This is a genomic window from Neisseria chenwenguii (assembly GCF_002216145.1).
In the GTDB taxonomy this organism is placed as follows: Bacteria; Pseudomonadota; Gammaproteobacteria; order Burkholderiales; family Neisseriaceae; genus Neisseria; species Neisseria chenwenguii.
This window is the reverse complement of sequence record NZ_CP022278.1, coordinates 675959-731165: the sequence shown is the minus strand read 5'-3', so window position 1 is coordinate 731165 and position 55207 is coordinate 675959. Positions and strand designations below refer to the sequence as shown.

Genomic DNA, 55207 nt, shown 5'->3' with positions numbered 1-55207 from the left:
GGCGCTGTCTGCTGCTCGACGGCGGTAACAGCCAGCTCAAATGGGCGTGGGTGGAAAACGGCAGTTTTACCGAAGTCAGCCGTGCGCCTTACCGCGATTTGAGCAGTTTGGGCGACGACTGGGTGGCGCGCGGGAACGGCGATGTGCGCATCGTCGGCTGCGCGGTGTGCGGCGAAGCAAAAAAAGCGATGGTGGAAATGCAGATCGGGCGCGATGTGGAATGGCTGCCGTCGATGACCGAAGCGTTGGGCGTGCGCAACCATTACCGCCATCCTGAAGAACACGGCGCCGACCGCTGGTTTAACGCGCTGGGCAGCCGCCGTTTCAGCAAAAACGCCTGCGTGGTCGTGAGCTGCGGCACCGCCGTGACCACCGACGCGCTGACCGACGACGACCATTATCTCGGCGGCACCATTATGCCCGGTTTCCACCTGATGAAAGAGGCGATGGCTTTGAAAACCGCCAACCTCAACCGCGTCATCGGCAAAGTGTATCCTTTTCCCACCACCACTTCCAACGCGCTCGCCAGCGGCATGATGGACGCGGTATGCGGCGCGCTGATGCTGATGCACGGCCGTCTGAAAGCCAAAGTCGGCGTCGGAAAACCGGTTGACGTCATCATTACGGGAGGCGGTGCGGCTAAGGTTGTGCAGGCCTTGCCGGAGTCATTTGTTTTGGACAATACAGTTAAAATTGTAGATAATCTCGTTATTTACGGCTTACTCAACTGGATAGAACAAGAATGAAATGGCTCTTCGCCGTGCTGGTTGCGCTCAACATCATTGTTTTCGGTGGCATGGTGGCGCACCGTATGACAGACAAACATCAAACCGCCGCTGTTTCGCCTTCAGACGGCGGCAAACAAGAATTAGCGCGCCCGCAATCGCTGGGCACTTCGTCCGCTAACAATTCCCCCGCTACGCCCGACTGGATTGCCGCATCGGAAACCGCTGCTGCTTCCGAACCCGCGCCTGAAGCGGTTTTGACTGCGCCTGCGGCTTCTGCTGCAAACACCGAGCAGGTGCAGAAAGCGCAACTGCAAAAAGAGCAGGAAGCCAAGCTGGCACAGGAAAAGGAAAAACGCGAGCGCGAGGAAAAAGCCCGCCGCGAAAAAGAAGCGCGTGAAAAAGCGTTGGCAAAAAACAACATGCCGTCTGAAAAAACACCGGCCGGCAACTGCGCCAGCGCCGCGCATATTTCGATGGACGAAGACGATTACCATCGCATCAAAGGCTTGCTGACCCGCTGGCCGCATGCCGCCAGCCGCAGCGTGGAAAAACGCGGTGCGCAAACCGCCGCCAAAACGGCGAAAACCTTCCGCGTTATGCTGCCGTCTGACGGCGATGCGATTGCCAAACTGGCCAGTCTCAACGACAAAGGCTTTTCCGCTTCGATTTACGAGGGCGGAATCAGCGTCGGCGTCGTGCGCAGCCGCTCGTTTGCACAGGTTTTGATTTCCCGCTTGTCCGGCGCAGGTTTCGGTGGTGCGCGGATTGTCGAGCAGGAAGAAAAAGGCGCGTCAGACAGCGGCCAAAGCGTTTCGCGCATGAACGTGACGTTTATGGCGGTGGACGCAAAAACCTTGCAGGACATCCGAGATGTGGTCGGCCGCTACGGCAACCTGAGCGTGAAAGGCTGCAAATAAACTGTTGTTTGAATGGAAAAACAGAGGCCGTCTGAAAACTTCTGCCGAGTGCGGCGGCGGTTTTCAGACGGCCTCAAACACAAAACCCGCTTGGCGATTCAAGCGGGTTTTGTGTTTCGGTTTTGAGTATCTGATAAAGGGAACAGAATGTTTCGTATACGCGCGCTCCGTTAAAAAAGGTCGGGAAAAAAAAGAGGGGGATAATCAATCGTTTAATGGCCCGGCGCTTAGGAAGGCGACCGAGTGAAAGTCATTATACGCTAATAGAAATTATTATCAATAGTAAAACAGAAAAATAAGCCGATGATTTGATAACTTTTTGAAAAAACGGAAAATTCAGTTTGTAATCATGATTTTGTAATGAAAAACCTTGCCGCTTCCGTGCCAAACTTCCGCCAAATCCCGTATAATCCTTGCCTCTTTTCCCTTAGAAACAAGGCCGTCTGAAAGTATGTCTTCCGTTTACCAAACCGTGCAGCGCGATTTGCTTGAAGCCAACCGCCTCTCTCCCGAAATGCTGGTAAAAAGCCTCGCGCTCATCGGCAGCCGCGATGTCGATTATGCCGATATTTACTGCCAGTATACGGCTTATGAGAGCTGGCATTTGGAAGAGGGGATGGTGAAATCGGGCAGCTTTCAGATTGAGCAGGGCGTGGGTGTGCGCGCGGTTTCGGGGGATAAAACGGCGTTTGCTTATGCCGATAGTTTGTGTATCGATTCGATAAACCGTTCTGCCGAAGCCGTACGCGTGATTAGCGCTGCGGGACAGTCGAAAACGGCGCAAGTGCCCTCGGTGGCGCACGGCAAGGCGGTGCACGCAACGCTCAATCCGATCAACAGTTTGGATTCGGCGGCAAAAGTGGCGCTTTTAAACAAAGTCGAAACGCTGGCCAAAGCCGCCGATCCGCGCATTGTGCAGGTGATGGCGGGGCTGACGTGCGAGTATGACTTGATTTACATCGCCCGCCTCGACGGCAAACACGCTGCCGACATCCGCCCGATGGTGCGGTTTACTGTAACCGTTATCGCCAAGCAGGGCGAATGCCGCGAGCAGGGCAGTGCGGGCGGCGGCGGACGTTACGATTTGGCTTATTTCAGCGAACATCTGGTGCGGCAGTTTGTCGAATCTGCGGTTAATCAGGCGCTGACCAATCTCGAATCCCTCCCCGCGCCCGCCGGCGAAATGACCGTCGTACTCGGCAACGGCTGGCCGGGCGTGTTGCTGCATGAAGCGGTGGGGCACGGTTTAGAAGGCGATTTCAACCGCAAAGAAACCAGCGTCTTTACCGGCCGTATCGGCGAGCGCGTGGCGGCAAAAGGCGTGACCGTCGTCGATCAGGGTGATATTGTCGACCGCCGCGGCTCGCTCAATATCGACGACGAGGGTAACGAAACCCGGCGTAATGTATTGATTGAAGACGGTATTCTTGTCGGTTATATGCAGGATGAAACCAACGCCCGCCTGATGGGCGTCCCCGTTACCGGCAACGGCCGCCGCGAAAACTACGCCGCCGCGCCCATGCCGCGCATGACCAATACCTTTATGGAAAACGGCGCCTACGACCCGGACGAAATCATCGCCTCCATTGATAAAGGCATTTACGCTGTCAACTTCGGTGGCGGGCAGGTTGACATTACCAGCGGCAAATTCGTCTTTTCCGCCTCCGAAGCCTGGTGGGTGGAAGGCGGCAAACTTCAATATCCCGTCAAAGGCGCGACCCTCATCGGCAACGGCCCCGAAGTGTTGAAACACGTTTCTATGATCGGCAACGACACCGCGCTCGACACCGGCGTCGGCGTGTGCGGCAAAGAAGGGCAGAGCGTTCCCGTCGGCGTCGGCCAGCCGACCTTGCGGATTGATGCGGGGTTGACGGTGGGCGGAAGTGAAGTGTCTTGATGGAAAACGAGGCCGTCTGAAAAACGGGTCAGACTGTCAGATTCAAGAATCCGACTTACCCGCTTACCGTAATTAAACCAAAGGCCGTCTGAAACTTTTCAGACGGCCTCATTATTCAAAAACTTTATCCCTTATTCAAACCCTGTTTCCCCTCGCCCTCGCGGCGCAGTTCCTTAGGCAAAACAAACACAATACTTTCTTCCACGCCTTCGCCCTCGCGGACGGTATCGTGTCCCCAGCTTTGAATGGTTTCCAAAACCTCTCTGACCAACACTTCCGGCGCCGATGCGCCTGCGGTTACGCCGACTTTGTTTTTGCCTTCAAACCAAGCGCGCTCCAAATAGCCCGCATTATCAACCATATACGCATCCACACCGCGTTGCGCCGCCACTTCGCGCAAGCGGTTGCTGTTGGAAGAATTGGGCGAGCCGACCACAATCACGATGTCGCATTCCTCCGCCAGCTCTTTGACTGCTTTTTGGCGGTTGGTCGTCGCGTAGCAGATGTCTTCCTTGTGCGGATTGCGGATATTGGGGAAACGCGCGTTGAGCGCTTCGATGATGTCTTTGGTTTCATCGACCGAAAGCGTTGTCTGGCTCACATAGGCCAGTTTGTCGGGATTAGCGATTTCCAGCTTGGACACATCCTCCGGCGTTTCCACCAGCAGCATCCGCCCGGGCGCAAGCTGTCCCATCGTGCCTTCCACTTCCACATGGCCTTTGTGGCCGATCATCACAATCTGATAATCCTGCGCATCCAGCCGCGCCACTTCCTTATGCACTTTCGTCACCAGCGGACAGGTCGCGTCAAACACGCGGAACCCGCGCACCGCCGCCTCTGCCTGAACCGCCTTAGACACCCCGTGTGCCGAATAAACCAGCGTTGCGCCCGGCGGCACATCAGCCAAATCCTCAATAAAAACCGCGCCCTTATCGCGCAGATTATCGACCACAAATTTATTGTGAACCACTTCGTGACGCACATAAACCGGCGCGCCAAACTCCTCCAGTGCGCGCTCGACGATGCTGATGGCCCTGTCCACACCCGCGCAGAAACCGCGCGGATTGGCAAGCATAATGGTTTTTTCGGTCATAATCGGTGGTCTTTCGGGAAAATGTTCAGACGGCCTTTAAGCCTGAGGCCGGACTTCATGTTTGACAGCCTGCACGATCAGCTCATTGAGCGACGTATTCCGTTTCGCCGCCATTACCGCCGCTTCACGGTGCAAATCAGCGCCCAAGCGCACGTTCAGACTGCCTTTGTAAGGTTTTTCGGGTTCGATGCCTTGCTCTGCGCACAGAGACAGATAACCGTCCACCGCCTCACGGAACATCGTCTTGATTTCCGCCACCGTATCACCGCCGTAACTCAAAACGCTGCGGATATGCAGCACGCGCCCGTGCAGACAGTCATCTTCTTCACTGTATTCGATCGTACCCTGATAGCCTTTATAACTTAACAGATTATTCATTGCTGATTATTCCTGTGGTGCGCAAAACATCAGACAGCCTTGGCGGAAAAACAAGCAATAGTATCTTCAGACGGCCGCTTTCTTCTTCTGCCCAAAGCCGTCAATCACCAGCAGCACCGCGCCCACGCAGATGAAGCTATCGGCAATATTAAACGCAGGGTAATACCAATCTTTCCAATAAAACAGCAGAAAATCAATGACATGCCCGTAAGCCAAACGGTCGATGACATTCCCGACGGCCCCGCCGATAATCATCGCCGCCCCGAGCCTGCCCCAGCGGCCGAACTCCTCGCGCCAAATCCCGCGCGCCAGATAGCCCGAAATCAAAACCGCCAATCCCAGAAAGAAATACTTCTGCCAGCCGCCCGCATCCGCCAAAAAGCTGAATGCCGCGCCCGGATTGTAAACCAGCGTCAAATCAAAAAAGCCGGGAACCACATTCAGCCGTTCGGCGTAAGAAAACGCCGACAAAGCCGCCAGCTTCGTGAGTTGGTCAAACGCAATTGCCGCTACAGCCAGCAGCAGATAAGGAATTTTAGAACGTGCAGACATCGTTTCAGACGGCCTCAAAACAAAAAAACGTATTCTACATCAAAGCACAGGCTGCGTCTTTGCCGTCTGAAAAGCGGGCTGGCTGACGGTGCCGTTTGGATTGAAGCGGTTTTTCAGACGGCCTTATATACCCTTTGACACCCGCTTAAATGCAAATGAACCGTCAAGACCTGTTGCATAGAATGCAACAAAAAACGGGGAAAGGATTTAAAAAAGTACATTTTAATGTAAAGAAATGTGTGTATTTTTTTGAAATTTTAAGTTTTGTATTTTTATTATGCTAATATTCTTGTTTGGCGGTTGATAATCACTGCCGAACGGTATTTTGTTGCTCGCACAAATTACGCCGTTTTGACAGACGCACAGAAAACCTAGGTTGATGCTGATTCTGCCAAATCATTGGCCGTAGCAGAATCCACTATCGAAGCCAATATGGCAAAAGCAGAAGCCATTAAGGCGGAAGTCGCCGCTTTGTCGTCTGAAATTTCTAAAACCGATGCAGCAAAAGTAACAGCTGCTCACAGTAATTTTGATGCGCTGACCGATTTGCAGGAAACTTGGGTGGAAAGTGAATCTGTAAAAGCCTTGACGGGAGCTGAGAATACAATCAAGACTAATCAGGAAAAGGCAGATGAAGCCGCCCGCGAAATTTGAAGCGGTTTTTTGAGAAAAACTGACTTTTATCCTATTGCACCATGTGCAATAAAGTTTCAAATCCTGCCGAACAAAGGCAGGATTTTTTATTGGTTGTCGAACACAGCACTCGGATTGCTCGCTATGTGTCCGGAGGTACGGCAACATGTGTCTCACTTAAACAGGAGACCACCATGCATACCGAAATTAAAATGACCAAAACCTTATTTGCCCTGCTTAAAAAAATCGCGTACGCTCGAAACCAGAAAATGGGATGACTACGACTTTAAGGAAGTGGCGGTTTGGAGTGTCGAGGCCGCTTTGAAAGCTGCGTATGATGCAGGCTCCCGGGAAGCAGAAAGAAAGGCGCAAAAAGACAAGTCTAAGTAAACAAAGCGACGCTGCCGTCTCTTTTGTTTTACCAGTTGCAGATGACCAGCTCGCCGCTGGTCTTTTGCGTTTTATCGCATCCGACGGAGTAAGCCAGTTCCAGCCGCTGAATACGGAAGTCTTTGAACAACGTCCGAATATCGGGGTGGTCGTTGATGGAAAGCATAACCTTGCCTTTGCTCTCGGTCATCATCTTGGCCAGCAGCTCATACTGCGCCCAATCGAAGGCTCTGTCGTAGCCTGCCGTCTGCCAGTAAGGAGGGTCGGCGTGGAAGAAGGTGTGTTCGTGGTCGTAACGTTTGAAGCAGCGTTCCCACGGTTCGTTTTCGATGTACACGCCGTTGAGCCGTTGCTGCGCGGCTTTCAGACGGCCTGCAATGTCGGCGGCGGTAAAGCCGCGTCTGGTGGTGGCCGTGCCGAAGTGTTGGTCTGCTGTCTTGCCGCCGAAGGCGGTGTGTTGCAGGTAGAAGAAACGAGCGGCGCGTTGGATGTCGGTCATCACATCGGGCGGTGTGGACTGCAAAGGGCAAACACTTCGCGGCTGGTCAGCGCCCATTCAAACTGGCGCACAATCAGAGCACCAGCAACGATCCGTATTACGAATACCGGAAAAACAGGGCGTTTGTGGAGTTTGGCAAGACGTTTTGATGGGTTTGAAGAAGGCCGTCCGAATTTCGGTTACTGAACGTAGACTGAAGTATCAGACGGCCTTTGTTCGGATTGTCTGAGATTTAAGGCATCAGCGGTGCGGCTTGCAGGCCGGCGCTTTCTTCAAAACCAAACATAATGTTCATATTTTGAACGGCTTGGCCGGCTGCGCCTTTGACCAGGTTGTCGATAACGGACAGGGCAATCCATGTATTACTTTGCGGTGCGCGCTGGATGCTGATGCGGCAGATGTTTGCACCGCGGACGCTGCGGGTTTCGGGTGTGGAACCTGCGGGCATGATATCGACAAACGGGCTGCCGGCATAAAAATCACGGAGTATTTCATGCGGATTGCAGCCGTCTTCCAGTTGGAGATACAGCGTTGCGTGCATACCGCGGATCATGGGGGTCAGGTGGGGAACGAAAACAAACTGTTCGGCAATATTGCTTTGCAGGCCGTTGATGGTTTGTTTGATTTCGGGCAGGTGGCGGTGCCCGCCGATGCCGTAGGCTTTGAAGTTGTCGCCGGCTTCGCAGAGGAGCGAGCCGATGTTCGCTTTCCGTCCCGCGCCGGAAACGCCTGATTTGCAGTCGGCAATCAGCGGCAGGCCGTTTTTCAGACGGCCTGTTTGCAGCAGCGGCAGCAAAGGCAGGGAAACGCAGGTCGGGTAGCAGCCCGGATTGGCGACGATTTGGGCGGTTTTGATGCTGTCGCGGTTCATTTCGCACAGTCCGTAAACGGCTTGGGAAACGGTTTCGGGGCAGGCATGGGTCATTCCGTACCATTTTTCCCAAGTAGGAATGTCTTGGATGCGGAAGTCGGCAGACAAATCGACAATGCGCACGCCTTTTGCCAAGAGCGCGGGCGCTTCTTTCATGGCGATGCCGTTTGGCGTGGCAAAAAAGACGACGTCGCATTGATCTAATGCGGCTTCATCGGGCGTTTGAAACGTCAGATCGTAAATGCCGCGCAGGCTGGGGAAGTAGTCGGCAATGGCGACGCCGGCTTCGCTGCGGCTGGTGATGGCACTGACTTCGACGTTTGGGTGGATGGTTAGCAGGCGCAGCAGTTCGACGCCTGTGTAGCCCGTGGCGCCGACGATGCCTGCTTTGATTTTTTCGCTCATGATTGTCTCCGATGAAGATGGAAGCTGACAGTTTAAGTGTTGGCAGGCCGTCTGAAAAGTAGGGGCTGTGATTTCGTCCGGCTGTTGCGGCCGGTTGGGATGGACTGCCGCTTTTGTCGGATAGAAGGTTGGTTTGGAACTTTTACGGTGGCGTGTTGTCATATGATAAAGGCCGTCTGAAACGGGCTGTCGGGGTGTTTCCCTTTAGCGCTTTTTCAGACGGCCTTTAGGTTTGAACGGTAAAGACGGTTAGAACAGCAAATCGGTCGGTTCGTCGTAGGCCGGTGTGGCTTTGGGCTTCGGATTTGCAGCCGGGCTTTTCGGCGCGGATGCTGCCGCGGGTGTCGAAGCGGGCTTGGCAGCGGGGATTGCTGCGGCAGAGGCCGGAGTGCTGTCCCCTGCGTCAACTTCGATTTCCGAACCTGCCGGCAATACCTGATTTTTAACCGGTGCCGGTTTGGGGATGTATTTGGGTTTGCTGTATGCGGCGGTGCCGTCGTTCCATGTCAATGATTTCAGGGGGGCTTTCAGCTTTACGCCTTTGGTGCAGGTCAGGCAGTTGGCGGCGCCTGTGCGTGCTTTCAGGATGGCATCGACGCGTTTGCTGCTGATGGTTTTGCCGTTTGCTTTTGCCCATGCGGCGATGCTTTTACGCAATGCGGCGGTATCGAGATTTTTTTTGCTGTATGGGTCGCGGAATGCGGCGAGCCAGAGGTTTTTGTTGGCATCTTCGTTTAACGAGGCCATCTGATAGATGACGTAAGCGGGCGAACCTGTGGTAATGGATTTGGCAAATTCCAGCGCGTCGGGCGATTTCATGCGCACACAGCCGTGGCTGCGGACGCCGGGAACGCTGGAGGGGGCGTTGGTGCCGTGGATGCCCAGGCCGAGTTTGGGGTCGCCAAGTCGTACAAATACGGGGCCGAGTGGATTTTTCGGGCCGGGCGGAATGGTTTTGACGCCGTCTTTGAGTTCTTTTTGAATGGATTTCGGGATGTGCCAAGTCGGGTTGAATGCTTTGACGCCGATGTGGTGTTCGCCCAAATTGGTTTGCGTCAGGGCTTTGCCTACGGCAACGGGGTAAACTTTGGTCAGCTTGCCGTCGGTATAGACAAACAGGCGCAGCTGGGGGATATTGATGAAAACATGCTGGCCGGATGATGCGGGGGAAACATCCGGCAGCAGTGTGTTGGAAAAGGCGGTATTTGCGAGTAAAAGCGCGGTCAGACCGAGGTAGAGTTTTTTCATGTTATTTGCGGGATTAACAAAGAGTTAAAAGGGAATTTCGGCGCAATCATACCTCAATCTCGGGTGTTTTGTGAGAGAATAAATCAGGCAGTAGAAAAATTTCGGTAAGCAGTTGTGTGGAAATGTTATTCGGATGTGATTCTGATGGGTAAAACGGAAGTTTCAGGTGTTGTGGCCGATGTGTCTTCTTTGGATTTCGAGGGGCGCGGTGTGGCGAAAATCGGCGGCAAAACGGTTTTTGTTAAAGGCGCTATGCCGTCTGAAAAAGTGGTTTGCCGGATTGTGAAATCGAAGAAGCAGTTTGATGAGGCGGAGACGGTAGAGGTTTTACGCGCTTCCGGCGAGCGGGTGGAACCTGAGTGTCGCTATTTTGATACATGTGGCGGCTGTGCGTTGCAGCATATTGCGCCGCAGTCTCAGGTTGCGTTTAAACAGCGTATTGTGGAAGAGCAGTTGGCACGCATCGGTAAGGTTGTGCCGCAAAGGGTTTTGCCGCCGATTTACGGGGCGGCGTGGCATTACCGTAGTCGTGCCAGATTGAGCGTGGAGGTGGATAAGGCAGGCCGTCTGAAAATGGGATTTCATGAGAAGAAGACGAATGATGTAGTCGATATCCGGTCGTGTAAGCTTTTGCCTGTTCATATTTCGGGCTGCCTGCCGCAGGTGGGCGATCTGCTTCGGCGTTTGGTTGGCGCTGCGCAGCAAGTAGGGTTTGTCGAGTTTTATTTTGGGCAAGAACTAACTGTACTTAATATCAAACTCAATAATAGTCCGTCTGAAACTGTTCGGAATATTATTAAAGAGTGGTTTGACAGTACGCTGGCAGGTGTTGCGGAAAAGTGGCAGATTTGGCTGCAATGCGGAAAGGAAAAATCCTGCGTTTTTTATCCTGACGGCAATATGGTTTTGAAGTATGTTTTGCCTGAGTTTGATGTGGAAATGCCCTACCGGCCTGGTGATTTTACGCAGGTCAATGCTGAGATGAATGCGGTAATGGTCAGCCGCGCTTTGGGAATGTTGGATATCAGGCCCGGGGAGCGGGTGGCCGATTTGTTTTGCGGGCTAGGGAATTTCAGCCTGCCTATGGCAAAATGTGGGGCTGAAGTACTCGGGATTGAGGGTTCGGAAACTTTAGTTGCCCAGGCGGCTCAGAATGCTGTTGTGAACAAATGCAGGCAGTCGGCGGCTTTTTTGGCTGCGGATTTGTTTGAAATCGGGGAAACCGACGCTGCGGCTTGGGGGAAGTTTGACAAAATGCTGCTCGATCCGCCGAGAAGCGGTGCTTATGCTGTCGTAAAGTCTCTGCACGCGCCGTATCTGCCAAAAAAGATAGTGTATGTTTCCTGCAATCCGGCAACGCTAGCAAGGGATGCGGCGGTTTTGGTTGAAAAGGGTTATATATTCAAAGAAGTAGGTGTGATGAATATGTTTTCGCAAACGGCTCATGCGGAGGCTGTTGCGCTGTTTGAGTTGTAAAACCGCAAAACAGTTTTTATGTAAAATGGTTTTTCATGTAATTATCGGGGGAATCATGTTATTATCATCTCATCATTTGGGAATAACGTGATTCGGCAGGATTCAGGCGCTGCTTTTCAGCCTGAAATGTTGGATGTTTAGTATTTATATAAAGATGGAAGTTTGCTCCGGCACATCATTCGGGAGGTATTCTTGGACTACACGCTTTTAATCATCTTGCTGGCGTTATTGCTGCTGGTCTTGTTGTTCGTCCGCTATAAGCAAGGCGGTTCGGCAACAGGCAAGTCGGCAAAGGCAACGGTGCAGAATCATCAACAAAACCATACGGACGGTCAGGCCGGGGGTGCAGACTGGATGGATAAAGTCAGCCAGTCTGTTTCCAGCGCCGAAAGTCAGGACTGGGAATGGGGTGGCGATACCGGAGGTGTGGGGGATTCTACCGCGTCCGTGTCGGCGCAGGAGGTTGACCCTCTGACAGAGTATCAGGTCTATAAACAGTTCGGTTATGAAAGTAAGGCTGCCGAGTCGTTGGCGGGGTATTTGAACCGTCTGAATGATAGTGCGCCTGAGAAACTGGTGCATGAATTAATCGGTCTTAATCTGCGCGTCGGCAACATCGATATGTTGGCTGAGACGTTGGGACGACACGGTTCGGTTCTGTCTGACGAAAGTTTTGCCGAATACGTCAAAGTCGGCCTGATGTCTGAGACTACCCATTTGGGGTTGCGCGTTTTGGCGGAAAAACGGCTTGGCTGGAATATGCAGGAAGTCGACCGGCAGATAGGCGAAGGCGGAAGTTTGGAGGAAAATGCCGGACAGGGTTCGGTTATGACTGTCGAATCTCCGCAGCACACCGAGCCAAATGAGGTAAAACGTATGCCGATCGTATTGGGTAAAAAAGAATTTGAAGATGTCAGTCCTGAGGAAATAGGTGCGGTTATTGGTTTTGTAAAACCTGAGCAGAGCGCCAAAATCTTGAAGGATAAGGCTGATTACGGAACGGTGTTGCAGCAGTATAACCGCGCCATTCAAAATTCCCCCAAACCTGCAAGTCTGATCATCGATGCATTGAAATTAGATTATCAGAACCACGAGATCGGTCAGTTTGCAGGCCATTTATGGAAACTGTACTATTCGCTGGGTCAGTATGGCCGCCAAGTCAAAGAACGTATGCTGGGCTGGGGATACAGCTTGGGCTATCACGAAATTTTTGATGATTTGGAAAAGGGGCCGACCGAGAAGAAAGTTCGCGAAATTGGTTTGGAACGAGGTTATATCCAGCCTACATCGTTGCAGATGAAGGCAAAATACCGCGATTTGGTACAAAAGGATTCTTCGGTCATTAGTGTCAATTCATCTCCTGCAGAGGATGCGCTTAAAGAGGTTGAGTCTTTGCTGATGTACGGCCAGTTAGATCAGGCTATCGGCGTTTTGGAGCAGGCAGTTTTGCAATATCCGGATGAGTCTCAGCTTTATATCATGCTGTTCGATCTGTACGAACGTGCGGAAGATTGGACGCGCTTGGAGCAATTCCTGCGTCTGTTGCGTGAACGTGTCGTCAGTCTGCCGGAAGAGGTGGTATTGGCAATGAGCCGTTTACTGCAACGTGTGAATCAAAATTCGAAGAAATAAATAAAAATAAGTTAAGAAAATAACTAAGAGAGTACCGCGAATGGACAATCTATTACCTAAAATTAAAACCATACACATCATGCTGCAGGAAATGGGCGAACAGCAGGAAGCTGTGTTCCGTATGGCTTTTAAAATGCACAATACGACGAATTATGAAATTGTTACTCCTGACTCAGCAGTAAAGCCTGACTTGGTTTTGGTCGATACCGATACCGAACAGGGGATGAGAACATGGGGGGCTTCAAAAGCCGCTTATCCTGATGTTCCTGTCGCCATGTTTTCCTCTTCTGAGCCGTCTGTAACTACTCCGTATCTGCCTAAGCCGATTAAATTTGATTCCTTATTTCCCGTTTTGCGCAGTTTAAGTCAGGGCGGTAACGTTTTTGACGCATCTGCGTCCAGGGAAAGAAGTGCGGTTGTGGATGCTTCCTCAAATCTGGACGGAGCCAGAAAAGCGACCATTCACCGTTTTAACCCCCAAAAAGGTGTGTTGGGTGCATTGAAATTTGCCAGCCAGGGACATCAGGATATTGCTATTTTGCATGAGGGAAAACCGGTTCTGATTGTTTTTCCGAATATCCAGCGGGTTCTTTTAACCGTCAGCGCTACGGAATTGGAAAAACTGTGCAAAGACGACAATCTTGCAGTTGTCTGCAAAGTTGTACCGGATAATCCTCAGTGGAAAGAAAAGGCTAAAGTAACCATTATGTCGTGTCTTTGGCAAATGGCTATTTGGACAGCCCAAGGCCGTCTGATTTATCCGATGACGCCGCAAACAGTATTTACATTAAAACGCTGGCCGAATCTGACCCGCTTGGCTCATGTGCCCGAATCTATGAGATTGTCGGCATTCTTAACTAAAACATCGGTTAATTTGAACATCCTGTATAAGGTCATGCCTTTGGAAATGCCGGATATTTTGAACTACCTGGCTGCTACTTCGGTAACGGGATTTTTGGCAACAGATGCCGAGTATGCAGTTGACCAAAAGGCAGCGGACGTAAGTGAAAAAGTAAAAGTTGACGGTACGGTAGATACGCCGATGGCCAAAGAGGCTGAGAAGATTGCCGGCCCGTCAGCAGAACAGCCGCGCGGTCTGCTGCAACGACTGATGCGTAAATTGATTGGTAAAAAATAATAAAAAGGACGAGTAATGAAAGAAAATAAAATTATCTTTACCGGTCCGGTCGGGGTAGGTAAAACAACAGCTATTTCCGCCTTATCAGACGAACCGCCGGTTCAGACAGATGCATCTGCCTCCGATATGACTTTGGTTCGCAAAGGTTATACAACGGTTGCCATGGACTACGGTGTCATTCATTTGGATGAAGAAACCAAAGTGCATCTGTATGGGACACCCGGACAGGAGCGTTTTAACTTTATGTGGGAAATTTTAAGCCAAGGCAGTATGGGCTTGGTGTTGCTGTTGGATAACACGCGCACTAATCCGTTGAAAGACCTCCAGTTTTTCTTGGAGGCATTCCGTGAGCTGCTGAAAAAAGCGCCTTTGGTTGTCGGCGTTACAAAGATGGACATCCGTTCGTTGCCGGGAATTGACGTGTATCAGAAATATTTGGCTCAGAATAATTTCAATGTACCGGTTTTTGAGATTGACGCTCGTCGCGAAGATGATGTGAAACAACTGGTTAGCGCGATGTTATTCTCAATTGATCCTGGTCTAGAGGTATAAAATGGAATCAACATTATCTTTACAGTCGAATCTATATCCTAAGATTACACCGGCAGGTGCTTATTACGCCATTTCCAGCGATTCTCCCAGTGCCAGCAGAACGCTGCTTTACGGCCTGCTGAGAGCCGAGTCGAGCGAAGCCATCAGTAGCGAAAAAATTCTGGCATGGGCGGATACCAGCGACATCAATACCGCATTGAATCTTTTATACAGATTGCAGCGTTTGGAATTTTTATACGGTGATGAAAACGTCAGCACAGAAGATGTTCGTCTTTCAGACGAGCAGCTTTCCGGCCTGTTGGCACAATTATCAGGTTCGGGCAAAGCGCTGCTGGCAGATGAGGCTGGTCTGTATTTTGCCAACGTCGGTTTCCATCATGAGGCTGCTGAAGAATTGGGTCTGTTGGCCAGCGAAGTTGCCCGCATGGAAAGCAACCACCGTTTGCTGATACAGAACAACCTCTATATCAACAACAGCGCATGGGGCATTTGTGACCCGTCAGGACAAAGCGAGCTGACCTTTTTCCCGCTTTATATCGGTACAACCAAATTGATTTTGGTCATCGGCGGAATGCCTGATTTAAACAAAGAGGCTTTTGTAACATTGGTTAAAGCCCTATATCACCGATACGGCAGCCGCTAAACGTAACCCGATAAATTAACCATTTTGGAATAGAACAGATATGCAACAATTATTAATTTCCGTATTGAGCGATTTGAACAATACCTCGGCCGATATTACCGCATCAGCCGTTATTTCCCCTGACGGTCTGCCGATTGCGACCCTTTTGCCCAACCATCTGAATGCCGACCGTGTCGGTGCGATGTCGGCCACGTTGCTGGCACTGGGCAACCGCTCCGTGCACGAGCTGGCTTGCGGCGAACTCGACCAAGTCATGGTAAAAGGCAAAAACGGCTATATTCTGCTGAGCCAGGCAGGCGAAAATGCCGTATTGGCCTTGATTGCTAAAGAAAGCGGCAAACTCGGCTTGATTTTGCTTGATGCTAAACGCGCAGCCAAGCATATCGCCGAAATTTTGTAAAAAGTTTTTTGAAAACAGAAAACCAACTTGAAATCCGCATGGCAAAGTCAATACGGGTTTTGATGATATACTGAAGGCCGTCTGAATTTTTTCAGACGGCCTTCAGTGCGCCGGTTGAACATGCTGAGTTGGAGACGGTTTTCGGATCTTTTCCTTTGTTTTATCCCGCCCAACGTTTGAATATCAGTGAAGTATTGATCCCACCAAAAGCAAAATTGTTGCTCATCACATAATCCGTTTTGATTTCGCGTCCCGAGTCTCGGATATAGTCCACATTGCCGCATTGTGGGTCGGGATCATTCAAATTGATGGTAGGGGCAAACCAGCCGCTGTTCATCATTTCAATGGAGAACCATGCTTCCAGAGCGCCGCATGCACCGAGGGTGTGGCCGAGGTAGCTTTTTTGCGAACTCATGGGGACGTAGCCGAATACGGCTTCGGTGGCCAGCGTTTCAGCGATGTCGCCTTTGTCGGTAGCCGTGCCGTGTCCGCTGACATAACCGATTTTTTCAGACGGCAATGCGGCATCTTTCAAGGCCAACTCCATACATTTCTGCATGGTGGCTTTTTGTGGTTGGGTAACGTGGCTGCCGTCGCTGTTTGCGCCGTAGCCGATGATTTCGGCGTAAATTTTTGCGCCCCGTGCCAGCGCGTGTTGCAATTCTTCGATAACGAATATTCCGGCGCCTTCGCCGATGACCAAACCGTCCCGGCCTTTGTCGTAAGGGCGGGGTGTTAATTCGGGCTCATTGTTACGGCGGCTGGCGGCATAGAGTGAGTCGAATACATAAACTTCGGACGGGCAGAATTCTTCTGCACCGCCGGCCAACATCATGTCGATCATGCCGTATTTTATAGACTCGTAGGCATAGCCGATGGCTTGGCTGCCTGAGGAGCATGCGCTGGATGTGGGGATAATCCGACCGGTCAAGCCGAAAAAGATGCCGATGTTGGCAGCGGTGGTGTGCGGCATCATGCGGATATAGGTGTTGGCACTGAAATTGCGTGAAGCCCCTGTCATCAGAAGTTCGCCCAAATCGCGGATGTCTTTAGTGCTGCCGGAGGAAGAGCCGCAGGCGACGCCCATGCTCCCGTCTTTAATGCGTTCATCGCCGAGCAGCCCTGAATCTGTCAGCGCCTGTTCGGCGGCATCGACTGCCAAATGGGAAACGCGCCCCATGCTGCGTAACTGTTTGCGCGTCCAATGGGCGGGAGGGGCATAATTTTCAATCGGTGCGCCGAGTTGCGCTTCCAAATCAGGAAACCGTTCTGTCCAGCCTTCCATTTTTTTCACGGCGTTGCGCCCTTGCTTAAAGGCCGTCTGAATGCTGTCCCAGTCGCGGCCTAAAGCGGTGATGCCGCCGATTCCTGTTACCACTACTCTTCTTTTGTTCAACATAATCCACCGTTTACCGAAATGACTTGGCGCGTGATGTACGCTGCTTTTTCGTCCATTAAGAAACATACTGCGTGCGCTACTTCCTCAGGCGTACCCATGCGGTTTGCCGGTATTGCCTTCAGGATTTCTGCCACGGGGACATTTTCATCGACGATTTCGGTATCAATCAAGCCCGGAGCCACGCAGTTAACCGTAATTTTACGCTTCGCCAATTCTACCGCCAACGCCTTTGCTGCGCCGATGATGCCTGCTTTTGAGGCACTGTAGTTGACTTGTCCGCGATTGCCCGTGATGCCCGAAACCGAAGTCATGCAGATGATTCTGCCTGCCCGGCGGTGGCGTATCATCGGCATGATGGCGGGGTGGAGGATATTGTAGAAACCGTCCAGGTTAGTACGCAGCACATTATCCCAATCGTCGTCTTCCAGCGCAGGAAACGCATTATCGCGGGTCAACCCTGCGTTTAAGACGATGCCGTAATACGCGCCGTTTTCCTCTATGTCGGCGGTCAGGATTTCCCGGCAAGCCGGCCGGTCGGAAACGTCAAACTGCAATACGCGGGCGTTGGCGCCTGTTTGGCGGATTTCGGCGGCAACAGCCTCCGCTTCCTCCCTGCGGCTGCGGCAATGGATGACGATGTCGAATCCGTCTGCGGCCAGGGCAAGCGCAACGGCTTTTCCGATGCCTCGGTTGGAGCCGGTAATTAAAACGGTTTGTCGGGACATGGGTTTCCTTATCTTTATGTCGAGGCCGTCTGAAACTTTTCAGACGGCCTGAGGGATTATTCGGATGATGCAGACGGCGGCTCTTTCGGGCTGTACACGTTCAGTGCAGCTTGAATCAGCAGGCCGTCTGAAGGGAGTTGCGGGCGGGCTTTGTCGGGTGCGTCCGTCCAGCGAAGTTCGCAGTCGAAAATGCCGAAACCTGATGCGTCTTGGGTGGAGACGGCGGCTTTCACTTCCAGCTGGGTACCAATCGGAATGGTATCGGCAAACAGGTTGAGTTTGCGTGTGCCGAGCAAAAAACCGAGTTTGACAGGTTTGCCTGCATTGTGCGCCATGCAGCCTGCAAAAGCGCCTATGCCCTGCGCCATGATTTCCATGCCCGACATGCAGGGAACCGCACCGTCCCGCAGCAGGATATGGTCTGCGCCGATATGGGCTGTGGCGGTCAGATGCGTATTGCTGTATTCGGTCACGGCGTCAAGCAGAACCATTTTCCCGCTATGGGGCAATAGTGGGGCAACGGCGGTAATCGGACAGGTCAGCGGGGCGGGAGTGTTCGGCATAAGGGTTTTCAGACGGCATCAAAATCGGGTTTTTATTAAGCGGCTATTATATGCGATTAGTAGTTTTCGAGAAATCTATCGGTTAGAATACGCCTAATGTAAATTTTTGAAAGCGGATGGGATGGACTCCTGCTGTTTTTCGTTTAATATCAAGGCTTGGAACGCTGCAAGCAGTCGGATTGCCGATAAGGAACAATGGCGGCTTTGGGCGGAAGGCGGCTTGGCTGCCGACGCGCAGCCCGAGCATAAACCCGCCGTCGCCTTTCTGCCCGCGATGCAGCGGCGGCGGCTGGGTTTGGCCGCCCGGCTGATGTTTGAGGCAGCTTGGCCGTTGGCAGAGGAATTTTCCGGTGCGCCGTTGGTGTTTGTTTCGCACGACGGCGAGCTCAACCGCAGTTTCGAGCTTTGGCCGGCGTTGATTTGCGGAGAGGGCGTTTCGCCGACCTCGTTCGGTCTGTCGGTGCATAATGCGCTGGCGGGGCAATGGTCTGTCCAGCGCGGCGATATGTCGGAAAACACGGCGCTGGCGGTGGGTGCGGACGGTTTTGAGAACGCGCTGGCCGAGTGTTACGCCATGCTTTGCGAAGGCGCGGAACGTGTGTTGCTGGTGGCGGCGGAAGACCCGTTGAAATCCGAATATGCGCTCGAAGCTGGGCGTGCGCCGTTTCCTTATGCCGCGGCATTTTTATTGGAAAAAGGCAGCGGGTACAGCATGGCGCTGGCAGAGAGGCCGTCTGAAAAACGTTTTTCAGGATTGCGCTGCGAACCTTATTGGGGCGCGATCGACTGGCTGAAGTTTATGCTCGACGACAAGATTCAGACGGCCTCGCACACGCGCGCAGGGCGGCATTGGCAATGGCGGAAACCATGAAAGCGAAACTCGATTATCTGCGCCGTTTCCTTGCCACACTTTTAGGATTTGTTTTGTTCGGCGTGGCGGGCGTATTGTTCAAACTCGCGCTACTGCCTTATACGTTCAAGTCCACCAAAGGAGATTTGCCGCGCCAGCTCAAGGCGCGGCGTATGGTCGGGCGGGTTTGGAAAGTGTTTGTGCGGTATTTGGAATGGTCGGACGTTTTGAAAGTCGAGTTTGACGGATTGGAAAAACTCGGCCGGCCGGCGCAGTTGGTTTTGTCCAACCACCCCTCGCTTTTGGATGTTGTGCTGCTGATCAGCCATTGCCCCGACTTGAACTGCGTCGTCAAAAAAGACTTGGTTCACAACCCCGCTATGCAAAGCCAGATTCTTGCCACAGGCTACATTCCCAACGACGAATCAATGGAAATGCTTGACGAAATCAGCGAAGTGTTTCAAAGTGGACAGAGCCTGCTGATTTTCCCCGAAGGCACGCGCACCGGTTGGGACGGTCAGGTCAAACTCCACCGCGGCGCCGTTTCCATCGGGCTGAGAAGCGCCGCCGTCATCACGCCTGTTTATATTAAAATGGATCCGCCCAACTTTAAAAAAGGGCAACCTTGGTATCAAATTCCGCCCAAACGGATACACTACCGCATTACCGTCGGCGACGACATCCTTCCGCAGGACTGGCTGGCCGACAAACCTCTGCCGATTGCCGCAAGGCGGTTAAACGAGCATCTTCAAAACGACTTTATACGGAAAACCACATGAATCTGGAAACCCGAATCAAACAACTGATTATCGACAGCTTAGGCTTGGAAGACATGACCGTTGACGACATCGAAACTGATGCCCCGCTTTTCGGCGACGAAGGGCTGGGATTGGATTCCGTCGATGCCCTCGAGCTGGGTTTGGCCGTGCAGAAAGCCTTTGATTTCCAGCTGGAAGACGGCAGCCAAAACCTGCGCGAACATTTCGCCAGCGTCAAAACCCTCGCCGAATTTGTGAAAAGCCGCCAAGCATAAGGAAACCGCCATGACCGAACAGGAAATCCGCCAAATCCTCACCGACGCGCTGGTCAACCTTTTTGAAATCGAACCCGAGCGCATCAAACCCGAAACCAATCTCTACGAAGACCTCGAAATCGACAGCATCGACGCCATCGACCTCATCGACCACATCAAACGCGAAACCGGCCGCAAACTCCAGGCCGAAGATTTCCGCAGCGTGCGCACGGTTGAAGACATCGTTCAAGCCGTTGCCCGCAAAGAAGCCGACGCGTAAGACTTTGCAGACGGCCTGTCAGGCCGTCTGCAAACAGCGGTGCGGGCGAATGACGTCCGGCAGCCGTTTTGCAAAATTTCCCACCCATGAAAACCGTCGGACAAATTTTTCTTACCGTTCTCAGCCTTGCCTACCCGTTTCTCTGGTATTACGGCCGTGAAAACGGCGCATTTTTCTGGCTTGCCACCCTGATGTGTGTCCTTTGGATTACCCGCGCCGTCACGCAGCAAACAAGCGCCCAACGGCTGGTTTCATGGGCCGTTGCCGCCTTTTTCGCCGCCGTTCTGTTTTTCGGACGGCCTGACAGCATGTATTGGTATCCCGTCGCCGTCAGCGCCCTGATGTTGGCCGCATTCGGCGGCAGCCTGTTTGCCAAACAAACCCTCGTCGAACGCCTCGCCCGCCTGCAACACCCCGACCTGCCGCCCGAGGGCGTGCGCTATACCCGAAAGGTCACGCAAATCTGGTGCGCCTTTTTTATTTTCAACGGCACAACCGCCGCGCTTTTGGCCCATACGGCGCATTACGACTGGTGGGCGGTTTACACGGGCATAGTGTCATATGTGTTGATGGGGCTGCTGGGCGGCGGAGAGTGGCTGTATCGGAAAACGGTGTTGAAACTTTGAGGCCGTCTGAAATTGCAGGACAGCATCCGATTGCTGTTTTATAGTGAAATAAAATAATAAAGATACAAGGCGGCAAGGCGCAGACAGTACGGGTAGTACGGGACAGATGAACTTGGGGCTTCAGCGCCTTAGTGAATCGTCCTCTTTTAGCTCAGCCGCAGCCAACGAAGTAGATGTTGTATTTTAATTCACTATAAACGTTCAACCGAAAGACAGTCCGCCTGAATAAATGACTATGCAGAAACTCACCCAAATCTTTTCTCCAACCCTCAATTCCGACGACCTTATCGCCGTTTCGCCGGACTGGACGCGTGCGGATTTCAACCGTACGGTGTTTGCCCTGTCAGGCCGTCTGAAAGCGGCGGGCGTGCGCTCGGCGGCGCTGTGGTTTGAAGATGCAGCGCTGTTTGCCTGTGCGGTTTTGGCGGCTTGGCATGCGGGCGCAGAGGTTTGGCTGCTGCCGAATCTCGCGGCGGAAAATACGGAGTGGGGCGGCGGTGCGGATGTTTGGCTGACGGATGTGCCGTCTGAAATTGCTGCAAAAAATGTTTCAGACGGCCTGAATATTTGGAGTGCGGCAGATGTTGCGCGGATGCCGTCTGAAAATATTGGAAACAGCCTGAATCATGAGGATTTCCGGATTCCTGCGGCTGCGCGGGCGTTGTTGAAAACGTCGGGTTCGAGCGGCGCGTCGCAGATTGTGGTGAAAACGGCGGCACAAATGGAAGCGGAAGCGTGGATGCTGGCGCAGACGCTGCCGTTTCAGGAAGATGTTGCAACGGTTGCCGGTAGCGTGTCGCCGCAGCATATGTATGGATTTACCTTCCGTTTTGCGCTGGTGCTGACGATGGGGTGGCCTATGGTTCGGGCGCAATGCGTTTATCCGGAAACCTTGCTGGCGGCTGCGGCGGCGCAGGAAAAAAGCGTGTGGATTGCCAGCCCCGCGCTGCTCAACCGTTTGGGCGCAAACCGCAACTGGAATGCGCTTGAGGGCAGGGTGGCGGGCATTGTGTCGGCGGGCGGCGCGCTGCCTGACGATACGGCAGATTTGCTGGCGCAATATGCGGTGCGCCCGTTTGAGATTTACGGCAGTACCGAAACGGGCGTGGCGGCATGGCGGTCGGGATCGGCGTTGTGGCAGCCCTTGCCTGAAGTGGTTTTGGCACAGAACGATGCGGGCGCATTGAGCGTGGCGTCGCCGTGGAGCGGCGGGCGTTTTCAGACGGCCGATTTGGTGGAAATGCAAAACGGCGGCTTTACGCTTTTGGGGCGGCAGGACCGCATTATCAAATTTGAGGACAAACGGGTGTCGCTGACCGAAATCGAACACAAACTGCTGGCGCACGACTGGATTGCCGATGCGCATTGCGGCGTTCATCCGCAGCACGGCCGTATTGCGGTATGGGCGGCGCTGAATGCCGAGGGCATCGAAGCCTTGCGCGGACAGGGCAGGGCGGCGGTGGCGGCGGTTTTAAAACGTCATCTGGCCGGTTCGCTCGACAAAGTAGTGCTGCCGCGTTACTGGCGTTTTGCCGATGCGCTGCCGCGCAATACGCAGTCGAAAATCGCCGCGGCGGATTTTCAGACGGCCTTTACGGAAGCGCAGACATCGCCTGTATGGATGCCGTCTGAAAATCCGGCGGCGCAGGAAAACGGTTTTGAGTTTGTCGGTAAAGTGCCTTTGGATTTGGCATACTTCGGCGGACATTTTGCCGGGTTTCCGCTGGTGCCGGGGGTGGTCGAACTGCAATGGGTTCGCGATTTGGCGGCGCAATTTGAATGGGGGCGGCAAAGTGTCGTGCGCGTGGAAAACCTGAAATATCAGCAGTTTGTCCGCCCAAACGATACCGTTGCCGTCCGCTTGGATTATGATGCCGGGAAAAACAGACTGACCTTTAAAATGACCAACAGTGACGCGGTATGCGCGGGCGGACGGCTGGTGTTCGGTACGTTTGGCGGCAACGGATAACGGGCGTTTGGTTTTTCAGACGGCTTATAAGATTATTAAAGAAACGGAACGCATGATGAGAATTTTCCCCAATCTGGAAAAACGCTACGGCGAGGAGCAGCTCTCCGCAGGCGCAGCGCAGCGCCTGGCTCAGGAAATCGCTTTCGGGCCGGTTGTTTTCCAAGTATCGCGCCTGATGGTCAAACTCGGCATCCTTGATTTGCTCAACAGCCGTTCAGACGGCCTGACCTTGGATGAAACCGCCGAAAAAGCAGGCATCAGCCGCTATGCCGCGCAGGTTCTGTTGGAGGCATCGCTTTCCATCGGCACGGTTTTGCTGCGCGACGAACGCTATTCCATCAGTAAGGCGGGCTGGTTTCTGCTGAAAGACAAAATGGCGCGGGTCAATATGGATTTTGTGCAGGACGTCTGCTATCAGGGAATGTTTGATTTGGAGGCGACGCTGCAAACGGGCAAACCCGAGGGTTTGAAAGTCTTCGGCGAATGGCCGACTGTTTATGAAGGTTTGTCGCAACTGCCTGAAAACGTGCGCCAAAGCTGGCTGGCGTTTGACCACCATTATTCCGACAGCTCGTTTCCCGAAGCGCTGCAAACCGTATTTGCCCGCCCCGTGAAAAAACTGCTCGATGTCGGCGGCAATACCGGTCGCTGGGCGCAGCAATGCGTTGCGTTCAATCCCGAGGTGGAAGTTACCGTTATGGATCTGCCCCAACAAATCGGCCTGATGCGCGAGGCGGTAAAGGGGAAAACGGGCGAAGAGCGGATTCACGGCCATCCAGCCGATTTGTTGGATAACAGCGTGCCGTTTCCCGGGGGGTTCGATGCGGTTTGGATGAGCCAGTTTCTCGACTGTTTTTCCGAAGAAGAAGTGACCGCGATTCTGACCCGCGCCGCGCGTTCGATGAGTGCGGATACCGTACTTTATATTATGGAGCCTTTCTGGGACAGGCAGCGCTACGAAACCGCCGCCTACTGCCTGACCCAAACCAGCCTCTACTTTACCGCCGTCGCCAACGGCAACAGCAAAATCTACCGCGCCGAAGACATGGTGCGTTGTGTGGAAACCGCCGGTTTGAAAGTGGAAAAAATTTCAGACGGCCTTGGCTTGGGACACAGCATTCTGCATTGCCGTTTGGCCTAATGCCGTCTGAAAAATCCTGAATCATGAAAACACTCGCCCTGATTCCCCACTACAACCATCCCGATACCGTTGCCGCCGTCGTCAGCGCCGTGCGCGGTTTCGGGCCGGACGTATTGGTGGTGGATGATGGTTCGGATGCCGTCTGCAAACCTGTTTTGGCGGCGTTGGAACAAACAGACGGTGTGCGCGTCATTTACCGTCCGGCCAACGGCGGCAAAGGGGCGGCCATGAAAACGGGTTGGAACGATGCCGCGCAGCGCGGCTATACCCATGTTTTGCAGGTCGATGCCGACGCGCAGCATTGTCTGGACGATACCGCCAAGCTGCTTGCCGAAGCGGAAAAACACCCCGAAGCGGTCATTTGCGGTTGGCCGCAATACGGCGGCGATGCGCCGAAAGCGCGGCTGTACGGGCGGAAAATTACCGATTTTTGGAACATGGTCAACACCTGTTCCACCGACATCAAAGACGGAATGTGCGGCTTCCGCCTTTACCCGCTTACCCCCGTTTTGGCGCTGGTGCGCGAAGAACATATCGGCAACGGCATGGATTTCGATACCGAAATTTTGGTGCGCCTCTACTGGCGCGGCGTGAAACCCGTCTGGGTGAAAACGCCCGTCAGCTATGCGCCCGACGGCGTTTCGCATTTTCGGGCGTTTGAAGACAACGTTTTAATCAGCAAAATGCACGCGCGGCTGTTTTGCGGCATGGTCTGGCGCAGGCTGACGGGACGGTGGAAAAAGGCCGTCTGAAATCCTGTTATCTGTAACCGGATTTCAGGCGGCCTTGTTTTGTTTGGAATGTCGGGCGTTACGCGATATATACCGTCCAAAAATGCGAAAGCGGCATCACCAAAACCAGCGCAGGCAGCATATTGGCGACGGGAAACGGCTTGATGCCCATAATCCGCAAGCCTGTTGCCAGCATAATCAGCCCGCCGCAAGCAGCGAAATCGGCGCGCATTTCGGGTGTGGCAAGCGGAATAACCAGCGAAGCCAGGAAAAACAGCGTGCATTGCACCAGCATCTGCGGCACGGCAATAAAAGCGACCATCACGCCCAAGCTGATGGCGAAAATGGCGGCGGTAAAGACGTCCAAAATCGCTTTGATATAGAGGATGGACGGCTCGCCCGTCATGCCCTCGTGCATCGCGCCGAAAATGCCCATGCCGCTGAAGCCGAACAGAATGACCAGCGAAACATAGTTTTCGATGAATGTTTCGGCGGGCATGCCGTCTTTGGCGGGAATGAGTTTGTCGGCAAACGTCCGCGCCGCGGCGGCCAGTTTGGCAAAGCCATTTTCGATGCCGATCCATTCGCCCAAAGCCGTGCCGATGACGGCGGCCAGCGAAACGGGGGCGTAATTGGCGACTTTGGGGATGGTGATGAACGCCAATCCGACCGAGAGTAGGCCGAACAGCGTCGGCAGATTGGCGCGCACGCGTTCGGGCAGTTTGCCGCCCAGCGTTGCGCCGGCGACGGCGCCGCCGATAATGGCGGCGGCATTGATGAACGGGCCTGTAGGCAGGTGCACGGCAGTTTCCTTTAAAAGATGTTTGGATTTGGATTTTTGGTTTTTCAGACGGCCTGTCGCCGCTTTGACGGCTTAAGCGCCGCTTACCCCGTTCCAGCGCGGCAGTTCGGGAAGGTCGATGCCGAACAGATCCAGCGCGCGGGCAACGCTGTGGGTAATCAGTTCGTCCACACTCTGCGGGCGGTTGTAAAGCGCGGGAACGGGCGGGAACACGATGCCGCCCATTTCGGTGACGTTGCGCATATTGTTGATGTGGGCAAGGTTGAGCGGGGCTTCGCGCACCATCAAAACCAAGCGGCGGCGCTCTTTCAGGGTGACGTCGGCGGCGCGGGTCAGCAGGTTGTCGGACAAACCGTTGGCCACAGCCGCCAGCGTGCGCATCGAACAGGGCGCGATAATCATGCCGTCGGTTTTAAACGAGCCGCTGGAAACGGCGGCGGCCAGGTTGCCGACGGTGTAGGTCTGGTCGGCCAGCGCGGCAATGTCTTCTTTGCTGTACGCCGTTTCCAGCGATCGGGTCAGTTCGGCGCCTTTGGAAACAATCAGGTGGGTTTCGACGCCGTCAACCTGCCGCAGCAGTTCCAACACGCGGCTGCCGTAAATAAAGCCGCTGGCGCCGCTGATGCCGACGACAATCCGCCGTTTGTTCATGATGTTCTGCCTTTGATTGGGAATTTGAACGGGCGGGAAGCATAACACAAAGCAGTTTTGTCGGGCAGCGTTTTTCAGACGGCCCGAGCGTGGAAATGCTTGATTGCCGTCTGAAAAATAGGAATGTGTGGCGGCTGCGGATAGGCTGGCGTTTTACAGAAACGGGAGCAGGGAGTTTTCCGGAAAGCGTTCCAAGCGCGCTTTCGGCGTGAAATGTCGTCTGAAAAAGCGGTGCGGGCAAGCGGGATTTTCAGACGGCATCAGTGTTTCGGCAAAGGCCGCAAACGCTCTTAAATAAAGCGGAAATATCCGTTAAAATGGTGCGGTTTGGTTTATATGGCCGTCTGAAAAGGATAAAGCATGGCAAAAGCAAAAGGCGGTTTGGGCCGCGGTTTGGATTCTTTGATTTCCAGCGGCGTGGACGGCGGCGGCAGCGACCGGCTGACAACGGTTGCGGTCAGCGATATTCAGCCCGGCCGCTATCAGGCGCGGGTGCAGATTGATGATGAGGCGCTGCACGAGCTGGCGGAGTCGATTAAGGCGCAGGGTGTGATCCAGCCTGTGATCGTGCGCGAACACGGTTTGTCGCAATACGAGCTGATTGCGGGCGAACGCCGCTGGCGCGCCACGCAGCTTGCAGGGTTGACCGAAATTCCCGTGGTCATCAAAACCATCAGCGACGAAACCGCGCTGGCGATGGGTTTGATTGAAAACCTTCAGCGCGAAAACTTAAACCCGATTGAGGAAGCGCAGGGTTTGAAGCGCTTGGCGGACGAGTTCGGCCTGACCCACGAAACCATCGCCAAAGCCGTCGGCAAAAGCCGCAGCGCAATTTCCAACAGCCTGCGCCTGCTGAGCCTGCCCGAACCTGTTCAAGATATGCTTTACCAGCGCCGTTTGGAAATGGGTCACGCGCGTGCGCTGCTGACGCTGCCTGTGGTCGAACAGCTCCAGCTGGCGCAGAAGGCGGTGAAAAACGGCTGGTCGGTGCGCGAAGTCGAGCGCCGCAGCCAGATGGCGCATCAAGCCAAGCAGGGTGCGAAAAAAACCATCAGCCCCGATATACGCCGTCTGAACGATTTGCTGACCGACAAACTGGGCGTGAACGCGGAAGTGGTGACGACCAATCAGAAGCGCGGCAAAATCGTTTTACATTTCGATACGCCGGAAACATTCGACTACTTATTAAAGCAGCTCGGCGTGGAAGAGGATGTTTGAATGGGCGGGTAGTGCAGGCCGTCTGAAAATTTTGTTTGGATTTGTCGGAATTGCCGGTTTTCAGACGGCCTGTTTGGTAGATATTAAGATTACCCGGGGCGTATAGAACGGTGTGTGGTTTGTGTTAAAAATTTTAAACGCACGGGGAATGAATGTTTTGGAAGTCAGATTGGGTAAGGGTTTTTCGCTTGTCTGCTTTCACAAAGATTAACATTCGTCTTGACGCTTTCGGGCTTCTTCATTATAGTTGCCCATGCCTTAGCATGGAGCTCGGATTCTTAGGATTTTATGAACCGGATTTTGGTTTTTCAGGTCGGTGTTTTGACTGTAATTTCCGTGTTGGGCGCGGTTTTTAGCGGTGTGGCCGGATTTTGGTCGGCTGTTGCGGGCGGGGCATGTTATCTGGTTCCGTCGGCTGTTGCGGTTTTACTTTTAAAACTTTTCAAAAACAACCCGCAAATGCAGGTTCGGGCATTTGCGTGGGGAGAAGCGTTAAAAGTAATGCTGTCGTTGCTGTTGATGCTGCTGGTGTTTGCTTTTTGGCATAAACAGTTGGTTTTTCTTCCGTTTCTTTTCGGGCTGTTCTGTGTCAGCCATCTGGTTTTTTTAGTATTGTTGAGAGTTAGAGACTATGGCAGGTGAAACTATGACCGCTGCCGACTACATCAAGCACCATTTGCAGAGCTTGACCAGTCTGTCGGACGTTACCAAAGGCCAAGGCCTGAAAAATATCGCGGATTTTTCATTTATCAATATTGATGCGGTTTTCTTTGCTGTGTTGCTGGGCGTTATCGGCAGCTTTGTGCTGTGGTGCGGCGCTAAAAAGGCAACCGCCGGTGTGCCGGGGCGCTTTCAGGCGGCAGTGGAAATCCTGTTTGAATTTGTGGACGATATGTGTAAAAGCATTATCCACAACGAACAGTCGCGCAAGGCGGTTGCGCCGTTGGGTCTGACGCTGTTTGTCTGGATTTTCCTGATGAACGCGATGGACTTATTGCCTGTTGATCTGCTTCCGTGGGCTTGGCAGCATATAACCGGTGAGCATCATGCGCTGTTGCGTGTGGTGCCGACTGCCGACTTGAATACATCATTGGCGTTGGCTATCGGCGTGTTGCTGGTGTGCTTCTATTACAGCCTGAAAATCAAAGGTGTTAAGGGTTGGGTGCATGAGTTGTTCAGCGCTCCGTTTGGTCCGATGATGGCGCCGTTCAACCTGATTATGAATATTTTGGAATACCTCTCTAAAACCGTATCACACGGTATGCGGTTGTTCGGCAATATGTATGCCGGCGAATTGGTATTCCTGCTGATTGCCCTTTTGGGTGGCGCTTGGGCTGCATCCGGCAGCGTAGGTATTTTGGATCCGATTCTGTTTTTGGTTCATATTGTTGCAGGTTCTGCCTGGGCGATTTTCCATATTTTGATTATTACTCTGCAAGCCTTTATCTTTATGGCTTTGGCGTTTGTTTATATCGGTCAGGCACATGACCATCACTAAGCAGTAATCTTATTATTCTAATCTGCAGTAAATTTGTAGTTGTTAACCTTGTATCTTTATATTTAAGGAGTTTTGAAATGGGTGGTTTAATTGCTATCGCTTGTGGTCTGATCGTTGCTTTCGGTGCGATGGGCGCGGCTATCGGTATCGGTATGGTCGGTTCCAAATACTTGGAATCTTCTGCACGTCAGCCCGAGCTGATCGGCCCGCTGCAAACCAAATTGTTCCTGATTGCCGGTCTGATCGATGCGGCGTTCCTGATTGGTGTGGCCATCGCTCTGCTGTTTGCATTTGTTAACCCGTTTGCAGGCTAATCCGGACGGAAACTGTTTCGATACAGGCGAAACCCCGTTTGTTTGATTAACCCTAATACGAAGGTTAAGTAAAGTGAATATTAATGCGACATTGATTGCGCAGTTAATTGTCTTTCTGATTTTGGTATGGTTTACCATGAAATATGTGTGGCCGCCGATTGCGAAAGTTCTTGACGAGCGCGCCGCCAAAATCGCTGAAAGCTTGGCTGCAGCCGAGCGCAGTAAGAATGATTTTGAGCAGGCAGAGAAAAAAGTTGCAGAGCTCTTAGCCGATGGACGCAATCAAGTTGCCGATATGGTGGCTAATGCGGAAAAGCGTGCGGCAAAAATCGTAGAAGATGCGAAAAGCCAGGCTTCTACCGAAGCTGCCCGTATTACGGCACAAGCCAAAGCCGATGCAGAACAGGAAATGAACCGTGCGCGTGAAGCATTGCGCGAGCAGGTTGCTGTATTGGCGGTAAAAGGTGCAGAGTCTATTCTGCGTAGCGAAGTGGATGTTTCCAAGCACGCCGCGCTGCTCAGCACTTTAAAACAGGAGCTGTGATCTTATGGCAGAGTTCGCAACGATTGCTAGACCTTATGCAAAAGCATTGTTTGGTTTGGCTGAAGAAAAAAACCAGATAGAGTCTTGGTTGGGCGGACTGAAAACTTTGGCGGCTGTGGCGCGTGACCGTAAGGTTGCTGCATTGGTTGAGCAGCCGGAAACAAAAGCTTCCGAGAAGGCAAAAGTGCTGATTGATTTGGCTGGTCTGCAACAAGGCGGACTGGCAAATTTTGTGGCAGTGTTGGCCGAGCAGAAACGCCTTCAGCTACTGCCGGAAGTTTGTGCGCAATATCAAGACTTAGCCTTGGCGCTCAATAATACAAAATCAGCGGTCATTTACAGTGCGTATGAGCTGACAGCTGCTCAATTGGCTGAATTGACACAAATGCTGGAAAAGCGCTTTAACACGGATTTGGTGGTAACGGCCAAAGTCGATCCCCATCTGATCGGTGGCGTTAAAGTAGAAGTTGGCGACCAAGTCTTGGATTTGTCGGTGCAGGCTAAATTGCAGGCTCTGTACACGACTATGACGAATTAGGAGATTTTTCATGCAGCTTAATCCTGCTGAAATTAGCGATTTGATTAAAGCCAAAATCGAAAATCTGTCTGTAAACACTGAAGTGCGTACCCGTGGTACCGTTATTTCCGTTACAGACGGCATTGTGCGTATCCACGGCTTGTCAGACGCAATGCAAGGTGAGATGCTCGAATTCCCGGGAAATACCTTCGGCTTGGCGATGAACTTGGAGCGTGACTCCGTCGGTGCCGTGGTGTTGGGTGAATACGAACACATTAAAGAAGGCGACAGCGTAACTTGTACCGGCCGCATCTTGGAAGTGCCGATTGGTCGCGAATTGGTGGGTCGAGTTGTCGATGCGCTGGGTCGTCCGATTGACGGCAAGGGTCCGATTAATGCGACTCAAACTGCGCCGATTGAAAAAATCGCACCAGGCGTGATTGCGCGTAAATCAGTTGACCAGCCTATGCAGACAGGCTTGAAAGCTATTGATTCTATGGTGCCGATCGGCCGCGGGCAGCGTGAGCTGATTATTGGCGACCGTCAAACCGGTAAAACTGCTGTTGCTTTGGACGCAATCGTCAATCAAAAAGGTACCGGCGTTATCTGCATCTATGTAGCGATTGGTCAGAAAGCCTCTTCTATTGCCAACGTTGTGCGTAAATTGGAAGAATATGGTGCGATGGAGCATACCATTGTTGTTGCTGCGACTGCTTCTGAAGCTGCCGCGCTGCAATACATCGCGCCTTATGCCGGCTGTACAATGGGTGAGTTTTTCCGCGATCGCGGCGAAGATGCGCTGATTGTTTACGATGATTTGTCCAAACAGGCTGTTGCTTACCGTCAGATTTCGCTGTTGCTTCGCCGTCCTCCCGGCCGCGAAGCTTATCCGGGCGATGTGTTCTATCTGCACTCCCGTCTGCTGGAACGTGCCGCACGCGTCAATGAAGTTGAGGTTGAAAAGCTGACCAATGGCGAAGTGAAGGGTCAAACGGGCTCTCTGACTGCGTTGCCGATTATTGAGACTCAAGCGGGTGACGTATCTGCATTCGTTCCGACCAACGTGATTTCGATTACAGACGGCCAGATTTTCTTGGAAACCGACCTGTTTAATGCCGGTATCCGCCCTGCGATTAATGCCGGTATTTCCGTATCGCGCGTAGGTGGTGCCGCACAGACCAAAGTCATCAAAAAATTGGGTGGCGGTATCCGTTTGGCGTTGGCTCAATACCGTGAATTGGCTGCGTTCTCGCAATTTGCTTCCGATTTGGATGAAGCAACCCGCAAGCAACTTCAGCATGGTGAAGTGGTGACTGAATTGATGAAACAGAAACAGTTCAGTACATTGAATACCGCTGAAATGGCTTTAACGCTTTGGGCAATCAACAACGGCTCGTATGCAGATGTTCCGGTGAACAAAGCATTGGCTTTTGAATCAGAGTTTTTGGATTTCGTCCGTACGCAGAATCCGGACGTATTGGAGGCTATTAATACTTCCGGCACAATGTCTGATGAAAGCGAACAAGCATTGACCGAAGCCATGAAATCTTTCAAATCTTCTTACGCTTACCAAGCTTAAGACTTGAGATGAAAGGAGTCTGAAATGGCAGTAGGAAAAGAGATTCTTACCAAAATCCGCAGTGTTCAAAATACCCAAAAGATCACTAAAGCGATGCAGATGGTGTCCACCTCTAAAATGCGGAAGACTCAGGAGCGGATGCGCTTGGCGCGTCCGTACGCCGAAAAAGTGCGTGTTGTGATGGGCCACTTGGCGCAAACCCATACCGATCACGGTATTAAACTGCTCGAGCCGCACCGAGAGGTGCGTCGCGCAGGTTTTATCTTGATTACCTCCGATAAGGGTTTATGCGGTGGTTTGAACGCCAACGTGCTGAAAAAGTTTTTGGCGCAAGTTCAAGCGTATCAAGAACAGGGTGTCGGTGTTGATGTAGTGTGCTTGGGTAGCAAAGGTTTGGCAGCGTGCCAAAGTATCGGTCTGAATGTGATTGCCAGTGCAACCAGTCTGGGCGATTCCCCGAAAATGGAAATGCTGCTTGGCCCGCTGACTGAAATCTTCCAGCGCTATGAGAAACATGAGCTGGATACGATTCATTTGGTGTATTCCGGCTTTGTCAATACCATGCGCCAAGAGCCGCGTATTGAAGTGCTTCTTCCTATCGGTCAGAATGAGATCGAAGATGTGAACGGAGATTCCACTTTAAACTGGGAATACCGTTATGAGCCGAGTCCTGTCGCAGTTTTAGAGTATTTGGTTCGCCGTTATTTGGAATCTGTGGTTTATCAAGCGTTAAGCGATAATATGGCATCTGAGCAGGCTGCGCGTATGGTGGCGATGAAAGCTGCTACCGACAACGCAGGCAATGCCATTAAAGAATTGCGTTTGGTGTACAACAAATCGCGTCAAGCTGCGATTACCACGGAATTGTCAGAAATTGTTGCAGGTGCAGCGGCTGTTTAGGCCGTCTGAAAACTGCAAGGAAAATAGGATACGATAATGAGCCAAGGCAAAATCGTACAAGTTATTGGTGCGGTCGTTGACGTGGAATTTCCGCGCGATGCCATCCCGCACGTTTACGACGCCCTGAAATTGGACGAAAACGGTCTGACCCTGGAAGTACAACAGCTTCTGGGCGACGGTGTGGTCCGTACCATTGCGATGGGTAGTTCGGACGGCCTCAAACGTGGCATGCCTGTCAGCAATACAGGCGCGCCGATTACGGTTCCCGTGGGGAAAGAGACCCTGGGTCGTATTATGGACGTATTGGGTAATCCGGTTGATGAAGCCGGTCCGGTTGGTGCGGCTCAAAGTCGTGCAATCCACCAAAGCGCGCCGAAATTTGATGAATTGTCATCTGCTACCGAGCTTTTGGAAACCGGTATCAAAGTAATCGACTTACTTTGCCCGTTTGCCAAAGGCGGCAAAGTAGGTTTGTTCGGCGGTGCGGGTGTCGGTAAAACCGTGAATATGATGGAATTGATCAACAATATCGCTAAAGCGCACAGCGGCTTGTCCGTGTTTGCCGGCGTGGGCGAGCGTACCCGCGAAGGTAACGACTTCTATCACGAGATGAAAGACTCCAACGTATTGGACAAAGTGGCCATGGTTTACGGTCAGATGAACGAACCGCCGGGTAACCGTCTGCGCGTTGCGTTGACCGGCCTGACTATGGCTGAGTATTTCCGTGACGAAAAAGACGAAAACGGCAAAGGCCGCGACGTATTGTTCTTCGTGGACAACATCTACCGCTATACACTGGCCGGTACCGAAGTATCCGCTCTGCTCGGTAGAATGCCGTCTGCAGTAGGTTACCAACCGACTTTGGCCGAAGAAATGGGTCGTTTGCAGGAGCGCATTACCTCTACGCAAACCGGCTCGATTACTTCCATCCAAGCCGTTTACGTTCCTGCGGATGACTTGACCGACCCGTCTCCGGCAACTACTTTTGCCCACTTGGATGCGACCGTGGTATTGAGCCGCGACATCGCTTCTTTGGGTATTTACCCTGCCGTTGACCCGCTGGATTCGACTTCGCGCCAGCTTGATCCGATGGTTTTGGGTCAGGAACACTACGATGTGGCCCGCGGTGTACAGTCAACACTTCAGAAATACAAAGAATTGCGCGACATCATCGCTATTTTGGGTATGGACGAGCTGTCTGATGAAGACAAATTGACCGTGATGCGCGCCCGTAAAATTCAGCGCTTCCTGTCCCAGCCGTTCCACGTTGCCGAAGTATTTACCGGTTCGCCGGGCAAATACGTCGCTTTGCGCGATACCATCGCAGGTTTCAAAGCGATTTTGAACGGCGAATACGACCATCTGCCGGAGCAGGCGTTCTACATGGTCGGCGGTATCGAAGAAGCGGCCGAGAAAGCGAAAACCTTAAACTAAGGAGGCCGGCATGAGCGTCATGCAAGTTGAAGTGGTAAGTAACGAAGAAAGCATCTTTTCAGGCGAAGCCGGTTTTGTTGTGGTTCCGACTGTTCAGGGCGAACTCGGTATTTACCCGCGACACGAGCCGATTATGAGTTTGGTGCGTCCGGGGGCATTGCGTTTGACCGTGCCCGGTCAGGCAGAAGAAATTCTGGTGGCTGTTTCAGGCGGTTTACTGGAGGTTCAGCCTCATAAGATTACCGTTTTGGCCGATGTCGCTGTCCGTAGTGCCGAGATGGATCAGTCTCGTGCAGAGGAAGCCAAAAAAGCAGCGGAAGCCCGAATTTCCCAAGCCCAAGACGATGACTCGCTGGTTAAAGCGCAAGCTGCTTTGGCTGCCGCCATCGCCCAGCTCAAAACCTTGGATTACATTCGTTCGCATAAAAACAAATAAACATTTGTTGAGACAGAAAAGCACGGAAACATTCCGTGCTTTTCTATTTTTTGAAGTTAGGGCGTGGTTTGCAAAAAGTTTTCAGACGGTCTAAAAACTGCAAAGGCTGAGACCTTTGCAAAAAGCTAAAAATCTCAAGAAATGGTTGTAGGGGCGGATTTTTCACCCGCTCGTAAATCTTTAACCTTCTGAAAATATTTAATATTTGAGAAAATCCAACATTCGGGCGGATGTAAACCCGCTCCTACAAACAGGTGTTTCCCATTTTTGCAGAGGTCTTAGGCCGTCTGAAATTTTGACTGCTGTTATTTGTATCCGTACAAGAACAGTCATGCCATTAATCCGCTTACCCAAAACCCCCGCAAAGGTTTAGGTTTTCCCGGCCATATCCGTCTCAACCGCCGGTCAGCGCCATTACGCGGATAATCTTTTTCGGATTTTCCACAAACTCATGTTTTTCAGGTTTGCGTGCAATCGCATCGCGAACGGCCTGGTCAAGTTTGGCATCGGAACAGCCGCTGCGCATCAAATCGCGCAAGGGCGCTTTGTCTTCCTGCCCTAGGCAAAGATGGATATTGCCGGTAGCTGAAAGGCGGACGCGGTTGCAGGTAGCGCAGAAATGCTGGCTCATCGGCGTAATCAGGCCGAGCGTGAAGCCGCTGTTGCTGCTATGCCAATAGCGCGCGGGGCCGCCGCCGATTTTTCCCTCAAACGGCGATAGATCGAATTTTTGCTGCAATTCCGCCAACACCGGCTGCAAATTGACTTTTGCATGCGCCTGCCCCGTTGCGCCCATCGGCATCGCTTCAATCAGATTCAGGATAAAACCGTGTTCGATGCAGAACGCGATCATATCGTCCAAATCCATGTCGTTCAGACCTTTTAGCGGCACCATGTTGATTTTGATACGCTCAAATCCCGCTTCTTTCGCCGCCTTAATGCCGTCCAACACCTGCGGCAGACAATCGTTGCCAGTAATGCTGGTCACGCAGTCGCGGCGCAGGCTGTCGAGGCTGATATTCAGACGGCCTACCCCCGCCACCCGCAGCGCTCGGGCGTGTTTCTCAAGCTGCGTGCCGTTGGTGGTCAAAGAAATATCTTCAACACCCGGTTGGCGGGCAATTTCCGCAACCAAATCAGCCAAACCTTTGCGCAACAGCGGTTCGCCGCCCGTCAGGCGGAAGCGTTTCGTACCCAGCCGCGCAAACGAAGCCGCCACCCGCGCCAGCTCTTCAATCGTCAGCCAGTCTTTAGGAATGGCGAAGCCTTTGAAGCCTTTGGGCAGGCAGTAGGTACAGCGCAAATCGCAGCGATCGGTAACGGAAATGCGCAAATAATCAACGGTACGTCCGAACGGATCAGTCAGCATGATATTTTTTACCGTATTTCTGATTAGTCATTTGGTAGGGTTTGGGAAAAAATTTCCATTTAAAAATAGCAGCTTAATCTTACCTGCCGTCTGAAAAAACCGCAAATTTTAAAAACCGTTTGAAACGCGGGTTTCTAATAATGCGGCAGATTCTCATCTGTTTGGCGGAACGGTTTTCAGACGGCCTGAGATCTTTGCAAAAATCAAAAAGGCCGTCTGAAACGTCAAATCTGTCATTTCCGCGCAGGCGCACTGCTGTCCGGAATAAATTCATGAGGCCGTCTGAAATCCTGGAATACTGATGATTCCAGCGTTTTCAGCTCAAGCCGAACTCAAAATCGGCAACGGCTGAGTTTCTGCAATCTGCTCCCTCTCCCGCACTTTATGCGGGGGAGGGCTGGGGAGGGCGGTTTTCTTCCTGAAATGGTAAATTTTTCAGAAAACCAAGCAGAACGTGCTTCTGCGAAGCACCCCCTTCCCCTAACCCTCTACACCCCCTGTGAGGGCAAGCGCGTAAGGCGCAGGAGAGGGAACAGATTGTAGGAACTCTAAAAATTGGCGTCGAAAATCAGCCGTTTTGACAGATTTTAGTTCAGCCAACTTTTTGATATTTTTAAATTTTCATTCTTTCTGGAATGTCAATCTTGTAATGTATTGATATTTTAGAGAAATTTATTCCGATCGGTAGTGCACGCAGGCGGGAATGGCATTCACACATTTGCGGATTTTTGTAAAAGTCCCGGCCTTTGAACGGAGTAGTGGGCTTTAGTGGCTGTTTCCAAAAAGCTTCAGGCCGTCTGAATATTTTGGCTGTTTCGACAACCAACTTCAGACGGCCTGCCTTTATTTTCTAAACCGCACCGGCCTCAATAACGTGCCATTTCAGGCTCGATTTTGGCTGCCCAATCGTCGATTCCGCCTTGCAGATTGTAGAGATTGTCAAAACCGGCGTCGGCCAGATACATCGCCGTATGCAGGCTGCGGATGCCGTGGTGGCAGTAAACGACAAGCGGCAGATCGTCGTCGGGCAGATCGTTGTGGCGCAGAGGGATGAGGTTCATCGGAATGTGGATGGCGTGGGGAAGGGCGCAGATGGCGGTTTCTTCGCCGGTGCGCACGTCTAAAAGATGAAATTGGCGCCCTTCGTTTTGCCATTTTGCCAGTTCGGTAACGGGAAGTTGGTGGATGTTCATGTGTGTCAGATGCTTTTATGGAACAAAAATTCAGACGGCCAATGCAGCAGATGCCGTCTGAAAACTGTTTAACGGCTGTTTAAACAGTTTAGTTGTGTTTTAACGATATGTTGATTTTTGCGTAGGGTAGCTGCAAGCACCCACCAACTTTTATCATATCAACGTATTATTGAAGCGCAGCCACAGTTTTTAAACCAATGATGTAAAAAACAAGATTTAAAAATCAAAGCCGCCGAACGGTTTTTCCGATTCGCCGTCCAGCAGCGCGATTTGGGTGTCGAACAAAACGGTTTCGGTAAATTCGCTGCCTTTGCGGGTAATCAGCAGCGCGCGTTGCACGGGCGAACCGCCGACGGCAACGACCATGCGGCCGCCGTCTTTTAATTGGTTTTTCAAAACCTCAGGCACTTCGCCGACCGCGCCGCCGACGTAAATGGCGTCAAAAGGCGCGCCCTCGGCGGTTTCGGTCAGGCCGTCGTTTTGCACAAACCGGATGTTGGTCAGATTCAGCGCGGCCAAAACGGCTTTGGCGCGGTTTTGCTGCGCGTCGTCAATGTCGTCGGAAACTACTTCGCCTGCAAGTTTGGCCAACACGGCGGTGGCATAGCCCGAGCCTGTGCCGATTTCCAAAACTTTGTCTTCGCGGGTCAGTTTCAAGCCCTGAATCAGACGGGCGACGATTTTCGGCTCGAGCATTTTCGCGCCGTTGGGCAGCGGCAGCTCGGTATCACTGTATGCCACGCCCTGCAAATCCGCGTCGACAAAGCGTTCGCGCGGGATTTCTTCGATGGCGTCGAGCAGGTCGAAATCCAATACGTCCCACGGACGGATTTGTTGCTCAACCATATTGAAACGTGCTTTTTCAAAGTTCATTTTGTGCTCCGTTGATTGTTTTTTATTGGGAGTCAAGGCTTTTCAGACGGCCTAAGATTCCTGCGAGGCGGTTGAGATGGTGTGCGTCGGTTTCGTCAAACTGCGCGGGTTTGTCGTCGTCGATGTCCAAAACGCCGTAACACAGGCCGTCTGAATCAAACAGCGGAACGACGATTTCCGACTGCGACAACGCCGAGCAGGCGATGTGGTCGGGATGTTTGTTGACATCTTCGACAACAATGGTTTCGCCTTTCGCCCAAGCCTGCCCGCAAACTCCTCGCCCAAACGCAATTCGCGTGCAGGCTACGGGGCCTTGAAACGGCGCGAGTACCAATTCTTCGGATTCGCGTTCGACCAAATAAAAACCCACCCAAAACCAGCCGAACGCCTCTTTCAACACCGCCGCGGTGTTTGCCAGATTCGCGGTCAGATTGGATTCGCCCGCAATGATGCTTTCGATTTGAGGCAGAATTTCCTGATAACGTGCCGCTTTGTCGGCGGCGGAAAAGTGCAAGGTGTGCATGGCGGGCGGTTTGAAAAGGTTGGAAAGATGGTTCGGATTATAAAGCAAACCCTCGTTCTGTTGATATTTCCTTTATCCGATGCCGTCTGAAAAGGTTTCAGACGGCATCGGAAAGCGCGCGGTGGAACGCTTGAATATTGCTAATCATGTCTATATGAACTACACTTTGTTACAGATAAATCGCTATCACGGAGCAAAAATGCAACACCAAGTCGGCATTTGGGAACAAAAATGGGTCATCGGTAACTGGAAAATGAACGGCCGTCTGCAAGACAATAACTCATTAATGCACCGCTTCCGCATTATGCCAACCGCCGAGCGCGTCTTAATCGGCCTCGCCGCGCCTACAGTTTACCTTCTGCAACTGCACAACGCCATGCAGATTGTGCTCAACAACCGCATCCTGACCTGCGCCCAAGACGTCAGCCGCTTCCCCAATAACGGCGCATTTACAGGCGAGGTTTCTGCTGAAATGCTCGCCGACATCGGCACCGACATCGTCCTTATCGGCCACTCCGAGCGCAGCCTTTATTTCGGTGAAAAAAACGAAATCCAGCGCCGCAAAATGGAAAACGTCTTAAACGTCGGCCTGATTCCTCTGCTTTGCGTCGGCGAAAGCCTCGAAGAACGCGAAGCGGGCAAAGAGCAGGAAGTCATCGCCCACCAGCTCTCGATTCTAAAGGGCTTGGACACCAAAAACATCGCTGTCGCCTACGAGCCTGTATGGGCAATCGGCACCGGAAAAGTCGCTACCGTCGAACAGATTGCCGCCATGCACGAATTTATTCACCAAGAAATCTTGTCTTTGTGCGGAAGCGATGTTAAAATCCGCATTCTTTATGGCGGAAGCGTGAAAGCGGAAAACGCAGCAGACATCTTCGCCGTGCCTTATGTAGACGGCGCATTGGTCGGTGGCGCATCATTATCATATGATTCCTTTGCCGCCATCATCGATGCCGCGCAAGCCTCGTAGAGAATTATGGAAGCCTTCAAAACCGTTATCTGGATTGTCAATATCATGTCCTCATTGGCCGTGATTGTGCTCGTGCTCTTGCAGCACGGCAAAGGCGCGGATGCAGGCGCGACATTCGGTTCGGGAAGCGGTAGTGCGCAAGGCGTATTCGGTTCCGGCGGTAATGCAAACTTCCTCAGCCGTTCTACCGCCATTGCTGCAACCATATTTTTTGCAACCTGCATCGCCATGGGTTACATCTACTCCAATACAACCAGACATGGGTTGGATTTCAGCGACGTAAAACAAAGCCAGCCTGCCAAGCAGACTGTACCTGCAAACACAAATGCCGCTCCTGCTGCACCGACTCCTCAACCGCAGCAGAGCAAATAAGTTAAAATTTAAAGTTTCAAGCCGACATGGTGGAATTGGTAGACACGCTATCTTGAGGGGGTAGTGGCCCCAGGCTGTGCGAGTTCGAGTCTCGCTGTCGGCACCAACAGAAAAAGCCCGCTTAGTATGCGGGCTTTTTTATTTTCAGGCTATTTTATTAATAGTAATAACAGAAATTTTACGGCAAAAATTTATTAGCAAAAAATAGATTTATTTTTCTTCTGGATCCCACCTCTGAAAACCGAAGGCCGTCTGAAATCCGACTACGCCCGGTAGCGAATTTCAGACGGCCTCTGCTTTGTCCTCAATCCTGTTCAAACATGATGCACCACCAGTTTTTTCCCCTGATAATCCAACACGCTCACATCCATTTCAAACAGCGTTTTGATGTTTTCCTCGGTAAAAATTTCGTCCGGCGTGCCGGCCATTGCCACTTCGCCGTTTTTCATCGCGACCACATAATCCGCGTAGGCGGCGGCTTGGTTTATATCGTGGAGGACGACGACGGTGGTGCGGCGGTGTTCGTCGGTAAGGTGGCGCAGGAGCTGCATCAGGGCGCGGGCGTGGTACATGTCGAGGTTGTTGAGCGGCTCGTCGAGGAGGACGTATTCGGTTTGCTGGCAGAACACCATCGCAATCATGGCGCGTTGGCGTTGGCCGCCTGAAAGTTCGGTCAGGTAGCGGTCGGTGAAAGTTTGCAGTTGGAACTCGGCGAGTGCGTTTTCAACGATGGTTTTATCGTTTTCAGACGGCCTGCCCTGATGGTAGGGGTAACGGCCGAACATCAGCAAATCGCGCACGGTGATGCGGCTGATGATGCTGTTTTCCTGCGTCAGGATGGAGAGGATTTTGGCCAGCTCGGCGGTCGGGGTGGCGGAAACGTCTTTGCCGTTGTAGCTGATACGGCCGTGGTGCAGCGGTTGGAGGCGCGCCATAAAGGCGAGCAGGGTGGATTTTCCTGCGCCGTTGGGGCCGATGAGCGCGGTAATGCCGCCCTGCGGGATTTGCAGGGAAACGTCGTTGAGGATGGTTTGGCTGCCGATGGTGTGGCGGACGTTTTGGATGTTTATCATAGCAACAGGCCGTCTGAAAAAAGAAAGTGGGTGGTTTTATTAAGGATTTTAGAATTTCGGAGTGTGTGCTTCATGGCCGCACGGCCACCTACTTTTTTTTGTTCCGCCAAAGAAAAAGTAGGCAAAAGAAAGGCGGCCTGCGGTTGCAGGTTTGGCCTTCGGCCAAACTTCCCTCATTCCGCGCCATTGGTGCGGCGGGTAAAAACTCGCAGCCTTCGGGCTGCTCAAACATTTTACCCTTTGCCCCGTACCAATGGCGGGCGCTACGTTCGGCTGCGCCGGCGGATGGTGCGTGCTCCGTCAAATTTTTCAGACGGCCTGAACGGTGACCAAACGCGGATCGTCAACCAAATCAACGAGAAACGCTTTTACGCGCGCCTGCCAGAGTTCGCCGAAGCGTTTCAATTCTTCGGGTGTGGCGCTGCCGGCGACGGCTTTGGGCATGATGTCGCGCATTTCGGCGGCAAACGGGGCAATGCCGCCGTTGAGGGAAACGGCGACGGTTTGGCCGGTGTCTTGCCGGGTCAACGCCAGCGTGCCGTCGATTTGGCCGGCGCCGAAACTGAGCAGGTCGCGGCGGGAGAACAGGCCGCGCGGGCCGATGCCGCCGAAGCCGGTTTCGGGCGCGGCGCCGGTCAGCAGTTGGGCGACGGTGGCGGTAACGCCGGTTGTGCCTTCGTCGCGTCCGCCCTGCATGGCGACGGCGATGTTGCCGCGCTGCGGCAGTCCGCTGCCGTACAAAGCGCGCAAGCCTTTGATAACCATCAGATATGCGCCGGCGACGGTGGGGCAGGAATGGCCGCACAGGCGCACGGCGTCGGCGTAGCGGTATTCGATGATGCCGTTTTCCGACACGGCGAGAAATTCAGCGAGCGGGTCGCAAACGGTCAGGGTCGGGGCTTGGTTGAAAAATTCGGGGAAATGCTCAGTTTGGGTCATGATTCGTTCCTTAAGGTTGATACGGGATTTTTTCAGACGGCCTGATGCCGCTGTAAAATTCACAAATACTGTTCAAAGGCCGTCTGAAGTGCCAAACCCGTCATTCCCGTGCAGGCGGGAATTTACGGCTAAAAATAAGCAATGTATTGTTTTAAAATAAGTTTCAGCAAGCCAAGCGTGGATTTCCGCCTGCGCGGGAATGACATCGCTTGAAAGTTTAGCCGTTTCAGACGGCATTCAAGCGGACGTTTCTTATTTTTGTTTTTGCCAAGGTCGGCCTGTATTTCAAATATTTCAAAACGGCAAACCGGTCAGGCCGTCTGAAAATCTAAATCCATTCTACTGCTTCCGTTTCAACACCAGCCATAAAAATACCAGCCCGCCGGCAAATTCCACCACTACGCTCAAAACGGCTTTCATGCCTAAAACGTGTTCGAACAATGCCTGCCCGCCCACCAGCAAAACGGCGGCGGTGCAGAACACCATCGGCAGGCGTACGGCGTGTTTTACGGACGGCGAAAAATGGTTGGCGAGCGCGGCGACCAAGAGGCCGAAAAAGCTCACGGGGCCGACGATGGCGGTGGAGGTTGCCACCAACACGGCAATCCACAGCAAAATCCATAAAGTATTTCGTGTGTAATCAATGCCCAAATTAATTGCTTGGTCTCTGCCGAGCAGATACACATCGAGGCGGTGGCGTTCGCGCCAGATGAAAAACACGCTGGCCAAAAGAATCAGCGTGCCGATGCCGAGCAGGTCTTGGTTGAGCGTATTGAACGACGCAAACGTGTTCGCCTGCGCCACCGCAAATTCCTCGGGATCGATCATGCGCTGAAGCAGCGAGGCGAGGCTGCGGAACAGAATCCCGAAAATCACGCCGATCAAAATCATCCGTGCCAAATCGCGCCCGCCCTGTTTCATCAATACCGCAAACAGCAGCAGCGAGCCGCCCATCATTGCCGCCAGTTCCAGCCCGAATTTGCCGAACACGGGCATTGCCGCGTAGCCGATGCTGCCGAGCAGGAACACCAGCAGCGTCTGCAAAAACACATACAGCGCGTCGAAACCCAAAATCGACGGCGTAAGAATCGGATTGTTGGTCAGCGTTTGGAACAGCACCGTCGAAACGCCCACCGCATACGCCACCATCAACAGCGCAGCGAGTTTGGTCAGCCGCAGCGGCAATACAAAATCCCAGTTGCCGCCCGCATTGAGCGTGAGGAAGAGGGCGCAGGAAGCCAGCAGCAAGGCGGCGGCGAGCCAGAGCGGGCGCAGGGAAGCGGCTGCAAACGCAGTATTTTTTTCAGACGGCATGAGCAGGTTTCCTCATCAAAAGCCACAAAAACAGCGCCGTTCCCAATACCCCGAACACCGTCGAAACCGGAATCTCAAACGGAAACACAATCAGCCGCCCGATAATGTCGCACAGCAATACCGACGACGCGCCCAAAAGCGCCACCGCCGGCAGGCTTTGGCGCAGCTTGTCGCCCATCAGACGGCTGATGATGTTGGGGACGACCAGTCCGACAAACGGAATATTGCCGACCGTTACCACCACAAGCGACGTAATCAGTGCCACAATAATCAAACCCGCCCACAAAACCGTATGGCGGTTCAGCCCCAAATTCACCGCCACCGTTTCGCCCAAACCTACAATCGTCAGCCGGTCGGCAATCAGATACGCGCCGAACGCCATCACGCCCGTCAGCCACAAAAGTTCGTAACGCCCGAGCAAAACCCCCGAAAAATCCCCCTGTTGCCACACGCCCAGCATCTGCATCATTTCCGTTTCATAGGCAATAAACAGCGCCACCGATTCAATCACACCACCGAAAATAATCCCCACCAGCGGCACCATCAGCTGCGCCGTCGGCGGCAGGCGGCGGATTAAAGCCATAAACACCAGCATTCCCGCCAGAGAAGCCGCCGCCGCTACCGTCATTTTCGCCATCAGCGCCGCCGCAGGAAACAGCAGCACCATCAGCAGCATCCCAAAGGCCGCACTTTGGCTCGCCCCGACCATAGAGGGTTCGACAAAACGGTTTTTCATCAAAATCTGCATAATCATCCCCGCCACCGCCATCGACGCCCCCGTCAGCACAATCGCAAACGTGCGCGGCAGGCGGCTGGTGATGAAAAGCTGCGTGCTATCCGACCATTCGGACAGCGCGCCCCAACTGAAATCCGCCACGCCGACGGACAGGCTGACGGCAAAGAGGAAAACAAGTGCGGCGAGGTTGAGCAGATTGAGGGTGGCGGGTTTGAGCATGGTTTGAGGGTTGGTTTGTTTTAAGGTTTGGGTTTTCAGACGGCATTCGGCATTTAGCGGTTGAGGTTGTCTGAAAAGCAGGATTCAACAGTAGGGTGGGCTTGCCAGCACACCGCTTTCCCAAAAGACAGGAATGCCGTCTGAAAAACTTTGGGCAAACTTGGCCGTTTTGCTTTTGACCTGCCGTCTGAAATTCTTGGCGTTCCGACAATGCGTTCCCTCTCCCGTGGGAGAGGGTTAGGGAGAGGGTCGGCTGGTATTCGGTCAAATTTCAGACGGCCTTTAGTCAACTTTTTTGAATGTTACAAAATCCCCGGCCTGCTAAAACACCTCAAAACCCAACCCTACAAAAAAATCCAACAAACAGATTTTCAGACGGCCTCAATCTCTGAAAAGGCCGTCTGAAAACTGTTTGCCGAAAAACTTACTTCGCCGCTTTAAACGCGTCGGCGACTTGTTTGCTGGCGTTAAGCAATTCCTGCGCACCGCCGGCGGCCAGATAGGTTTCGGGCACGAGGTAAACAACCCGGCCTTTTTTCCACGCGGTGGTTTCGGCGACGAGCGGGTTGTTCAGCACGTCTTTGGCCGCTTTGCCTTCTTCGCCGATGGCGGCGCCGCGGTCGAGGACGAACAGCCAGTCGGGGTTTTTCTCTTTCAGGTATTCAAACGAAACGGGCTGGCCGTGGCTGCCTTCTTTGATGGCTTCGTCAACAGGGGGAACGCCGATGTCTTTGTGAATCCAGCCGCCAAGGCGCGAGGTCGGGCCGTAGGCGGACAGTTTGCCGGCGTTGGCCAAAATCACCAAGCCTTTGCCCTTGCCTTGTGCGGCGGTTTTGGCGGCTTCAAACGAGGCGTCGATTTCAGCTTTCAGTTTTTCCGCTTCGGCTTCTTTGCCGAAAATTTTGGCAAACGCGTCAATGCGCTCTTTGCCGCTTTCTTTCAGGTTTTTGGTGTCGGCGGTCATTTCGATGGTCGGCGCGATGGCGTTCAACTGGTCAAACGCTTTGGCAGCGCGGCTGCCGATGATGATGAGCTGGGGTTTGTAGGCGTTGAGCGCTTCGTAGTTCGGCTCAAACAGCGTGCCGACTTTTTTTGAATCTTTAAACGCGGCGTCGAGGTAGGGCAGGCGGGTTTTATCTACGGTGGCGCCGACGGGTACGCCCAGTTTGGTTAAGGTGTCGGTCATGCCTAAGTCGTAAACGGCGATGCGCTCGGGTTTTTGCGGTACGGTCACTTCGCCGCGCGCGGTTTTGACGCTTACAGACGGGCCGTCGATTTTGTGTGAAACGGCGGACGCAGGTGCGGATGCGGCGGGCTTTTGTTCTTGCGGTTTGCAGGCGGTCAGCGCGAGTGCGCAGCAGAGGGTAATGGCGGATAGACGTAACATCAGGTTGGTTCTCCAAGAAATAAAGGGTTGCGCTTCAGGCCGTCTGAAAATTTTCAGACGGCCTTTGGTTGATGTACGGTAATGTACGGTTTAGAAGCGGTAATTCATGCTCAGGCGGAAATCTCGGCCGACTTCGGGCAGGGAGTTGCCGTTGGTGCTTTCACGCTGGGTGTGCGGCTTGTAGTATTTGTTGCCGACGTTGTTGACCGCGAAGTTGACGTTGAAATTGTCTTTGCCGGTCGGTTTCCAGTTGGCGTAAATGTCGTTCACGCCGTAGCCCGGGCGCGCCGTGCCGCCGCCGGAACCGCGTTGGTAGGCTTCGTGGTTGGTGCGCTGTACAAAGCGTCCGCGCCAGCCGATTTCCAGTTTCGGATGGTCAAACTGGTAGGACAGGCCGGTCGTCCAAGTGCGGCCGACCGGAATAAAGGTCATTATGGAGTCAATGCCTGTATTGTTGATTTTCGGTTTGTTGTAGGCCATGCCTGCGCGGGCTTTGAAGCCGCGCCATTGGTAATTGGCGGCCAGTTCGTAGCCTTTGTTTTTCAGCGTGCCGCCGTTGAAATAGCGTCGGTTTTGAACGGCTTGGACGTCTTTGATTTTTTGGTCGAAGTAGCTGCCTTCCAGTTTCAGTGCATCGTTCCAGCGGTAGTTGAAGCCGATTTCGGCGTTGCGGGAGCGTTCGGCTTTCAAGTTGCTGTCAACGGTATAGACGCGGCCGCCGATGAGTGCGGCTTCGGAAAGTCGGGGGCTGCGGCTGGCGTAGTTCAGGCTGGAGTTGAGCGAGAAATTGGGGGTTACATCGTAAATCAGGCCGACGCTGGGGTTGAGTGTGCCGTCTGAAACGCTTTGTCCGCTGGAAAATTCGGCATCGAAGTGGTCATAACGCAGGCCGGTGGTCAGGGTCACGGGATGGATGTCCCAAATACCTTCTACATAGGCGCCGACATCGGTTTTTTCTTCGTTGACGAAAACGGTGCGGGTGGCTTCGTTGGGTTTGGTTTTCTGATTGCGCCAGTTGATGCCGTATTTCAGTGTGTGACGGTCAAACAGGCGGCTGTCCAAATTCAGGTTGGCTCCCAAAGTTTCGACTTTGGTGGTCGCATTGCCTTTGTCGGACGGCTCTTCGCGTTTGTCGGTTTTTTTGTAAACGTTGGTGTTGATTTTGCTGATAAAACCGAGGTTGCTGCCGTCGTAGGCCAAGTTGGTGGTGTCTTGGGTCAGAATGCGGTAGCGCGGATTGTTGTTGGCGGTGTTGTTTCGTTGGGCGAAATCGAATTCTTCACGCAGGTTGCGTTCGCCGTAGGTACGCTCTTGGCGGTGGCTCAGGCTTAAGCGGTTGTCTTCATTGAAGGAATAACCGATTTTACCCAGTAAACCGCGTTGGCTCAAACCGCTGTTGTTGATGCGGTCGCCCGTTACCGATGAATAGCCTTTGCCCGGTTTGTAATCGCGCTCGGTTACCCAGTTGCCTGCAAGCAAAGCATCAAATCCGCCTGCACGTCCGTAAACGCTGGTGTTTTTGTTCCAGCCTTTGTTGCTGCTTACGCCGGCGCCGACTTTGAAGCCGACGTTCTGGCCGTCGCGCAGTAAATCTTTGGCGTTAACCGTTTGTGCCACGATTGCACCACTGGTCGCGCCGATGCCGACGGAAGCCGAACCTGTGCCTTTTTGGACGGCGACGACTTTCACCAGTTCGGGGTCAAACAGGAAACGGCCGTTGTGGTGGAAAATTTGGGAATCGGAATAGGTGTTGTCCACTTTGACATCAATTTGATCTTGTCCCATGCCGCGGATGGTCAGCCATTGCGAGGTAGCGTTGCCACCGCCGAAACTGACGGACGGTTCGTTAAACAAAACCTCTTTCATATCGGTGGCCGTCGTTTCGTCGATTTTTTTTGTGGTGATGCGGCGGGTGGAAGAGGTGGCTTCGGCCTTGACCTGAACGGTCGGCAACTCGGCTTTTTCCGGGGGCGTATCGGCACGGGCAAAACCTGCAACAAGTGACATGGTCAGCAAACTCAGGCGGAAAATGGGCTTTTTCATCGTTTGTCCTCATTAATATTCATCAGAATGAAAGTCGAATTTGATTAAATAAATTAATTAATAACAATTCTTATCTGCAATATATAACTAAACCGAATGTTTGCATAGTGCTAAAAAAGATTTGAAAGCTTGAAAAAATGTCGGGTTGCGTTATCGAAAACATGGCGAGGCCGCCTGAAACGGGCTTCTGCATTTTTCAGACGGCCTTGAATGAGGGCGCGGATGTTGGGGAAAAATTTTTATTTTTACCCTTGAATTCGTTTGCGTCAGCCTTATTTAGCGGTTATTGTAAACCTGTGTTCGCGCAGGTTTGCATCGTTGATTAAGCCGCCTGGTTACAGGTGTTTGTTTTTATTTTGATTTGGAGTGAATACATGACCATTCGTCCTTTACATGACCGTGTTGTCGTCAAACGCTTGGAAGCTGAAGAAAAAACCGCGTCCGGTATCGTTTTGCCGGGTGCAGCCGCTGAGAAACCCGATATGGGCGAAGTGGTTGCCGTAGGCGCGGGCAAAATCGATAAAGACGGCCAACGCCGCGCGCTGGATGTGAAAGTCGGCGACAAGGTGATTTTCGGCAAGTACAGCGGCCAAACCGTGAAAGCCGACGGCGAAGAGCTGTTGGTTATGCGCGAAGAAGATATTTTCGGCATTGTGGAATAAGTTTTTAGAAAAGGCCGTCTGAATGCTTCGACTGCGTTCAGCCCCCGTTTTTCAGACGGCATCGGAAGAATTTTAATTATTTTGGAGAATCAATAATGGCAGCAAAAGACGTTCAATTCGGTAATGAAGTCCGTCAGAAAATGGTAAACGGCGTGAACACACTGGCAAACGCCGTGCGCGTAACTTTGGGCCCGAAAGGCCGCAACGTGGTACTTGACCGCGCGTTCGGCGGCCCGCACATCACCAAAGACGGTGTGTCTGTGGCCAAAGAAATCGAGCTGAAAGACAAATTTGAAAACATGGGCGCGCAGATGGTGAAAGAGGTTGCCTCTAAAACCAACGACGTTGCGGGCGACGGCACCACTACTGCGACCGTTCTGGCGCAGGCCATCGTGACCGAGGGCATGAAATACGTGACCGCGGGCATGAACCCGACCGACCTGAAACGCGGTATCGACAAAGCCGTTGCCGCGCTGGTGGACGAGCTGAAAAACATTGCCAAACCCTGCGACACTTCTAAAGAAATCGCCCAAGTCGGCTCAATTTCCGCCAATTCCGACGAGCAAGTCGGCGCGATTATCGCTGAGGCGATGGAAAAAGTCGGCAAAGAAGGCGTGATTACCGTGGAAGACGGCAAATCGCTGGAAAACGAGCTGGATGTGGTCGAAGGTATGCAGTTTGACCGCGGCTACCTGTCGCCTTACTTCATCAGCGATGCGGAAAAACAAATCGCTGCGCTGGATAATCCGTTTGTTTTGCTGTTTGACAAAAAAATCAGCAATATCCGCGACTTGTTGCCGGTTTTGGAACAGGTTGCCAAAGCCAGCCGTCCGCTGCTGATTATTGCCGAAGACGTTGAAGGCGAAGCGCTGGCGACTTTGGTGGTGAACAACATCCGCGGCATTCTGAAAACCGTGGCCGTAAAAGCCCCGGGCTTCGGCGACCGCCGCAAAGCCATGCTGCAAGACATCGCCATTTTGACCGGCGGCACCGTGATTGCCGAAGAAGTAGGCTTGTCTTTGGAAAAAGCCACTCTGGAAGATTTGGGTCAGGCCAAACGCATCGAAATCGGCAAAGAAAACACCACCATCATCGACGGTTTCGGCAATGCTGCCCAAATCGAAGCGCGTGTGGCTGAAATCCGCCAGCAAATTGAAACGGCGACCAGTGAATACGACAAAGAAAAACTGCAAGAACGCGTGGCCAAACTGGCCGGCGGCGTGGCAGTGATCAAAGTCGGCGCGGCTACAGAAGTGGAAATGAAAGAGAAAAAAGACCGTGTGGAAGACGCGCTGCATGCAACCCGTGCCGCCGTTGAAGAAGGCGTGGTTGCCGGCGGCGGCGTCGCATTCCTGCGCGCACGTTCCGCTCTGGAAAATCTGCATACCGGCAATGCCGACCAAGACGCAGGCGTACAAATCGTCTTGCGCGCGGTTGAGTCTCCGCTGCGTCAAATCGTGGCCAACGCCGGCGGCGAGCCGAGCGTGGTGGTGAACAAAGTGCTGGAAGGCAAAGGCAACTACGGCTACAACGCCGGCAGCGGCGAATACGGCGACATGATTGAAATGGGCGTACTCGACCCCGCCAAAGTAACCCGCTCTGCGCTGCAACACGCCGCGTCTATCGCCGGCCTGATGCTGACTACCGACTGCATGGTTGCCGAAATCCCTGAAGACAAACCGGCTATGCCCGACATGGGCGGCATGGGTGGAATGGGCGGCATGATGTAAGGCCGTCTGAAAAAAGTTCAGCCGTTAAGAAAATCCCGCATAGGTTTTATGCGGGATTTTTTGTGGGCGCTTGGTTTTCAGACGGCCTTCGTTTTTCCAACCTATTGTTTTACAAATCAAACACCGCCGTGACCGGCGCGTGGTCGCTGGGGCGTTCCAGTGCGCGGGTGTCGAGATCGACGCGTACGTCCTGCAAACGGGCGGCGAGGGCGGGGGTGATGAGGATGTGGTCGATGCGCAGGCCGAGTTTGCGTTGGAACATCGCGCCGCGGTAGTCAAACCAAGTGTAGTGCGCGCCTTCGGGGTGGATTTGGCGCAGGCTGTCGGTCAGGCCGAGGTCGAGCAGGGTTTGGAACCATTGGCGTTCGGGCGTGGAACAATGGATTTGTTCGCGCCATTTTTCGGGATCGTAGCAGTCGGCGTCGGCGGGGGCAATGTTGAAATCGCCGAGTAAAACCAGTTTGTCGTGGCGGCTCATTTCGTCGCGTACAAATTCGGTAAGCGCTTCAAACCATTGTTTTTTATATTCAAACTTAGGGCTGTCGAGCGCTTCGCCATTGACGCAGTAAACATTGATGACGCGCACGCCGCCGATGGTGGCGGCAATCACGCGCCGCTGCGGGTCGTCGGGCAGCGCGGGCAGGCCGGTGTGGACGTCTTCGGGCGCGGCGCGGCTGATGATGGCGACGCCGTTATAGGTTTTCTGCCCGCTCCATACGGTCTGCCAGCCCATTATATTGAGCGCGGCGGCGGGGAACTTGTCTTGGTCGAGCTTGAGCTCCTGCAAAACGAGGACATCGGGTTGGTCGTCGGCGAGCAGGTTTTGTACCTGCGGCAGGCGGACGTTGAGGGAATTGACGTTCCAAGTGGTGATTTTCATGGGGATTCCGTGGGTTGGGGGCAGGGTGAGGCCGTCTGAAACGGTTCGTCCGTCGAGTGATGTCCGTGAAAATTTCAGACGGCCTGCGTCTTCGGCAGGTTTGCAAGTCTGTTTTCCGGCGGCGTCTGTCCGGATGAAAAAACGCGGCTTTGTTCGAGCCGCGCCATTTTAGCATTTTGCGCCATCCGCGTTTTCAGGCGGCCTCACGGTTTTTGAGTTCGGCGACGGTGTCGAGCAGGATGCGGGCTTCTTCGGAAACCAGCCGGTATTCAAGGATGCGGTGGTAGCGGGTGAAATCGACCAGCCCTTCGGTGCGCATTTTGTGGAGGTGGGCGGAAACGGCGGTCGGCGTGGCGCCCAATGTTTCGCAAAGCTCGGCGACGCTGCATTCGCCGTCGCGCAGCATGAGTAAAATCCCCATGCGATCGGGGTTGGCAATCAGTTTGAGAAGTGCGGACAGGCGGTTGGTTTCCATGCGGTGCTCTTTTCTTGATTCGGACGGGTGCGGTTTGCTGTTTTTAAAAACGGGGTATTTTGCTCGGACTTTGCAAAAGAGTTTGATTCTTATTGGTCCGCTTGTCTTTAATTTTAACCGTTTATTTGAGAAAAGAGTTTACCCGAAAACGATGGGGATGCGTGTGGTTTTCGGTAAAAAAGGTGCAAGGTTTGTGGGGGTAGACGGCATGGGAATAACGTCGGCCGAGATTAACTTTTTTCAGACGGCCTTGAGCATGCCGTCTGAAAAAGTCTCCCGCGTGTATTTTGAACAACGGGTCAATCGTATATTGCTGCGAACCTTACCCCGCCAGCTTCACTGCCAGTTCCGCCAGCCTGCGGCCTTGTGCGAAGGCGAGTTCGGCTTCTTCCGTGCTTAAGGCGGCTTGGTTGTCGGCGCCGGCGGCGTGGCTGGCGCCGTAGGGCGTGCCGCCGCTTTGGGTGCGGCTGAGGGCGGATTCGGAGAACGGGATGCCGCTGATGATCATGCCGTGGTGCAGCAGCGGCAGCATCATGGTGAGCAGGGTGGATTCTTGGCCGCCGTGCAGGCTGGAGGTGCTGGTGAAGACGGTGGCGGGTTTGCCGGACAATTCGGCGCCCAGCCATTGCGGGATGGTGCCGTCGATGAAATATTTCATGGCGGCGGCCATGTTGCCGAAACGGGTCGGACTGCCGAGCGCGAGGGCGGCGCAGGTTTTGAGGTCGTCGGCTTGGACGTAGGGCGCGCCGCTGTCGGGAATGCTGCTTTCGACGGCTTCGCAGACGGCGGAAACTTTGGGTACGGTGCGCAAAACGGCTTCGCAGCCGGCAACGCTTTCGACGCCGCGCGCGATTTGGCGGGCGAGGTTGTAGGTCGCGCCGTGTTGGGAATAAAAAAGAACGAGGATTTTCAGGGGATTTGGGTTCATTTGGGGATTCCGTTAAAATGGGTGGGAAAGGGTTTTCAGACGGCCTTCAAGCGGATTTACAAGGCCGTCTGAAAAAGTTGCTTATTTTGTATTCCGTAGGCGGGGCTCGGTTGGTAAGCCTGTCGAACCATTAGCCCAGCTGTTTCATGAATAAAGCGGGATTAGCCGGGCTGAAGCCCAGCCTACGCAGTCTGTATCCGACAAAACCTGACTGTATAGCGTTCCGTTGCAGCCGTTTATTTTTCAGACGGCATTTTTTGATGATAGGCCGGATGATTGAATAAGCCAAACCGACTTGCTGGGCTGATGGTTCGACAGGCTCACCAACCGGGTCCGCCTACGCTCAGGTTATCTCATGACACAGGCTGTCGGAAATAACACAAATCAAACAAGGAAAAAGAGTATGCCGTTTTCTGAAAAGTGGCAAGCGTTGAAACAGGGTAAGACTTTGGGTTTTATCGGCTTTGTCGTGCGCCGTTTCAACGACGAACGCGTGCCGCTGGTGGCCTCGAGCCTGACGTTTACCACGCTGCTGGCGCTGGTGCCGGTACTGACGGTTACGGTGGTGGTCGCTTCCGCGTTTCCCGTGTTTGACGAGTGGTCGGGCATGTTTGTGCAGTTTATCAACCGCACCATCGTGCCGCAGGGGGCGGACATGGTGTTCGACTACATCAATGCCTTTAAAGACAAGGCTTCCAAGCTTACGGCCATCGGCAGCGTGATGCTGATGGCCACGTCGCTGATGCTGATTCAGACCATCGACAATGCGTTTAACCGCATTTGGCGCGTTAACAGCCGCCGTCCGTTTCTGATGCAGTTTTTGGTGTATTGGGCGCTTTTGACGCTGGGGCCGCTGTCGCTGGGCGTGGGCGTGTCGCTGCTGTTCGGAACGCTGCGCAACAGCGGTTTGGAACAATATTCCCCTGAGCTTGCGGAAATGCTGCGCACGGGCGTTTCGGTGGTGTTTTCCACGCTGCTTTTGTGGGCGCTGTACCGCTTTGTGCCCAACCGTTTCGTGCCCGCGCGGCAGGCGCTGGCGGGGGCGTTTCTGACCGCGGTCTGCCTCGAAATCGCGCGCGCGCTGTTCGCTTGGTATATGGGCAAGTTCAACGGCTACACCTCGATTTACGGCGCATTTGCGGCGGTGCCGTTTTTTCTGTTGTGGTTGAACCTGCTGTGGTCGCTGGTGTTGGCGGGTGCGGTGCTGACGTCGTCGCTGTCGTATTGGCAGGGTGAGGCGTTCCGGCGCGGTTTTGATGCGCGCGGGCGGTTTGACGACGTGTTGAAAATCCTGCTGCTTTTGGACAACGCACAGCAGACGGGGCAGGCCATGCCCGTGCAGGCGTTCAGACGGCATATCAATATGGGTTACGACGAATTGGGCGAACTGCTGGAAAAACTGGCGCGGCACGGCTATGTTTATTCGGGCAAACAGGGCTGGGTGTTGAAAACCGGCGCGGAGGCGATCGAGTTGGACGATTTGTTCAAACTGTTTGTGTACCGCCCCGCCGGAGATCGGGATCATGTGAACGAGGCGGTCAGCCGCATCATGCAGCCGTGTTTGGATTCGATGGATATTTCGCTGGCGGAGTTTGGCGTGCACGCGAAACGGGAGAAGGAAGAAGGCGGTGAGGCCGTCTGAAACTTTCGTTTGCAACAAAAAGTTGCCGCAGGCCGGGCTTCAGCCCAGCAAATTTAATCATGTTTCCAGCGGGTATTGCTGGGTTGAAGCCCGGCCTACAAGTGAAGCCGGATTTCAGCCGTAGGGTGGGCCTGTCGGCCCACCGTTTGGCCGTAGGACAAATTGCAATCTTCAGATTTCAGACGGCATTCCTGCCCTTTGGGCAGGCCCACCCTACGGCAGTTCCATCCGGTACAGTTCCCCCTCAGGCCGTCTGAAAATCCCACCCCCTAATTTTCAGACGGCCTTTTGCTATAATCCCCGTTCCCCCCAAACCCGTCCCCAATCCACATCATGAAACCCGTTTCCCAAACCGCCTTCGCCCTCATGTTTTCCCTCTCTGCTTCCGCCCACGCCGCGCACGGCTTGGCTTTGGGGCAGCCGGTCAAATATCCGGCGGGATTTAAGGCGTTTGATTATGTGAACCCGAATGCGCCCAAAGGCGGGACGTTTTCGCTGCCGTATCAGGGTGGTTTCGATACGCTCAATCCGTTTACGCTCAAAGGCGATCACGAGGTGGGCGTGGCAATGCTGACGCTGGATACGCTGATGGAAAAGAGTTTGGACGAGCCGTTTGCGATGTACGGGCTGTTGGCTCAAGACGTGGAATTGGCTTCAGACGGCCTTTCGGTGACGTTCCGCCTCAATCCGAAAGCGCGCTTTCACAACGGCGATGCGGTGACTTCCGAAGATGTGGCGGAATCGTTTCGGATTCTGACGCAGGATAAGGCGGCGGTGCCGATGTATAAGATGTATTGGGGCGGGGTGGCGAAAGTGGAAACGCCCGATGCGCAGACGGTTGTGTTCCGTTTCAAGGCGCGCAATGCCGAGCTGCATATGATTTTGGGCGAACTGCCGGTGTTTTCGCATAAAAGTTATCCCAAGGGTTTGGCGGCTGCGGCGGGTAAGGCGCCGATCGGCTCGGGGCCTTACCGTTTGGGCAAGGCCGATAGCGGGCGCATGAGCGAGTTTGGGCGCGATAAAAATTACTGGGCGCAGAATCTGCCGACGCGCAAGGGGCAGTACAACTTCGATACCGTGCGCTTTAAATATTACCGTGACGACAGCGTACGCATCGAGGGAATGAAGGGCGGACAGTATGATTTTGTTCAGGAAAACATCGCCCGCAACTGGGCGCGCGCGTATTCCGACGGGGTGCTGAAAAAGCGCGGCCTGGGCAAACACGAATGGCGGCA

The 55207-nt window shown here is 53.3% G+C and carries 60 protein-coding genes and 1 tRNA gene (2 of these 61 cut by a window edge); 37 read left to right on the top strand and 24 right to left on the bottom strand.

Features of this window, described 5'->3' with window-relative positions; translation table 11 throughout:
• From BG910_RS03580 to tldD, 3 genes are all read left to right on the top strand, one after another.
• Positions 1-746, top strand: partial view of a bifunctional biotin--[acetyl-CoA-carboxylase] ligase/type III pantothenate kinase gene (locus BG910_RS03580; protein WP_089035664.1) — the final stretch only. The gene continues 1003 nt to the left of window position 1, outside the view; only the last 746 of its 1749 coding nucleotides appear in the window; the start codon falls outside the window, past its left edge; the stop codon is at positions 744-746.
• Positions 743-1645 carry a cell division protein gene (locus tag BG910_RS03575; RefSeq protein WP_089035663.1) on the top strand — a complete coding sequence of 301 codons (903 nt, stop codon included), beginning with the start codon at positions 743-745 and terminating at the stop codon, positions 1643-1645. Before BG910_RS03580 ends, BG910_RS03575 begins: the two co-directional genes overlap by 4 nt.
• 451 nt (positions 1646-2096) lie before the next feature.
• Complete coding sequence (gene tldD / locus BG910_RS03570) at positions 2097-3542, top strand: metalloprotease TldD (protein WP_089035662.1); 1446 nt, start codon at positions 2097-2099, stop codon at positions 3540-3542.
• A gap of 124 nt (positions 3543-3666) precedes the next feature.
• On the opposite strand, the gene ispH is transcribed toward tldD, so the two are convergent.
• The 3 genes from ispH to lspA form a co-directional block, all read right to left on the bottom strand.
• On the bottom strand, positions 3667-4635 hold the full coding sequence (gene ispH, locus BG910_RS03565; protein ID WP_089035661.1) for a 4-hydroxy-3-methylbut-2-enyl diphosphate reductase: 969 nt from the start codon (positions 4633-4635) through the stop codon (positions 3667-3669).
• Between the two features lie 36 nt (positions 4636-4671).
• Positions 4672-5013 (bottom strand): type II toxin-antitoxin system HicB family antitoxin, encoded by a 342-nt coding sequence (locus tag BG910_RS03560; RefSeq protein ID WP_089035660.1) that lies wholly within the window; start codon positions 5011-5013, stop codon positions 4672-4674.
• Between the two features lie 66 nt (positions 5014-5079).
• The gene (gene lspA / locus BG910_RS03555) at positions 5080-5565 is read right to left on the bottom strand and encodes a signal peptidase II (protein ID WP_089035659.1); all 486 of its coding nucleotides are present in this window, start codon (positions 5563-5565) and stop codon (positions 5080-5082) included.
• A gap of 432 nt (positions 5566-5997) precedes the next feature.
• On the opposite strand from lspA, the gene BG910_RS03550 reads away from it, so the two are divergent.
• Positions 5998-6219, top strand: a complete 222-nt coding sequence (locus tag BG910_RS03550) for a hypothetical protein (RefSeq protein WP_123805367.1) — start codon at positions 5998-6000, stop codon at positions 6217-6219.
• Positions 6220-6492: 273 nt separating this feature from the next.
• Entirely contained in the window at positions 6493-6588 is a 96-nt protein-coding gene (locus BG910_RS13150) for a DUF6900 domain-containing protein (RefSeq protein ID WP_408633792.1), read from the top strand.
• A 28-nt stretch (positions 6589-6616) separates the two neighbouring features.
• Here the strand turns inward: BG910_RS13150 and BG910_RS03540 are convergent, their stop codons facing one another.
• The gene (locus BG910_RS03540) at positions 6617-7111 is read right to left on the bottom strand and encodes a DNA adenine methylase (RefSeq protein WP_232462228.1); all 495 of its coding nucleotides are present in this window, start codon (positions 7109-7111) and stop codon (positions 6617-6619) included.
• Here BG910_RS03540 and BG910_RS13145 point away from each other — a divergent pair.
• Positions 7099-7236 (top strand): surface lipoprotein assembly modifier, encoded by a 138-nt coding sequence (locus tag BG910_RS13145; RefSeq protein ID WP_157694016.1) that lies wholly within the window; start codon positions 7099-7101, stop codon positions 7234-7236. The two genes, BG910_RS03540 and BG910_RS13145, sit on opposite strands and share 13 nt — an antisense overlap.
• An 83-nt stretch (positions 7237-7319) precedes the next feature.
• Here the strand turns inward: BG910_RS13145 and argC are convergent, their stop codons facing one another.
• Both argC and BG910_RS03530 read right to left on the bottom strand, forming a co-directional pair.
• Positions 7320-8363, bottom strand: coding sequence for an N-acetyl-gamma-glutamyl-phosphate reductase (argC, locus tag BG910_RS03535; protein ID WP_089035656.1), 1044 nt, complete (start codon positions 8361-8363; stop codon positions 7320-7322).
• 249 nt (positions 8364-8612) lie between these two features.
• On the bottom strand, positions 8613-9611 hold the full coding sequence (locus tag BG910_RS03530; RefSeq protein ID WP_089035655.1) for a L,D-transpeptidase: 999 nt from the start codon (positions 9609-9611) through the stop codon (positions 8613-8615).
• A 144-nt stretch (positions 9612-9755) separates the two neighbouring features.
• Between BG910_RS03530 and rlmD the strand changes: the two genes are divergently transcribed.
• The 6 genes from rlmD to BG910_RS03500 all read left to right on the top strand — a co-directional run bounded on the left by rlmD (position 9756) and on the right by BG910_RS03500 (position 15452).
• On the top strand, positions 9756-11087 hold the full coding sequence (gene rlmD, locus BG910_RS03525; RefSeq protein WP_089035654.1) for a 23S rRNA (uracil(1939)-C(5))-methyltransferase RlmD: 1332 nt from the start codon (positions 9756-9758) through the stop codon (positions 11085-11087).
• 192 nt (positions 11088-11279) lie between these two features.
• Positions 11280-12719, top strand: a complete 1440-nt coding sequence (locus tag BG910_RS03520) for a type IV pilus assembly protein FimV (RefSeq protein WP_089035653.1) — start codon at positions 11280-11282, stop codon at positions 12717-12719.
• Positions 12720-12759: 40 nt separating this feature from the next.
• Positions 12760-13857, top strand: a complete 1098-nt coding sequence (locus BG910_RS03515; protein ID WP_089035652.1) for a response regulator — start codon at positions 12760-12762, stop codon at positions 13855-13857.
• Positions 13858-13872: 15 nt separating this feature from the next.
• Positions 13873-14409, top strand: coding sequence for a GTP-binding protein (locus tag BG910_RS03510; protein WP_089035651.1), 537 nt, complete (start codon positions 13873-13875; stop codon positions 14407-14409).
• A gap of 1 nt (position 14410) precedes the next feature.
• Positions 14411-15052: a peptidase M23 gene (locus BG910_RS03505; protein WP_089035650.1), complete on the top strand. Its 642-nt coding sequence runs from the start codon at positions 14411-14413 to the stop codon at positions 15050-15052.
• 40 nt (positions 15053-15092) lie between these two features.
• Entirely contained in the window at positions 15093-15452 is a 360-nt protein-coding gene (locus BG910_RS03500; protein ID WP_089035649.1) for a roadblock/LC7 domain-containing protein, read from the top strand.
• Positions 15453-15612: 160 nt separating this feature from the next.
• Here the strand turns inward: BG910_RS03500 and BG910_RS03495 are convergent, their stop codons facing one another.
• Genes BG910_RS03495 through BG910_RS03485 form a run of 3 tightly spaced genes read right to left on the bottom strand, consistent with a single transcriptional unit; the run spans position 15613 to position 18139 of the window.
• Positions 15613-16851: a beta-ketoacyl-ACP synthase gene (locus BG910_RS03495; RefSeq protein ID WP_089035648.1), complete on the bottom strand. Its 1239-nt coding sequence runs from the start codon at positions 16849-16851 to the stop codon at positions 15613-15615.
• Positions 16845-17576: a 3-oxoacyl-ACP reductase FabG gene (fabG, locus tag BG910_RS03490; protein ID WP_089035647.1), complete on the bottom strand. Its 732-nt coding sequence runs from the start codon at positions 17574-17576 to the stop codon at positions 16845-16847. Before fabG ends, BG910_RS03495 begins: the two co-directional genes overlap by 7 nt.
• Positions 17577-17632: 56 nt before the next feature.
• Positions 17633-18139 carry an ApeP family dehydratase gene (locus BG910_RS03485; protein ID WP_411710841.1) on the bottom strand — a complete coding sequence of 169 codons (507 nt, stop codon included), beginning with the start codon at positions 18137-18139 and terminating at the stop codon, positions 17633-17635.
• Positions 18140-18260: 121 nt separating this feature from the next.
• Between BG910_RS03485 and BG910_RS03480 the strand changes: the two genes are divergently transcribed.
• From BG910_RS03480 to BG910_RS03445, 8 genes are all read left to right on the top strand, one after another.
• The gene (locus BG910_RS03480) at positions 18261-19010 is read left to right on the top strand and encodes a beta-ketoacyl synthase chain length factor (RefSeq protein ID WP_089035645.1); all 750 of its coding nucleotides are present in this window, start codon (positions 18261-18263) and stop codon (positions 19008-19010) included.
• Positions 19007-19768 (top strand): lysophospholipid acyltransferase family protein, encoded by a 762-nt coding sequence (locus BG910_RS03475; RefSeq protein ID WP_089037122.1) that lies wholly within the window; start codon positions 19007-19009, stop codon positions 19766-19768. The genes BG910_RS03480 and BG910_RS03475 overlap by 4 nt, the downstream gene beginning before the upstream one ends.
• The gene (locus tag BG910_RS03470; RefSeq protein ID WP_089035644.1) at positions 19765-20022 is read left to right on the top strand and encodes a phosphopantetheine-binding protein; all 258 of its coding nucleotides are present in this window, start codon (positions 19765-19767) and stop codon (positions 20020-20022) included. Before BG910_RS03475 ends, BG910_RS03470 begins: the two co-directional genes overlap by 4 nt.
• A gap of 10 nt (positions 20023-20032) precedes the next feature.
• Entirely contained in the window at positions 20033-20281 is a 249-nt protein-coding gene (locus BG910_RS03465; protein ID WP_089035643.1) for an acyl carrier protein, read from the top strand.
• A gap of 86 nt (positions 20282-20367) precedes the next feature.
• A complete protein-coding gene (locus tag BG910_RS03460) occupies positions 20368-20907 on the top strand; it encodes a COG4648 family protein (RefSeq protein ID WP_089035642.1) in 540 nt (179 codons plus the stop codon).
• A gap of 235 nt (positions 20908-21142) precedes the next feature.
• Positions 21143-22876 carry an AMP-binding protein gene (locus BG910_RS03455; protein WP_089035641.1) on the top strand — a complete coding sequence of 578 codons (1734 nt, stop codon included), beginning with the start codon at positions 21143-21145 and terminating at the stop codon, positions 22874-22876.
• Positions 22877-22931: 55 nt separating this feature from the next.
• Positions 22932-24017 (top strand): methyltransferase, encoded by a 1086-nt coding sequence (locus tag BG910_RS03450; protein WP_089037121.1) that lies wholly within the window; start codon positions 22932-22934, stop codon positions 24015-24017.
• 23 nt (positions 24018-24040) lie between these two features.
• Positions 24041-24769, top strand: coding sequence for a glycosyltransferase family 2 protein (locus tag BG910_RS03445; protein ID WP_089035640.1), 729 nt, complete (start codon positions 24041-24043; stop codon positions 24767-24769).
• A gap of 58 nt (positions 24770-24827) precedes the next feature.
• Here the strand turns inward: BG910_RS03445 and BG910_RS03440 are convergent, their stop codons facing one another.
• Together BG910_RS03440 and BG910_RS03435 are read right to left on the bottom strand one after the other, a co-directional pair.
• Positions 24828-25550: a DUF554 domain-containing protein gene (locus BG910_RS03440; protein WP_232462227.1), complete on the bottom strand. Its 723-nt coding sequence runs from the start codon at positions 25548-25550 to the stop codon at positions 24828-24830.
• A gap of 72 nt (positions 25551-25622) precedes the next feature.
• Complete coding sequence (locus tag BG910_RS03435; RefSeq protein ID WP_089037119.1) at positions 25623-26201, bottom strand: UbiX family flavin prenyltransferase; 579 nt, start codon at positions 26199-26201, stop codon at positions 25623-25625.
• Positions 26202-26561: 360 nt separating this feature from the next.
• On the opposite strand from BG910_RS03435, the gene BG910_RS03430 reads away from it, so the two are divergent.
• From BG910_RS03430 to BG910_RS03385, 10 genes are all read left to right on the top strand, one after another.
• Positions 26562-27419: a ParB/RepB/Spo0J family partition protein gene (locus BG910_RS03430; RefSeq protein WP_089035639.1), complete on the top strand. Its 858-nt coding sequence runs from the start codon at positions 26562-26564 to the stop codon at positions 27417-27419.
• A 288-nt stretch (positions 27420-27707) separates the two neighbouring features.
• On the top strand, positions 27708-28061 hold the full coding sequence (locus BG910_RS03425) for an ATP synthase subunit I (RefSeq protein WP_089035638.1): 354 nt from the start codon (positions 27708-27710) through the stop codon (positions 28059-28061).
• Entirely contained in the window at positions 28051-28917 is an 867-nt protein-coding gene (gene atpB / locus BG910_RS03420; RefSeq protein WP_089035637.1) for a F0F1 ATP synthase subunit A, read from the top strand. Before BG910_RS03425 ends, atpB begins: the two co-directional genes overlap by 11 nt.
• 77 nt (positions 28918-28994) lie before the next feature.
• Positions 28995-29231 (top strand): F0F1 ATP synthase subunit C, encoded by a 237-nt coding sequence (gene atpE, locus BG910_RS03415; RefSeq protein ID WP_009175074.1) that lies wholly within the window; start codon positions 28995-28997, stop codon positions 29229-29231.
• A gap of 73 nt (positions 29232-29304) precedes the next feature.
• Positions 29305-29775 carry a F0F1 ATP synthase subunit B gene (locus BG910_RS03410; RefSeq protein WP_089035636.1) on the top strand — a complete coding sequence of 157 codons (471 nt, stop codon included), beginning with the start codon at positions 29305-29307 and terminating at the stop codon, positions 29773-29775.
• A gap of 4 nt (positions 29776-29779) precedes the next feature.
• Positions 29780-30313 (top strand): F0F1 ATP synthase subunit delta, encoded by a 534-nt coding sequence (locus tag BG910_RS03405; RefSeq protein ID WP_089035635.1) that lies wholly within the window; start codon positions 29780-29782, stop codon positions 30311-30313.
• 10 nt (positions 30314-30323) lie between these two features.
• The gene (gene atpA / locus BG910_RS03400) at positions 30324-31871 is read left to right on the top strand and encodes a F0F1 ATP synthase subunit alpha (protein ID WP_089035634.1); all 1548 of its coding nucleotides are present in this window, start codon (positions 30324-30326) and stop codon (positions 31869-31871) included.
• Positions 31872-31895: 24 nt separating this feature from the next.
• Positions 31896-32771, top strand: coding sequence for a F0F1 ATP synthase subunit gamma (gene atpG / locus BG910_RS03395; RefSeq protein WP_089035633.1), 876 nt, complete (start codon positions 31896-31898; stop codon positions 32769-32771).
• Positions 32772-32807: 36 nt separating this feature from the next.
• Complete coding sequence (gene atpD, locus BG910_RS03390; protein ID WP_089035632.1) at positions 32808-34205, top strand: F0F1 ATP synthase subunit beta; 1398 nt, start codon at positions 32808-32810, stop codon at positions 34203-34205.
• A gap of 10 nt (positions 34206-34215) precedes the next feature.
• The gene (locus tag BG910_RS03385; RefSeq protein ID WP_089035631.1) at positions 34216-34641 is read left to right on the top strand and encodes a F0F1 ATP synthase subunit epsilon; all 426 of its coding nucleotides are present in this window, start codon (positions 34216-34218) and stop codon (positions 34639-34641) included.
• 394 nt (positions 34642-35035) lie between these two features.
• Here the strand turns inward: BG910_RS03385 and moaA are convergent, their stop codons facing one another.
• From moaA to BG910_RS03365, 4 genes are all read right to left on the bottom strand, one after another.
• Positions 35036-36010: a GTP 3',8-cyclase MoaA gene (gene moaA / locus BG910_RS03380; RefSeq protein WP_089035630.1), complete on the bottom strand. Its 975-nt coding sequence runs from the start codon at positions 36008-36010 to the stop codon at positions 35036-35038.
• 866 nt (positions 36011-36876) lie between these two features.
• Positions 36877-37203, bottom strand: a complete 327-nt coding sequence (locus BG910_RS03375) for a rhodanese-like domain-containing protein (protein ID WP_089035629.1) — start codon at positions 37201-37203, stop codon at positions 36877-36879.
• A gap of 216 nt (positions 37204-37419) precedes the next feature.
• A complete protein-coding gene (locus tag BG910_RS03370; protein ID WP_089037118.1) occupies positions 37420-38076 on the bottom strand; it encodes a protein-L-isoaspartate O-methyltransferase family protein in 657 nt (218 codons plus the stop codon).
• A 22-nt stretch (positions 38077-38098) separates the two neighbouring features.
• Positions 38099-38599, bottom strand: a complete 501-nt coding sequence (locus BG910_RS03365) for a GAF domain-containing protein (protein WP_089035628.1) — start codon at positions 38597-38599, stop codon at positions 38099-38101.
• A 199-nt stretch (positions 38600-38798) separates the two neighbouring features.
• On the opposite strand from BG910_RS03365, the gene tpiA reads away from it, so the two are divergent.
• The 3 genes from tpiA (at position 38799) to BG910_RS03350 (ending at position 40050) form a co-directional block, all read left to right on the top strand.
• A complete protein-coding gene (gene tpiA, locus BG910_RS03360) occupies positions 38799-39572 on the top strand; it encodes a triose-phosphate isomerase (protein WP_089037117.1) in 774 nt (257 codons plus the stop codon).
• A gap of 6 nt (positions 39573-39578) precedes the next feature.
• Positions 39579-39944 carry a preprotein translocase subunit SecG gene (gene secG / locus BG910_RS03355; RefSeq protein WP_089035627.1) on the top strand — a complete coding sequence of 122 codons (366 nt, stop codon included), beginning with the start codon at positions 39579-39581 and terminating at the stop codon, positions 39942-39944.
• A 20-nt stretch (positions 39945-39964) separates the two neighbouring features.
• A tRNA-Leu gene (locus BG910_RS03350) sits at positions 39965-40050 on the top strand.
• Between the two features lie 208 nt (positions 40051-40258).
• On the opposite strand, the gene BG910_RS03345 is transcribed toward BG910_RS03350, so the two are convergent.
• The 6 genes from BG910_RS03345 to BG910_RS03320 form a co-directional block, all read right to left on the bottom strand.
• Positions 40259-41017, bottom strand: coding sequence for an iron ABC transporter ATP-binding protein (locus BG910_RS03345; RefSeq protein ID WP_089035626.1), 759 nt, complete (start codon positions 41015-41017; stop codon positions 40259-40261).
• Positions 41018-41326: 309 nt separating this feature from the next.
• Positions 41327-41956: a hypothetical protein gene (locus BG910_RS03340; RefSeq protein WP_089035625.1), complete on the bottom strand. Its 630-nt coding sequence runs from the start codon at positions 41954-41956 to the stop codon at positions 41327-41329.
• A 339-nt stretch (positions 41957-42295) separates the two neighbouring features.
• On the bottom strand, positions 42296-43270 hold the full coding sequence (locus tag BG910_RS03335) for an iron chelate uptake ABC transporter family permease subunit (protein WP_089035624.1): 975 nt from the start codon (positions 43268-43270) through the stop codon (positions 42296-42298).
• Positions 43260-44225, bottom strand: a complete 966-nt coding sequence (locus BG910_RS03330) for an ABC transporter permease (protein ID WP_089035623.1) — start codon at positions 44223-44225, stop codon at positions 43260-43262. Before BG910_RS03330 ends, BG910_RS03335 begins: the two co-directional genes overlap by 11 nt.
• Positions 44226-44649: 424 nt before the next feature.
• Positions 44650-45612 carry a siderophore ABC transporter substrate-binding protein gene (locus BG910_RS03325; protein ID WP_089035622.1) on the bottom strand — a complete coding sequence of 321 codons (963 nt, stop codon included), beginning with the start codon at positions 45610-45612 and terminating at the stop codon, positions 44650-44652.
• 90 nt (positions 45613-45702) lie between these two features.
• Complete coding sequence (locus BG910_RS03320) at positions 45703-47655, bottom strand: TonB-dependent receptor plug domain-containing protein (protein ID WP_089035621.1); 1953 nt, start codon at positions 47653-47655, stop codon at positions 45703-45705.
• A 374-nt stretch (positions 47656-48029) separates the two neighbouring features.
• Between BG910_RS03320 and groES the strand changes: the two genes are divergently transcribed.
• A complete protein-coding gene (groES, locus tag BG910_RS03310) occupies positions 48030-48317 on the top strand; it encodes a co-chaperone GroES (RefSeq protein ID WP_089037116.1) in 288 nt (95 codons plus the stop codon).
• A gap of 95 nt (positions 48318-48412) precedes the next feature.
• The gene (gene groL, locus BG910_RS03305) at positions 48413-50047 is read left to right on the top strand and encodes a chaperonin GroEL (RefSeq protein WP_089035619.1); all 1635 of its coding nucleotides are present in this window, start codon (positions 48413-48415) and stop codon (positions 50045-50047) included.
• Positions 50048-50156: 109 nt separating this feature from the next.
• On the opposite strand, the gene xth is transcribed toward groL, so the two are convergent.
• From xth to wrbA, 3 genes are all read right to left on the bottom strand, one after another.
• Positions 50157-50927, bottom strand: coding sequence for an exodeoxyribonuclease III (xth, locus tag BG910_RS03300; protein WP_089035618.1), 771 nt, complete (start codon positions 50925-50927; stop codon positions 50157-50159).
• Between the two features lie 193 nt (positions 50928-51120).
• Positions 51121-51402: an ArsR/SmtB family transcription factor gene (locus BG910_RS03295; RefSeq protein ID WP_089035617.1), complete on the bottom strand. Its 282-nt coding sequence runs from the start codon at positions 51400-51402 to the stop codon at positions 51121-51123.
• 322 nt (positions 51403-51724) lie between these two features.
• Positions 51725-52330 carry an NAD(P)H:quinone oxidoreductase gene (gene wrbA / locus BG910_RS03290; protein ID WP_089035616.1) on the bottom strand — a complete coding sequence of 202 codons (606 nt, stop codon included), beginning with the start codon at positions 52328-52330 and terminating at the stop codon, positions 51725-51727.
• 403 nt (positions 52331-52733) lie between these two features.
• Here wrbA and BG910_RS03285 point away from each other — a divergent pair, with 403 nt between their 5' ends.
• Positions 52734-53972 (top strand): YihY family inner membrane protein, encoded by a 1239-nt coding sequence (locus BG910_RS03285; RefSeq protein ID WP_089035615.1) that lies wholly within the window; start codon positions 52734-52736, stop codon positions 53970-53972.
• 333 nt (positions 53973-54305) lie between these two features.
• Positions 54306-55207, top strand: partial view of an extracellular solute-binding protein gene (locus BG910_RS03280; RefSeq protein WP_089035614.1) — the 5' portion only. The gene runs 883 nt beyond the window's last position; the window shows 902 of its 1785 coding nt (coding positions 1-902); it begins with the start codon at positions 54306-54308; the stop codon falls past the right edge of the window.

What these genes read in the sequence shown, in the direction of transcription:
- BG910_RS03575 (WP_089035663.1), top strand. Translation starts at nt 743, where the DNA reads ATGAAATGGCTCTTCGCCGTGCTGGTTGCGCTCAACATCATTGTTTTC.
- tldD (WP_089035662.1), top strand. Translation starts at nt 2,097, where the DNA reads ATGTCTTCCGTTTACCAAACCGTGCAGCGCGATTTGCTTGAAGCCAAC.
- ispH (WP_089035661.1), bottom strand. Translation starts at nt 4,635, where the DNA reads ATGACCGAAAAAACCATTATGCTTGCCAATCCGCGCGGTTTCTGCGCG.
- BG910_RS03560 (WP_089035660.1), bottom strand. Translation starts at nt 5,013, where the DNA reads ATGAATAATCTGTTAAGTTATAAAGGCTATCAGGGTACGATCGAATAC.
- lspA (WP_089035659.1), bottom strand. Translation starts at nt 5,565, where the DNA reads ATGTCTGCACGTTCTAAAATTCCTTATCTGCTGCTGGCTGTAGCGGCA.
- BG910_RS03550 (WP_123805367.1), top strand. Translation starts at nt 5,998, where the DNA reads ATGGCAAAAGCAGAAGCCATTAAGGCGGAAGTCGCCGCTTTGTCGTCT.
- argC (WP_089035656.1), bottom strand. Translation starts at nt 8,363, where the DNA reads ATGAGCGAAAAAATCAAAGCAGGCATCGTCGGCGCCACGGGCTACACA.
- BG910_RS03530 (WP_089035655.1), bottom strand. Translation starts at nt 9,611, where the DNA reads ATGAAAAAACTCTACCTCGGTCTGACCGCGCTTTTACTCGCAAATACC.
- rlmD (WP_089035654.1), top strand. Translation starts at nt 9,756, where the DNA reads ATGGGTAAAACGGAAGTTTCAGGTGTTGTGGCCGATGTGTCTTCTTTG.
- BG910_RS03515 (WP_089035652.1), top strand. Translation starts at nt 12,760, where the DNA reads ATGGACAATCTATTACCTAAAATTAAAACCATACACATCATGCTGCAG.
- BG910_RS03510 (WP_089035651.1), top strand. Translation starts at nt 13,873, where the DNA reads ATGAAAGAAAATAAAATTATCTTTACCGGTCCGGTCGGGGTAGGTAAA.
- BG910_RS03505 (WP_089035650.1), top strand. Translation starts at nt 14,411, where the DNA reads ATGGAATCAACATTATCTTTACAGTCGAATCTATATCCTAAGATTACA.
- BG910_RS03500 (WP_089035649.1), top strand. Translation starts at nt 15,093, where the DNA reads ATGCAACAATTATTAATTTCCGTATTGAGCGATTTGAACAATACCTCG.
- BG910_RS03495 (WP_089035648.1), bottom strand. Translation starts at nt 16,851, where the DNA reads ATGTTGAACAAAAGAAGAGTAGTGGTAACAGGAATCGGCGGCATCACC.
- fabG (WP_089035647.1), bottom strand. Translation starts at nt 17,576, where the DNA reads ATGTCCCGACAAACCGTTTTAATTACCGGCTCCAACCGAGGCATCGGA.
- BG910_RS03485 (WP_411710841.1), bottom strand. Translation starts at nt 18,139, where the DNA reads ATGCCGAACACTCCCGCCCCGCTGACCTGTCCGATTACCGCCGTTGCC.
- BG910_RS03480 (WP_089035645.1), top strand. Translation starts at nt 18,261, where the DNA reads ATGGACTCCTGCTGTTTTTCGTTTAATATCAAGGCTTGGAACGCTGCA.
- BG910_RS03475 (WP_089037122.1), top strand. Translation starts at nt 19,007, where the DNA reads ATGAAAGCGAAACTCGATTATCTGCGCCGTTTCCTTGCCACACTTTTA.
- BG910_RS03470 (WP_089035644.1), top strand. Translation starts at nt 19,765, where the DNA reads ATGAATCTGGAAACCCGAATCAAACAACTGATTATCGACAGCTTAGGC.
- BG910_RS03465 (WP_089035643.1), top strand. Translation starts at nt 20,033, where the DNA reads ATGACCGAACAGGAAATCCGCCAAATCCTCACCGACGCGCTGGTCAAC.
- BG910_RS03460 (WP_089035642.1), top strand. Translation starts at nt 20,368, where the DNA reads ATGAAAACCGTCGGACAAATTTTTCTTACCGTTCTCAGCCTTGCCTAC.
- BG910_RS03455 (WP_089035641.1), top strand. Translation starts at nt 21,143, where the DNA reads ATGCAGAAACTCACCCAAATCTTTTCTCCAACCCTCAATTCCGACGAC.
- BG910_RS03450 (WP_089037121.1), top strand. Translation starts at nt 22,932, where the DNA reads ATGAGAATTTTCCCCAATCTGGAAAAACGCTACGGCGAGGAGCAGCTC.
- BG910_RS03445 (WP_089035640.1), top strand. Translation starts at nt 24,041, where the DNA reads ATGAAAACACTCGCCCTGATTCCCCACTACAACCATCCCGATACCGTT.
- BG910_RS03435 (WP_089037119.1), bottom strand. Translation starts at nt 26,201, where the DNA reads ATGAACAAACGGCGGATTGTCGTCGGCATCAGCGGCGCCAGCGGCTTT.
- BG910_RS03430 (WP_089035639.1), top strand. Translation starts at nt 26,562, where the DNA reads ATGGCAAAAGCAAAAGGCGGTTTGGGCCGCGGTTTGGATTCTTTGATT.
- BG910_RS03425 (WP_089035638.1), top strand. Translation starts at nt 27,708, where the DNA reads ATGAACCGGATTTTGGTTTTTCAGGTCGGTGTTTTGACTGTAATTTCC.
- atpB (WP_089035637.1), top strand. Translation starts at nt 28,051, where the DNA reads ATGGCAGGTGAAACTATGACCGCTGCCGACTACATCAAGCACCATTTG.
- atpE (WP_009175074.1), top strand. Translation starts at nt 28,995, where the DNA reads ATGGGTGGTTTAATTGCTATCGCTTGTGGTCTGATCGTTGCTTTCGGT.
- BG910_RS03405 (WP_089035635.1), top strand. Translation starts at nt 29,780, where the DNA reads ATGGCAGAGTTCGCAACGATTGCTAGACCTTATGCAAAAGCATTGTTT.
- atpA (WP_089035634.1), top strand. Translation starts at nt 30,324, where the DNA reads ATGCAGCTTAATCCTGCTGAAATTAGCGATTTGATTAAAGCCAAAATC.
- atpG (WP_089035633.1), top strand. Translation starts at nt 31,896, where the DNA reads ATGGCAGTAGGAAAAGAGATTCTTACCAAAATCCGCAGTGTTCAAAAT.
- atpD (WP_089035632.1), top strand. Translation starts at nt 32,808, where the DNA reads ATGAGCCAAGGCAAAATCGTACAAGTTATTGGTGCGGTCGTTGACGTG.
- BG910_RS03385 (WP_089035631.1), top strand. Translation starts at nt 34,216, where the DNA reads ATGAGCGTCATGCAAGTTGAAGTGGTAAGTAACGAAGAAAGCATCTTT.
- moaA (WP_089035630.1), bottom strand. Translation starts at nt 36,010, where the DNA reads ATGCTGACTGATCCGTTCGGACGTACCGTTGATTATTTGCGCATTTCC.
- BG910_RS03375 (WP_089035629.1), bottom strand. Translation starts at nt 37,203, where the DNA reads ATGAACATCCACCAACTTCCCGTTACCGAACTGGCAAAATGGCAAAAC.
- BG910_RS03370 (WP_089037118.1), bottom strand. Translation starts at nt 38,076, where the DNA reads ATGAACTTTGAAAAAGCACGTTTCAATATGGTTGAGCAACAAATCCGT.
- BG910_RS03365 (WP_089035628.1), bottom strand. Translation starts at nt 38,599, where the DNA reads ATGCACACCTTGCACTTTTCCGCCGCCGACAAAGCGGCACGTTATCAG.
- tpiA (WP_089037117.1), top strand. Translation starts at nt 38,799, where the DNA reads ATGCAACACCAAGTCGGCATTTGGGAACAAAAATGGGTCATCGGTAAC.
- secG (WP_089035627.1), top strand. Translation starts at nt 39,579, where the DNA reads ATGGAAGCCTTCAAAACCGTTATCTGGATTGTCAATATCATGTCCTCA.
- BG910_RS03345 (WP_089035626.1), bottom strand. Translation starts at nt 41,017, where the DNA reads ATGATAAACATCCAAAACGTCCGCCACACCATCGGCAGCCAAACCATC.
- BG910_RS03340 (WP_089035625.1), bottom strand. Translation starts at nt 41,956, where the DNA reads ATGACCCAAACTGAGCATTTCCCCGAATTTTTCAACCAAGCCCCGACC.
- BG910_RS03335 (WP_089035624.1), bottom strand. Translation starts at nt 43,270, where the DNA reads ATGCCGTCTGAAAAAAATACTGCGTTTGCAGCCGCTTCCCTGCGCCCG.
- BG910_RS03330 (WP_089035623.1), bottom strand. Translation starts at nt 44,225, where the DNA reads ATGCTCAAACCCGCCACCCTCAATCTGCTCAACCTCGCCGCACTTGTT.
- BG910_RS03325 (WP_089035622.1), bottom strand. Translation starts at nt 45,612, where the DNA reads ATGTTACGTCTATCCGCCATTACCCTCTGCTGCGCACTCGCGCTGACC.
- BG910_RS03320 (WP_089035621.1), bottom strand. Translation starts at nt 47,655, where the DNA reads ATGAAAAAGCCCATTTTCCGCCTGAGTTTGCTGACCATGTCACTTGTT.
- groES (WP_089037116.1), top strand. Translation starts at nt 48,030, where the DNA reads ATGACCATTCGTCCTTTACATGACCGTGTTGTCGTCAAACGCTTGGAA.
- groL (WP_089035619.1), top strand. Translation starts at nt 48,413, where the DNA reads ATGGCAGCAAAAGACGTTCAATTCGGTAATGAAGTCCGTCAGAAAATG.
- xth (WP_089035618.1), bottom strand. Translation starts at nt 50,927, where the DNA reads ATGAAAATCACCACTTGGAACGTCAATTCCCTCAACGTCCGCCTGCCG.
- BG910_RS03295 (WP_089035617.1), bottom strand. Translation starts at nt 51,402, where the DNA reads ATGGAAACCAACCGCCTGTCCGCACTTCTCAAACTGATTGCCAACCCC.
- wrbA (WP_089035616.1), bottom strand. Translation starts at nt 52,330, where the DNA reads ATGAACCCAAATCCCCTGAAAATCCTCGTTCTTTTTTATTCCCAACAC.
- BG910_RS03285 (WP_089035615.1), top strand. Translation starts at nt 52,734, where the DNA reads ATGCCGTTTTCTGAAAAGTGGCAAGCGTTGAAACAGGGTAAGACTTTG.